The organism is Streptomyces sp. NPDC052773 (assembly GCF_044547145.1).
Lineage (GTDB): Bacteria > Actinomycetota > Actinomycetes > Streptomycetales > Streptomycetaceae > Streptomyces.
Genome location: NZ_JBITZX010000008.1, coordinates 172,188 through 228,183 on the forward strand (window position 1 = coordinate 172,188; position 55,996 = coordinate 228,183).

Annotated in this window: 56 protein-coding genes and 1 pseudogene (2 of these 57 only partly in view); 40 read left to right on the top strand and 17 right to left on the bottom strand. The window is 71.7% G+C overall.

Annotated elements, in window-relative coordinates; genetic code table 11:
* Positions 1–474, top strand: the 3' portion of a protein-coding gene (locus tag ACIG0D_RS19710) for a nucleotidyltransferase domain-containing protein (RefSeq protein ID WP_399802321.1). 261 nt of this gene lie to the left of the window's left edge; the window shows 474 of its 735 coding nt (coding positions 262–735); the start codon falls outside the window, past its left edge; its stop codon occupies positions 472–474.
* On the opposite strand, the gene ACIG0D_RS19715 is transcribed toward ACIG0D_RS19710, so the two are convergent.
* The 3 genes from ACIG0D_RS19715 to ACIG0D_RS19725 all read right to left on the bottom strand — a co-directional run bounded on the left by ACIG0D_RS19715 (position 429) and on the right by ACIG0D_RS19725 (position 3,302).
* A complete protein-coding gene (locus ACIG0D_RS19715; RefSeq protein ID WP_399802323.1) occupies positions 429–1,451 on the bottom strand; it encodes a heme A synthase in 1,023 nt (340 codons plus the stop codon). The two genes, ACIG0D_RS19710 and ACIG0D_RS19715, sit on opposite strands and share 46 nt — an antisense overlap.
* Positions 1,452–1,516: 65 nt before the next feature.
* A complete protein-coding gene (locus tag ACIG0D_RS19720) occupies positions 1,517–2,233 on the bottom strand; it encodes an ABC transporter permease (RefSeq protein ID WP_399802739.1) in 717 nt (238 codons plus the stop codon).
* 145 nt (positions 2,234–2,378) lie between these two features.
* A complete protein-coding gene (locus ACIG0D_RS19725; RefSeq protein ID WP_399802324.1) occupies positions 2,379–3,302 on the bottom strand; it encodes an ABC transporter ATP-binding protein in 924 nt (307 codons plus the stop codon).
* A 252-nt stretch (positions 3,303–3,554) separates the two neighbouring features.
* Here ACIG0D_RS19725 and ACIG0D_RS19730 point away from each other — a divergent pair, with 252 nt between their 5' ends.
* The 13 genes and pseudogenes from ACIG0D_RS19730 (at position 3,555) to ACIG0D_RS19790 (ending at position 13,991) form a co-directional block, all read left to right on the top strand.
* Entirely contained in the window at positions 3,555–4,298 is a 744-nt protein-coding gene (locus ACIG0D_RS19730; RefSeq protein ID WP_365762106.1) for a metalloregulator ArsR/SmtB family transcription factor, read from the top strand.
* Positions 4,295–5,716: a Fe-S cluster assembly protein SufB gene (sufB, locus tag ACIG0D_RS19735; protein WP_399802327.1), complete on the top strand. Its 1,422-nt coding sequence runs from the start codon at positions 4,295–4,297 to the stop codon at positions 5,714–5,716. Before ACIG0D_RS19730 ends, sufB begins: the two co-directional genes overlap by 4 nt.
* Before the next feature lie 60 nt (positions 5,717–5,776).
* Positions 5,777–6,961, top strand: coding sequence for a Fe-S cluster assembly protein SufD (gene sufD / locus ACIG0D_RS19740; protein ID WP_399802329.1), 1,185 nt, complete (start codon positions 5,777–5,779; stop codon positions 6,959–6,961).
* Entirely contained in the window at positions 6,958–7,275 is a 318-nt protein-coding gene (locus ACIG0D_RS19745) for a non-heme iron oxygenase ferredoxin subunit (RefSeq protein WP_004002164.1), read from the top strand. The genes sufD and ACIG0D_RS19745 overlap by 4 nt, the downstream gene beginning before the upstream one ends.
* Before the next feature lie 7 nt (positions 7,276–7,282).
* Positions 7,283–8,047, top strand: a complete 765-nt coding sequence (gene sufC, locus ACIG0D_RS19750; protein ID WP_399802331.1) for a Fe-S cluster assembly ATPase SufC — start codon at positions 7,283–7,285, stop codon at positions 8,045–8,047.
* On the top strand, positions 8,044–9,300 hold the full coding sequence (locus ACIG0D_RS19755; RefSeq protein WP_399802334.1) for a cysteine desulfurase: 1,257 nt from the start codon (positions 8,044–8,046) through the stop codon (positions 9,298–9,300). Before sufC ends, ACIG0D_RS19755 begins: the two co-directional genes overlap by 4 nt.
* A gap of 16 nt (positions 9,301–9,316) precedes the next feature.
* Entirely contained in the window at positions 9,317–9,781 is a 465-nt protein-coding gene (sufU, locus tag ACIG0D_RS19760; protein WP_399802336.1) for a Fe-S cluster assembly sulfur transfer protein SufU, read from the top strand.
* Positions 9,778–10,110: a metal-sulfur cluster assembly factor gene (locus tag ACIG0D_RS19765; RefSeq protein WP_365762116.1), complete on the top strand. Its 333-nt coding sequence runs from the start codon at positions 9,778–9,780 to the stop codon at positions 10,108–10,110. Before sufU ends, ACIG0D_RS19765 begins: the two co-directional genes overlap by 4 nt.
* A 157-nt stretch (positions 10,111–10,267) precedes the next feature.
* Positions 10,268–10,383: pseudogene (locus ACIG0D_RS19770) on the top strand (QacE family quaternary ammonium compound efflux SMR transporter); the annotation flags it as partial.
* A gap of 87 nt (positions 10,384–10,470) precedes the next feature.
* Positions 10,471–11,061, top strand: coding sequence for an RNA polymerase sigma factor (locus ACIG0D_RS19775; RefSeq protein WP_399802339.1), 591 nt, complete (start codon positions 10,471–10,473; stop codon positions 11,059–11,061).
* A 2-nt stretch (positions 11,062–11,063) separates the two neighbouring features.
* A complete protein-coding gene (locus tag ACIG0D_RS19780) occupies positions 11,064–11,939 on the top strand; it encodes a CU044_5270 family protein (protein ID WP_399802342.1) in 876 nt (291 codons plus the stop codon).
* Between the two features lie 201 nt (positions 11,940–12,140).
* On the top strand, positions 12,141–13,130 hold the full coding sequence (gene dapD, locus ACIG0D_RS19785; protein ID WP_399802345.1) for a 2,3,4,5-tetrahydropyridine-2,6-dicarboxylate N-succinyltransferase: 990 nt from the start codon (positions 12,141–12,143) through the stop codon (positions 13,128–13,130).
* 258 nt (positions 13,131–13,388) lie between these two features.
* Positions 13,389–13,991 carry a hypothetical protein gene (locus ACIG0D_RS19790; protein WP_399802348.1) on the top strand — a complete coding sequence of 201 codons (603 nt, stop codon included), beginning with the start codon at positions 13,389–13,391 and terminating at the stop codon, positions 13,989–13,991.
* A 236-nt stretch (positions 13,992–14,227) separates the two neighbouring features.
* On the opposite strand, the gene ACIG0D_RS19795 is transcribed toward ACIG0D_RS19790, so the two are convergent.
* Positions 14,228–14,557: a winged helix-turn-helix transcriptional regulator gene (locus tag ACIG0D_RS19795; RefSeq protein WP_399802350.1), complete on the bottom strand. Its 330-nt coding sequence runs from the start codon at positions 14,555–14,557 to the stop codon at positions 14,228–14,230.
* 183 nt (positions 14,558–14,740) lie between these two features.
* Between ACIG0D_RS19795 and ACIG0D_RS19800 the strand changes: the two genes are divergently transcribed.
* Positions 14,741–15,631, top strand: a complete 891-nt coding sequence (locus tag ACIG0D_RS19800; RefSeq protein WP_399802352.1) for an NAD(P)-dependent oxidoreductase — start codon at positions 14,741–14,743, stop codon at positions 15,629–15,631.
* Positions 15,632–15,788: 157 nt separating this feature from the next.
* Here ACIG0D_RS19800 and ACIG0D_RS19805 read toward each other — a convergent pair whose 3' ends face one another.
* Genes ACIG0D_RS19805 through ACIG0D_RS19815 form a run of 3 tightly spaced genes read right to left on the bottom strand, consistent with a single transcriptional unit; the run spans position 15,789 to position 16,694 of the window.
* Positions 15,789–16,013: a cold-shock protein gene (locus tag ACIG0D_RS19805; protein ID WP_399802355.1), complete on the bottom strand. Its 225-nt coding sequence runs from the start codon at positions 16,011–16,013 to the stop codon at positions 15,789–15,791.
* Between the two features lie 10 nt (positions 16,014–16,023).
* Positions 16,024–16,308: a hypothetical protein gene (locus ACIG0D_RS19810; RefSeq protein WP_399802357.1), complete on the bottom strand. Its 285-nt coding sequence runs from the start codon at positions 16,306–16,308 to the stop codon at positions 16,024–16,026.
* A complete protein-coding gene (locus ACIG0D_RS19815; RefSeq protein WP_399802359.1) occupies positions 16,293–16,694 on the bottom strand; it encodes a hypothetical protein in 402 nt (133 codons plus the stop codon). The genes ACIG0D_RS19810 and ACIG0D_RS19815 overlap by 16 nt, the downstream gene beginning before the upstream one ends.
* 221 nt (positions 16,695–16,915) lie before the next feature.
* Between ACIG0D_RS19815 and ACIG0D_RS19820 the strand changes: the two genes are divergently transcribed.
* The 3 genes from ACIG0D_RS19820 to ACIG0D_RS19830 all read left to right on the top strand — a co-directional run bounded on the left by ACIG0D_RS19820 (position 16,916) and on the right by ACIG0D_RS19830 (position 19,126).
* Positions 16,916–17,155, top strand: coding sequence for a hypothetical protein (locus ACIG0D_RS19820; RefSeq protein ID WP_399802361.1), 240 nt, complete (start codon positions 16,916–16,918; stop codon positions 17,153–17,155).
* 190 nt (positions 17,156–17,345) lie between these two features.
* Positions 17,346–17,912: a SigE family RNA polymerase sigma factor gene (locus ACIG0D_RS19825; protein ID WP_399802741.1), complete on the top strand. Its 567-nt coding sequence runs from the start codon at positions 17,346–17,348 to the stop codon at positions 17,910–17,912.
* Entirely contained in the window at positions 17,909–19,126 is a 1,218-nt protein-coding gene (locus tag ACIG0D_RS19830) for a WD40 repeat domain-containing protein (RefSeq protein WP_399802363.1), read from the top strand. The genes ACIG0D_RS19825 and ACIG0D_RS19830 overlap by 4 nt, the downstream gene beginning before the upstream one ends.
* Positions 19,127–19,221: 95 nt before the next feature.
* Here the strand turns inward: ACIG0D_RS19830 and dapA are convergent, their stop codons facing one another.
* The gene (gene dapA / locus ACIG0D_RS19835; RefSeq protein ID WP_399802366.1) at positions 19,222–20,130 is read right to left on the bottom strand and encodes a 4-hydroxy-tetrahydrodipicolinate synthase; all 909 of its coding nucleotides are present in this window, start codon (positions 20,128–20,130) and stop codon (positions 19,222–19,224) included.
* A gap of 156 nt (positions 20,131–20,286) precedes the next feature.
* Here dapA and ACIG0D_RS19840 point away from each other — a divergent pair, with 156 nt between their 5' ends.
* The 4 genes from ACIG0D_RS19840 (at position 20,287) to ACIG0D_RS19855 (ending at position 22,488) form a co-directional block, all read left to right on the top strand.
* Positions 20,287–20,436: a hypothetical protein gene (locus tag ACIG0D_RS19840; RefSeq protein ID WP_399802369.1), complete on the top strand. Its 150-nt coding sequence runs from the start codon at positions 20,287–20,289 to the stop codon at positions 20,434–20,436.
* Positions 20,433–21,146 (top strand): hypothetical protein, encoded by a 714-nt coding sequence (locus ACIG0D_RS19845; protein WP_399802371.1) that lies wholly within the window; start codon positions 20,433–20,435, stop codon positions 21,144–21,146. The genes ACIG0D_RS19840 and ACIG0D_RS19845 overlap by 4 nt, the downstream gene beginning before the upstream one ends.
* Before the next feature lie 175 nt (positions 21,147–21,321).
* Positions 21,322–21,657, top strand: coding sequence for a DUF3618 domain-containing protein (locus ACIG0D_RS19850; protein ID WP_365762150.1), 336 nt, complete (start codon positions 21,322–21,324; stop codon positions 21,655–21,657).
* Between the two features lie 90 nt (positions 21,658–21,747).
* Positions 21,748–22,488 (top strand): antibiotic biosynthesis monooxygenase, encoded by a 741-nt coding sequence (locus tag ACIG0D_RS19855; protein WP_399802375.1) that lies wholly within the window; start codon positions 21,748–21,750, stop codon positions 22,486–22,488.
* 18 nt (positions 22,489–22,506) lie between these two features.
* Here ACIG0D_RS19855 and ACIG0D_RS19860 read toward each other — a convergent pair whose 3' ends face one another.
* Positions 22,507–24,336, bottom strand: a complete 1,830-nt coding sequence (locus tag ACIG0D_RS19860; RefSeq protein WP_399802377.1) for an endonuclease/exonuclease/phosphatase family protein — start codon at positions 24,334–24,336, stop codon at positions 22,507–22,509.
* A gap of 340 nt (positions 24,337–24,676) precedes the next feature.
* Between ACIG0D_RS19860 and ACIG0D_RS19865 the strand changes: the two genes are divergently transcribed.
* Positions 24,677–26,191 carry a hypothetical protein gene (locus ACIG0D_RS19865; protein ID WP_399802379.1) on the top strand — a complete coding sequence of 505 codons (1,515 nt, stop codon included), beginning with the start codon at positions 24,677–24,679 and terminating at the stop codon, positions 26,189–26,191.
* Positions 26,192–26,622: 431 nt separating this feature from the next.
* A complete protein-coding gene (locus ACIG0D_RS19870) occupies positions 26,623–28,203 on the top strand; it encodes a TROVE domain-containing protein (protein ID WP_399802382.1) in 1,581 nt (526 codons plus the stop codon).
* Positions 28,204–28,252: 49 nt separating this feature from the next.
* Here ACIG0D_RS19870 and ACIG0D_RS19875 read toward each other — a convergent pair whose 3' ends face one another.
* From ACIG0D_RS19875 to ACIG0D_RS19910, 8 genes are all read right to left on the bottom strand, one after another.
* Entirely contained in the window at positions 28,253–29,482 is a 1,230-nt protein-coding gene (locus ACIG0D_RS19875) for a TerD family protein (protein ID WP_399802385.1), read from the bottom strand.
* 65 nt (positions 29,483–29,547) lie between these two features.
* Positions 29,548–29,769 carry a hypothetical protein gene (locus ACIG0D_RS19880; RefSeq protein ID WP_399802388.1) on the bottom strand — a complete coding sequence of 74 codons (222 nt, stop codon included), beginning with the start codon at positions 29,767–29,769 and terminating at the stop codon, positions 29,548–29,550.
* A gap of 90 nt (positions 29,770–29,859) precedes the next feature.
* Positions 29,860–30,849, bottom strand: coding sequence for a zinc-dependent alcohol dehydrogenase family protein (locus tag ACIG0D_RS19885; protein WP_399802391.1), 990 nt, complete (start codon positions 30,847–30,849; stop codon positions 29,860–29,862).
* Positions 30,846–31,685: a carbohydrate ABC transporter permease gene (locus ACIG0D_RS19890; RefSeq protein WP_399802394.1), complete on the bottom strand. Its 840-nt coding sequence runs from the start codon at positions 31,683–31,685 to the stop codon at positions 30,846–30,848. Before ACIG0D_RS19890 ends, ACIG0D_RS19885 begins: the two co-directional genes overlap by 4 nt.
* A complete protein-coding gene (locus ACIG0D_RS19895) occupies positions 31,682–32,620 on the bottom strand; it encodes a carbohydrate ABC transporter permease (protein ID WP_399802396.1) in 939 nt (312 codons plus the stop codon). The genes ACIG0D_RS19890 and ACIG0D_RS19895 overlap by 4 nt, the downstream gene beginning before the upstream one ends.
* Positions 32,617–33,990 carry an ABC transporter substrate-binding protein gene (locus tag ACIG0D_RS19900; protein WP_399802398.1) on the bottom strand — a complete coding sequence of 458 codons (1,374 nt, stop codon included), beginning with the start codon at positions 33,988–33,990 and terminating at the stop codon, positions 32,617–32,619. The genes ACIG0D_RS19895 and ACIG0D_RS19900 overlap by 4 nt, the downstream gene beginning before the upstream one ends.
* Positions 33,991–34,085: 95 nt before the next feature.
* Positions 34,086–34,853, bottom strand: coding sequence for a DeoR/GlpR family DNA-binding transcription regulator (locus ACIG0D_RS19905; protein ID WP_399802744.1), 768 nt, complete (start codon positions 34,851–34,853; stop codon positions 34,086–34,088).
* A 434-nt stretch (positions 34,854–35,287) separates the two neighbouring features.
* Positions 35,288–36,097: an NAD-dependent epimerase/dehydratase family protein gene (locus ACIG0D_RS19910; RefSeq protein WP_399802401.1), complete on the bottom strand. Its 810-nt coding sequence runs from the start codon at positions 36,095–36,097 to the stop codon at positions 35,288–35,290.
* Between the two features lie 288 nt (positions 36,098–36,385).
* On the opposite strand from ACIG0D_RS19910, the gene ACIG0D_RS19915 reads away from it, so the two are divergent.
* From ACIG0D_RS19915 to ACIG0D_RS19990, 16 genes are all read left to right on the top strand, one after another.
* On the top strand, positions 36,386–37,327 hold the full coding sequence (locus ACIG0D_RS19915; RefSeq protein ID WP_399802404.1) for a 5-dehydro-4-deoxyglucarate dehydratase: 942 nt from the start codon (positions 36,386–36,388) through the stop codon (positions 37,325–37,327).
* The gene (locus tag ACIG0D_RS19920) at positions 37,324–38,490 is read left to right on the top strand and encodes a hypothetical protein (protein WP_399802407.1); all 1,167 of its coding nucleotides are present in this window, start codon (positions 37,324–37,326) and stop codon (positions 38,488–38,490) included. Before ACIG0D_RS19915 ends, ACIG0D_RS19920 begins: the two co-directional genes overlap by 4 nt.
* Positions 38,491–38,855: 365 nt before the next feature.
* Positions 38,856–40,550 carry a M4 family metallopeptidase gene (locus ACIG0D_RS19925; RefSeq protein WP_399802409.1) on the top strand — a complete coding sequence of 565 codons (1,695 nt, stop codon included), beginning with the start codon at positions 38,856–38,858 and terminating at the stop codon, positions 40,548–40,550.
* A gap of 185 nt (positions 40,551–40,735) precedes the next feature.
* On the top strand, positions 40,736–41,329 hold the full coding sequence (locus ACIG0D_RS19930) for a TIGR03086 family metal-binding protein (RefSeq protein ID WP_399802411.1): 594 nt from the start codon (positions 40,736–40,738) through the stop codon (positions 41,327–41,329).
* A 291-nt stretch (positions 41,330–41,620) separates the two neighbouring features.
* Positions 41,621–42,373 carry an MBL fold metallo-hydrolase gene (locus tag ACIG0D_RS19935; RefSeq protein ID WP_399802414.1) on the top strand — a complete coding sequence of 251 codons (753 nt, stop codon included), beginning with the start codon at positions 41,621–41,623 and terminating at the stop codon, positions 42,371–42,373.
* 120 nt (positions 42,374–42,493) lie between these two features.
* Positions 42,494–43,162, top strand: coding sequence for a GntR family transcriptional regulator (locus tag ACIG0D_RS19940; RefSeq protein WP_399802417.1), 669 nt, complete (start codon positions 42,494–42,496; stop codon positions 43,160–43,162).
* Positions 43,159–44,067, top strand: coding sequence for a dihydrodipicolinate synthase family protein (locus ACIG0D_RS19945; protein ID WP_399802419.1), 909 nt, complete (start codon positions 43,159–43,161; stop codon positions 44,065–44,067). The genes ACIG0D_RS19940 and ACIG0D_RS19945 overlap by 4 nt, the downstream gene beginning before the upstream one ends.
* The gene (gene araD / locus ACIG0D_RS19950; RefSeq protein WP_399802422.1) at positions 44,064–45,788 is read left to right on the top strand and encodes an L-arabinonate dehydratase; all 1,725 of its coding nucleotides are present in this window, start codon (positions 44,064–44,066) and stop codon (positions 45,786–45,788) included. The genes ACIG0D_RS19945 and araD overlap by 4 nt, the downstream gene beginning before the upstream one ends.
* 105 nt (positions 45,789–45,893) lie before the next feature.
* On the top strand, positions 45,894–46,829 hold the full coding sequence (locus ACIG0D_RS19955) for a carbohydrate ABC transporter permease (protein ID WP_399802425.1): 936 nt from the start codon (positions 45,894–45,896) through the stop codon (positions 46,827–46,829).
* Positions 46,826–47,722, top strand: coding sequence for a carbohydrate ABC transporter permease (locus tag ACIG0D_RS19960; protein ID WP_399802429.1), 897 nt, complete (start codon positions 46,826–46,828; stop codon positions 47,720–47,722). The genes ACIG0D_RS19955 and ACIG0D_RS19960 overlap by 4 nt, the downstream gene beginning before the upstream one ends.
* Positions 47,719–49,056, top strand: a complete 1,338-nt coding sequence (locus ACIG0D_RS19965; RefSeq protein WP_399802432.1) for a polysaccharide lyase family 1 protein — start codon at positions 47,719–47,721, stop codon at positions 49,054–49,056. Before ACIG0D_RS19960 ends, ACIG0D_RS19965 begins: the two co-directional genes overlap by 4 nt.
* Complete coding sequence (locus ACIG0D_RS19970; RefSeq protein ID WP_399802434.1) at positions 49,053–50,222, top strand: Gfo/Idh/MocA family protein; 1,170 nt, start codon at positions 49,053–49,055, stop codon at positions 50,220–50,222. The genes ACIG0D_RS19965 and ACIG0D_RS19970 overlap by 4 nt, the downstream gene beginning before the upstream one ends.
* The gene (locus tag ACIG0D_RS19975; RefSeq protein ID WP_399802437.1) at positions 50,219–51,064 is read left to right on the top strand and encodes a PmoA family protein; all 846 of its coding nucleotides are present in this window, start codon (positions 50,219–50,221) and stop codon (positions 51,062–51,064) included. Before ACIG0D_RS19970 ends, ACIG0D_RS19975 begins: the two co-directional genes overlap by 4 nt.
* Positions 51,061–52,635, top strand: coding sequence for a family 43 glycosylhydrolase (locus ACIG0D_RS19980; protein WP_399802440.1), 1,575 nt, complete (start codon positions 51,061–51,063; stop codon positions 52,633–52,635). Before ACIG0D_RS19975 ends, ACIG0D_RS19980 begins: the two co-directional genes overlap by 4 nt.
* Before the next feature lie 33 nt (positions 52,636–52,668).
* Complete coding sequence (locus ACIG0D_RS19985) at positions 52,669–54,684, top strand: pectinesterase family protein (protein WP_399802443.1); 2,016 nt, start codon at positions 52,669–52,671, stop codon at positions 54,682–54,684.
* Between the two features lie 49 nt (positions 54,685–54,733).
* Positions 54,734–55,996, top strand: the 5' portion of a protein-coding gene (locus ACIG0D_RS19990) for an ABC transporter substrate-binding protein (protein WP_399802445.1). The gene runs 81 nt beyond the window's last position; only the first 1,263 of its 1,344 coding nucleotides appear in the window; the start codon lies at positions 54,734–54,736; the stop codon falls past the right edge of the window.

Here is a 55,996-nt window from a genome sequence, read left to right on the forward strand (position 1 = left end):
CGGCGCCACCTGACCTGGGCGCACGAGGAGCTGTTCCGGCGGCCGGTGACCCCGGTGACCCGGACCGAGCTGCACGCCTTCGGGCGGGTGCTGCACGGCAGGCCGCCCGCCGGTCTGCTGCCGCCGGTGCCGAAGGGGCAGCTCGCGGAGTTCGTCGTACGCGACCAGCGGGACTACTGGCGCCCGGCCCTCGACAACGCGTCCCTGTGGACTCGCGACGTCTGGGTCGATCTCGGCCTGCTCACCTTCGCCCGGGCGAGCGCCACCCTGCGCGAAGGGCGGCTGATCTCCAAACGGGAGGCGCTGGACCTGCTGCCCGGCCTCGGGGCGCCCGGCGAGGTCGTCGAGGACATCCGCAGGCGCCGGTACGACGTCCCCTTGCCGCTCACCGAGGAGTGGACGGCACGCCGGGCGGGGCTGACCCGGGACTACCTCGGCCCGGCGATCGACGCGCTCGTCGCCTCGTACGACTGAACCGGCAGGTCGGGCACGGTGGTCTCGGTGCGTTCGCGCAGCGCCAGCAGGACGCGCAGGGTGGCGATCCACACCAGGCAGGAGCCGAACATGTGGGCGCCGACCAGGACCTCGGGCAGCTCGGTGAAGTACTGCACATAGCCGATCACGCCCTGCGCGAGCAGGACGACGAACAGGTCGCGGGTGCGGTCCAGCGGGCCCTTCGGGGCGTCGACCGCCTTGAGCACGAACCACAGGGCGAAGGTCAGCGTCACCGTGATCCAGGCCAGGACGGCGTGCAGCCTGCTGACGTCCTCCCAGTTCAGCGGCATGCGCTCGACCTCGCTGGAGTCGCCCGCGTGCGGGCCCGCACCGGTGACGACCGTGCCGACCGCGATCAGCAGGACGGTGACGGCGACCAGCGCCCACACCAGCTGCTGTACGGACTTCCCGGCCAGCGGGCGCGGCTCCCCGTCACCCTCGCGGGTGCGCTGCCACATGACCGTGGCCACCGCGATGAGGGCGCTGGACAGCAGGAAGTGGGCCGCGACCGTGTACGGGTTCAGACCGACCAGCACCACGATGCCGCCGAGGACCGCGTTGCTCATCACGATCCAGAACTGCGCCCAGCCGAGCCGGGTCAGGCTGCGCCGGTACGGCTTCTCCGAGCGCGCGGCGATGATCGCCCAGCCGACGGCGGCGCACAGGACGTAGGTCAGCATGCGGTTGCCGAACTCGATGACGCCGTGCACGCCCATCTCGCTGGTGGCGGTCAGGGAGTCGTCCGTGCACTTCGGCCAGGTCGGGCAGCCCAGCCCGGAACCGGTGAGCCGGACCGCGCCGCCGGTGACCACGATGACCACCGACATGACGAGCGCGGCGAGGGCGGCCCGCTGAACCGTCCGGGGATCCGGGGTCCAGCGCGCGGCGATGAAGGCGAGCGGGTTGCGCAACGCCGCTCGGGCGTCGGCGCGGGTCAGCTTTGGCACGCGCACCATCGTAGGGGGCCGCTTGTGCACACGTTCACGAGGGGTGCGAAACAGACCGCGCCGCCCACTTCCGGCTACTCCCAGCGGAAGAGCTTCCCCGCCGCCGCCAGGCCCGCGACCGCCCACACCGCGAGGATCCCCAGGTTCCCCCAGGGCATGCCGGCGCCGTGCTGGAGGACGTCCCGCAGCCCGTCCGACAGGGCGGAGATGGGCAGCACCGCGAGGACGTCCTGTACGGCCGGCGGGAACTTGTCGAGGGGCACGATCACCCCGCCGCCGACGAGCAGCAGCAGGAACACCAGGTTGGCGGCGGCCAGCGTCGCCTCGGCCTTGAGCGTGCCCGCCATCAGCAGGCCCAGCCCCGAGAAGGCGGCCGTGCCGAGGACGAGCAGCAGCAGGACGGCGAACGGGTTGCCGTGCGGGGACCAGCCCAGCGCGAAGGCGATGACGGTCACGAGGATCACCTGAAGGACCTCGGTGACCAGCACGGAAACCGTCTTGGCGGTCATCAGGCCCCAGCGCGGCAGCGGGGAGGAGGCGAGCCGCTTCAGCACGCCGTAGCGGCGCTCGAAGCCGGTGGCGATGGCCTGGCCGGTGAACGCGGTCGACATCACGGCGAGCGCCAGGATGCCGGGGGTGAGGAAGTCGACGGCCTCGCCCTCCCCGGTGTCGACGATGTCGACGGTGCCGAACAGCACCAGCAGCAGCGTCGGGATGATCACCGTCAGCAGCAGCTGCTCGCCGTTGCGCAGGAGCATCTTCGTCTCCAGCGCGGCCTGCGCGGCGATCATGCGGGGGAGCGGTGCGGCGCCCGGCTTGGGGGTGTAGGTCCCGGTGGACGTGGTCACGAGCGCAGCTCCTTGCCCGTCAGCTCCAGGCTGTGCCTTTCCGGGGGACAACCTCCGGACCCCCGGCCGGTCTTCTCGCGGGGTCCGTTCATGAGCGCAGCTCCTTGCCCGTCAGCTCAAGAAAAACGTCTTCGAGGGTGTGCCGCTCGACAGAGATCTTGTCCGGCATCACCCCGTGCTGGGCGCACCAGGAGGTGACCGTGGCCAGCAGCTGCGGGTCGACCTTGCCGACGACCCGGTAGGAGCCCGGTGTCAGCTCGGCGGCCGCGCAGTCCGCGGGGAGCGCCTTGAGCAGCGAGGCGACGTCGAGTCCGGGCCGGCCGGTGAAGCGCAGCGTGTTCTCGGCGCCGCCGCGGCACAGCTCCTCGGGCGAGCCCTGGGCGATGACCTTGCCCGCGTCGATGATCGCGACGTCGTCGGCGAGCTGTTCGGCCTCGTCCATGTAGTGCGTGGTGAGGATGACGGAGACGCCGTCGGCGCGCAGGTCGCGGACTAGGTCCCAGGTGGCGCGGCGGGCCTGCGGGTCGAGTCCGGCGGTCGGCTCGTCGAGGAACACCAGCTCGGGGCGGCCCACGACGGCCATGGCCAGCGCGAGCCGCTGCTGCTGCCCGCCGGACAGCCGCCGGTACGTCGTACGGCCGCAGGAGCCGAGCCCGAGCCGTTCGATCAGCGCGTCCACGTCGAGCGGGTGGGCGTGCAGCCGGGCGACATGGCGCAGCATCTCGTCGGCCCGGGCGCCGGAGTAGACGCCGCCGGACTGGAGCATCACGCCGATGCGCGGGCGCAGCTCGCGGGACTGGCGGACCGGGTCGAGGCCCAGGACGCGCACCGTGCCGGAGTCCGGCTTCCGGTACCCCTCGCAGGTCTCGACCGTGGTCGTCTTGCCCGCCCCGTTGGGGCCGAGGACGGCGGTGACGCCCGCCCGGGCCACCAGGTCGAGGCCGTCCACCGCGGTCTTGTCGCCGTACCGCTTCACCAAGGCCTGGACCTGGAGCACGGGCTCGTTTCGCATGGCTCAAGAGTCTAGGTACGGGAGCGGGGGCCCCGAGCGGGGGGTGCGGGAAGTCCTCCGCACGGGGTCGGGGCGCGGAGGCTGTCACGGATGGCAACAGGGCCGGTCGGAGGGGGTGCGGGCGGGCGGCGATCTGATCGATCAAAGATCGTTTCCGCAGGTCACCTTAGGTTTACCTAAGTGACGTAGGGCACCGTCCGGCGGTCCGGACGCCGCTTGTCACGCTCCGAGGAATTACGCAACAATGGCGTTGTGAAAAACGTCGGCGCGGCTCGGGAGACCCCCACGGGAACCCCGCAGGAGGAACTCGCGACCGGGGAGCGCTCGACGCGCAACCGGGTCGCGCGGTCGATCCTGGACCACGGTCAGTCGACCGTCGCCGAACTCGCCGGCCGGCTGGGCCTCACCCAGGCCGCCGTCCGCCGGCACCTGGACGCGCTGGTCGCCGACGGCGTCGTCGAGGCCCGCGAGCGGCGGGTGTACGGCGCCCGCACCCGGGGCCGCCCCGCCAAGGTGTTCGCGCTCACCGACTGCGGCCGGGACGCCTTCGACCAGTCGTACGACAAGCTGGCCATGGACGCCCTGCGCTGGATCGCCGAGCGCGAGGGCGGCGGCGAGGCGGTCGCCGCGTTCGCCCGCGCCCGGATCGCCGCCCAGTCCGCCGCCTACCGCGCGGCGGTCGAGCAGGCGGACCCCGAGGAGCGGACCGAAGCCCTGGCCAAGGCCTTGAGCGCGGACGGGTACGCTGCTACCGCGCGCAGCGCGCCCACCGGCGAGCAGCTGTGCCAGCACCACTGCCCGGTCGCCCACGTCGCCGAGCAGTTCCCGCAGCTGTGCGAAGCGGAGACGGAATTTTTCGCCGAGCTGCTCGGTACACACGTACAGCGGCTGGCCACGATCGCTCACGGCGACGGCGTCTGCACCACGTTTATCCCGAAGACTTCCAAAACCACTCAGAACGCATCTGCAAGCACGGCCGGGAGGAACCCCGCATGACTCTCCCCACGGAGACTGCCCACCCTGAGCTCGAGGGCCTGGGCAAGTACGAATACGGCTGGGCCGACTCCGACGAGGCCGGTGCCGCTGCACGGCGCGGTCTGAACGAGGACGTCGTCCGCGACATCTCGGGCAAGAAGTCCGAGCCGGAGTGGATGACCAAGCTGCGCCTGAAGGGCCTGAAGCTCTTCGAGAAGAAGCCCATGCCGAACTGGGGCTCGGACCTGTCGGGCATCGACTTCGACAACATCAAGTACTTCGTGCGCTCCACCGAGAAGCAGGCCGCTTCCTGGGAGGAACTGCCCGAGGACATCAAGAACACCTACGACAAGCTGGGCATCCCGGAGGCCGAGAAGCAGCGCCTCGTCGCCGGTGTCGCCGCCCAGTACGAGTCGGAGGTCGTCTACCACCAGATCCGCGAGGACCTGGAGGAGCAGGGCGTCATCTTCCTGGACACCGACACGGCGCTCAAGGAGCACCCGGAGCTGTTCAAGGAGTACTTCGGCACGGTCATCCCGGCCGGTGACAACAAGTTCGCCGCGCTGAACACCGCCGTGTGGTCCGGCGGCTCCTTCATCTACGTCCCCAAGGGCGTGCACGTCGAGATCCCGCTCCAGGCCTACTTCCGGATCAACACCGAGAACATGGGCCAGTTCGAGCGGACCCTGATCATCGTCGACGAGGGTGCCTACGTGCACTACGTCGAGGGCTGCACCGCCCCGATCTACAAGTCGGACTCGCTGCACTCCGCGGTCGTCGAGATCATCGTCAAGAAGAACGCCCGCTGCCGTTACACGACCATCCAGAACTGGTCGAACAACGTCTACAACCTGGTCACCAAGCGCGCCGTGGCGTACGAGGGCGCGACCATGGAGTGGATCGACGGCAACATCGGCTCCAAGGTGACGATGAAGTACCCGGCCGTCTACCTGATGGGCGAGCACGCCAAGGGTGAGACCCTGTCCATCGCCTTCGCCGGCGAGGGCCAGCACCAGGACGCGGGCGCCAAGATGGTCCACATGGCCCCGAACACGTCCTCCAACATCGTCTCCAAGTCGGTGGCGCGCGGCGGTGGCCGTACCTCCTACCGCGGTCTGATCGAGATCGGCGAGGGCGCCCCGGGCTCCAAGTCCAACGTGCTCTGCGACGCGCTGCTGGTCGACACGATCTCCCGCTCGGACACCTACCCGTACGTCGACGTCCGCGAGGACGACGTGTCCATGGGTCACGAGGCGACCGTCTCCAAGGTCTCCGAGGACCAGCTCTTCTACCTGATGAGCCGTGGTCTCTCCGAGGACGAGGCGATGGCGATGATCGTGCGCGGCTTCGTCGAGCCGATCGCCAAGGAGCTGCCCATGGAGTACGCCCTCGAGCTCAACCGGCTGATCGAGCTGCAGATGGAAGGCGCGGTCGGCTGAGACCGCCCGCCGAGCAGCCTCCCGATTTCTAGACGTAGGAAAGAGAGCACAACGACAGCCATGGCTGAGGCTCAGAACATTCCGGTGGGCTCCACCACCGCCGGCTCGATCGCGGTGGCCGCCGAGTCCACCGTCGTCTCGCGCATGAGCGCGCCCCCGTCCTTCGACGTGGCGGACTTCCCGGTCCCGCACGGCCGCGAGGAGGAGTGGCGGTTCACCCCGCTGGAGCGCCTGCGCGGACTGCACGACGGCACGGCCGTCGCCACCGACGAGGGCGTCAAGGTCACCGTCGACGCCCCCGAGGGCGTCGTCGTCGAGACCGTCGGCCGCGACGACGCGCGGCTCGGCAAGGCGGGCACCCCGGTCGACCGCGTCGCCGCCCAGGCGTACTCCGCCTTCGAGAAGGCCTCGGTCGTGACCGTCCCCAAGGAGACCGTCCTCACCGAGCCGATCCGGATCGCCGTGCACGGCCAGGGCGGGGTCGCCTTCGGCCACCAGGTGATCGAGCTGGGCGCCTTCGCCGAGGCCGTCGTCGTCATCGACCACACCGGTGACGCGGTGCTCGCCGCCAACGTCGACTACGTCCTCGGTGACGGCGCTAAGCTGACCGTCGTCTCCGTCCAGGACTGGGACGACAAGGCCGTCCACGTCGGCCAGCACAACACGCTGATCGGCCGCGACGCCTCCTTCAAGTCGGTCGTCGTCACCTTCGGCGGCGACGTCGTCCGCCTCCACCCGCGCGTGACGTACGCGGGCCCCGGCGGCGAGGCCGAGCTGTTCGGCCTGTACTTCACCGACGCCGGCCAGCACCAGGAGCACCGCCTGCTGGTCACCCACAACGTGCCGCACTGCAAGTCGAACGTCGTCTACAAGGGCGCGCTCCAGGGCGAGGACGCGCACGCCGTGTGGATCGGCGACGTGCTGATCGAGGCCGCGGCCGAGGGCACCGACACCTACGAGATGAACCGCAACCTCGTCCTCACGGACGGCGCGCGGGTCGACTCGGTGCCGAACCTGGAGATCGAGACCGGCGAGATCGTCGGCGCCGGCCACGCGAGCGCCACCGGCCGCTTCGACGACGAGCAGCTCTTCTACCTGATGGCCCGCGGTATCCCGGAGCACGAGGCGCGCCGCCTCGTCGTCCGCGGCTTCTTCGCCGAGCTGGTCCAGCAGATCGGCGTGGCGGACATCGAGGAGCGTCTGATCGCGAAGATCGAAGAGGAGCTGGAGGCGTCGGTCGCATGACGTTCGTACGCGCCTGTGGGCTGAGCGAGCTGGAGGAGGACACCCCGAAGCGGGTGGAACTCGACGGCACGCCGGTCTCGGTCGTCCGTACCGAGGGGGAGGTGTTCGCGATCCACGACATCTGCTCCCACGCGAACGTCTCGCTCTCCGAGGGCGAGGTGGAGGACTGCCAGATCGAGTGCTGGCTGCACGGCTCCGCGTTCGACCTCCGCACCGGCAAGCCGTCCGGCCTTCCCGCGACGCGCCCCGTCCCCGTATACCCCGTAAAGATCGAAGGGGACGACGTGCTCGTCTCCCTCACCCAGGAGTCCTGAGGCACCCATGGCAACGCTTGAAATCCGAGACCTGCACGTCACCGTCGAGGCCGACAACGCCACGAAGGAGATCCTCAAGGGCGTCGACCTCACCGTGAAGCAGGGCGAGACGCACGCCATCATGGGCCCCAACGGCTCGGGCAAGTCGACCCTCGCCTACTCGCTCGCGGGTCACCCGAAGTACACGATCACCGGCGGCACCGTGCTGCTCGACGGCGAGGACGTCCTGGAGATGTCCGTCGACGAGCGCGCCCGCGCGGGCCTGTTCCTGGCGATGCAGTACCCGGTCGAGGTCCCCGGCGTCTCGGTCTCCAACTTCCTGCGCACCTCCGCCACCGCCATCCGCGGCGAGGCCCCCAAGCTGCGCACCTGGGTGAAGGAGGTCAAGGAGGCCATGGAGCGCCTCAACATGGACCCGTCCTTCGCCGAGCGCAACGTCAACGAGGGCTTCTCCGGCGGTGAGAAGAAGCGCCACGAGATCCTCCAGCTGGAGCTGCTGAAGCCGAAGGTCGCGATCCTCGACGAGACCGACTCCGGTCTGGACGTCGACGCGCTGCGCATCGTCTCCGAGGGCGTCAACCGCGTCCGCGAGACCGGCGAGGTCGGCACCCTGCTGATCACGCACTACACGCGCATCCTCCGCTACATCAAGCCGGACTTCGTCCACGTCTTCTCCGGCGGTCGCATCGTCGAGTCCGGCGGCGCCGAGCTCGCCGACAAGCTGGAGAACGAGGGTTACGAGGCATACACGAAGGGTGGCGTATCCGCGTGACACAGCTGCCGGGCCTCCTCGACACCGAGGCGATCCGCAAGGACTTCCCCATCCTGGACCGCGTGATCCACGACGACCGGAAGCTCGTGTACCTGGACAACGCGGCGACCTCGCAGAAGCCGCGCCAGGTGCTGGACGCCCTGAGCGAGTACTACGAGCGCTACAACGCCAACGTCCACCGCGGTGTGCATGTGCTCGCCGAGGAGGCCACGGCGCTGTACGAGGGCGCGCGGGACAAGGTCGCGGAGTTCATCAACGCGCCCAGCCGCGACGAGGTGATCTTCACCAAGAACGCCTCGGAGTCGCTGAACCTCGTGGCGAACATGCTCGGCTGGGCCGACGAGCCCTACCGGGTGGACGCGGACACCGAGATCGTCATCACGGAGATGGAGCACCACTCCAACATCGTGCCGTGGCAGCTGCTCGCGCAGCGCACGGGCGCGAAGCTGAAGTGGTTCGGCCTCACCGACGACGGCCGCCTCGACCTCTCCAACATCGACGAGATCATCACGGAGAAGACGAAGATCGTCTCCTTCGTGCTGGTGTCGAACATCCTCGGCACGCTCAACCCGGTCGAGGCGATCGTGCGCCGCGCCCAGGAAGTCGGCGCGCTGGTCTGCGTCGACGCCTCCCAGGCCGCCCCGCACATGCCGCTGGACGTGCAGGCCCTCCAGGCCGACTTCGTGGCCTTCACCGGCCACAAGATGTGCGGCCCGACCGGCATCGGCGTCCTGTGGGGCCGCCAGGAACTCCTGGAGGACCTGCCTCCGTTCCTCGGCGGCGGCGAGATGATCGAGACGGTGTCGATGCACTCGTCGACCTACGCGCCCGCCCCGCACAAGTTCGAGGCGGGCACCCCGCCGATCGCCCAGGCGGTCGGCCTGGGCGCGGCGATCGACTACCTGAACTCGATCGGCATGGACAGGATCCTCGCCCACGAGCACGCGCTGACGGAGTACGCCGTCCAGCGCCTGGCGGAGGTCCCCGGCCTGCGGATCATCGGTCCGACCACGGCCGAGGACCGCGGCGCGGCCATCTCCTTCACGCTCGGCGACATCCACCCGCACGACGTGGGCCAGGTCCTCGACGAGCAGGGCATCGCCGTCCGTGTCGGGCACCACTGCGCCCGCCCGGTCTGCCTCCGGTACGGAATTCCTGCGACCACGCGAGCGTCGTTCTATCTGTACTCCACGCCGGCCGAGATCGACGCTCTGGTGGACGGCCTGGAGCACGTACGGAACTTCTTCGGCTGAGGGGCGTGCTGAAACGGTGAAGCTGGACTCCATGTACCAGGACGTCATCCTGGACCACTACAAGAACCCGCACGGGCGGGGCTTGCGGGATGGCGACGCCGAGGTGCACCACGTGAACCCCACGTGCGGCGACGAGATCACGCTGCGCGTGAAGTACGACGGCACGACCGTCAGCGACGTCTCGTACGAGGGCCAGGGCTGCTCGATCAGCCAGGCTTCGGCCTCCGTGCTGAACGAACTGCTGGTCGGCAAGGATCTCGCCGAGGCGCGGAAGATCCAGGAGACTTTCCTGGAGCTGATGCAGTCCAAGGGGAAGATCGAACCGGACGACGCGATGGAGGAGGTGCTGGAGGACGCGGTCGCGTTCGCCGGCGTCTCCAAGTACCCCGCCCGGGTCAAGTGCGCCCTCCTGAGCTGGATGGCGTGGAAGGACGCGACGGCCCAGGCGCTGGGCGCCGACGCCGAAAGGAACACGGCATGAGCGAGACCGCGGAGATGAAGCCGGCCTCGGAGGAGGAACTCCGCGAGGCCCTGATGGACGTCGTCGACCCCGAGCTGGGCATCGACGTCGTCAACCTCGGCCTGATCTACGGCATCCACATCGACGACTCGAACGTGGCCACCGTCGACATGACCCTGACCTCGGCGGCCTGCCCGCTGACCGACGTCATCGAGGACCAGGCCAAGTCCGCCACGGACGGCCTCGTCAACGAGCTGCGCATCAACTGGGTCTGGATGCCGCCGTGGGGCCCGGACAAGATCACGGACGATGGGCGCGAGCAGCTGCGGGCGCTCGGGTTCAACGTCTGAGGCTCCTCCCTTCGTACGGCCGTCGCAGTGGCCCCCGGCGTGTTGCCGGGGGCCACTGCGCTGTGCCCGCCCATGGCTTTGCCGTGCCCGCCCATGGCTGGGCCCGGCTCGCCCATGGCTGGGCTCGGCTCGCCCATGGCTGGGCCCGGCTCGCCCCTGGATCGCCACCATCGGGGTGGTCTTCCTGGGGAGGGGATGACGGTCGCCAAGGCGGCCGGGATCGGGCTGATCATCGTCGGGGTGGTGGTGCTGAACATGGGCGGGGCGCACTGACCACGCCACGCCCGCGTGAACCCCTGGGCGGGCTCCGGGGAACAGCGGGGTGACATGCTCACCCCGAACCACTCTCCCGGAGGCCCCGTGACCGGACCACCCCCGTCGCTCCAGGACGCCGAGATCGTCGGCCGGTCCCTGACGGAGCCGGAACTGTTCGCGCACCTCTACGACCGGTACGCGGCCGACATCCACCGCTACGTACAGCGCAGGCTGGGCGCGGGCGCGGCGGACGACATCACCGCCGAGACGTTCCTGATCGCCTTCCGCACGCGATCGCGCTACGACACCGAACGCGCCCACGCCCGCCCGTGGCTCTACGGCATCGCCGCCAACCTGATCGGCAAGCAGCGCCGCACCGAGGTGCGGGCCCTGCGGGCGCTGGCGCGCACGGGGCACGACCCGGTCGCCGAGTCCTGGTCGGAGCGCGCCGACGACCGCGTCACCGCACAGTCCGCGCACGCGCCGCTCGCCGGAGCCCTGGCCGGCCTGTCCGCCGGAGACCGGCACGTACTGCTCCTCGTCGCCTGGGCCGACCTGACGTACCCGGAGGTCGCCGAGGCCCTGGGCATCCCCGTCGGCACCGTCCGCTCCCGGCTCAACCGGGCCCGCCGCAAGGTACGCAGCGCGCTCGGCGCCGACCCCGCATTCACGCTCGACACCCCGGAGGTGGTCTGACGATGGACGAGATGACGGCGGTGCGGGAACTGCGCGCCGAGGCCCCCACCGCGCGGCGCGCCGACCTGGTGGCCGGTCGCGACCGTCTGCTCCGTGAGGCGCGAAAGGGCTCACGTGCCCGGCGGCTGCGCTCCGACTGGCGGCTCGCCTCGCTCGGCGCGGCGGCGGCGATCACGGCGGCAGCCCTGGTCGCCCCCCAGGTGGTCGGCGGCGGCGACGCGGGCCCGGGCGCCCGTCCCGGCTACACCATCGAGCTGGGCAGCGCGAAGGAACTGCTGAACGAGGCCGCGGACACCATCGCCGCCGGCCCCGCGGTCACGGCCCGCGACGGCCAGTGGGTCTACACCAAGACGGTGGAGACGAATGTGACGGACGACGAGCGCCCGGGGCCGTACACCGACGAACGCTGGACCCGGTACGCCGACCCGGCCATGGAGGACGGCAGGGCGGGCGACGACCACTCGCCGCGCGAGCAGTACGCCTTCCTCCGGAGCCTGCCCGACGACTCGGCGCAGGTCAGGGCGAAGGCCCGCGCCTTCTTCTCCGCCACCCACTTCTCCGAGTCCCGCACGGAACACGAGTACCGCGCGTTGACCGCGGTCATCAGCAGGTCGTACGTCTACGACCCCGAGGGCCTGGCCAAGGTCTACCGCGCGCTCGCCACCATCCCCGGCGTCCGGGCGGCGGACGTCCAGGACGCGGCCGGACGCGACGCGATCGCCCTGTACCTCGAGGGCGACGGTCCCCGGGAGGAAGTCCTCCTCGACCCGGCGACGTGGCTCTACAGGGGGCACCGCTACCTGGACGACGGCGAGGTGATCATCAGCGGCGCCCGCCTCGACGCAGGGGTGGTGGACGGCAAGGGCGAGCGCCCGTGAGACATCCGTGAGCCACCGGGTAGGCACCGGGTAGGCACCGGGTAGGCACCGGTGGTGAGGCACCCGCGGAGGGTCGCCCGACGGGCTCCCCGACGGGCTCCCCGACGGGCCCCTCGACGGGCCCCCGACCGGTCGCCCGGCACGTGAGACGGAGGCCGGGCCGGTTCGCACGGTCGGGCGGGGCCACGTTAGGTTTCCCTCATGACCGACACGACTGCTCCCCGCACCACCGGCGCCGTGGCCGCCGGCCTCGCCACGATCGCCGCCGACGGCACCGTTCTCGACACCTGGTTCCCCGCGCCCGAGCTGACCGCTGAGCCCGGCCCGGCCGGCACCGAGCGCCTGGACGCCGACCGCACCGCCGAGCTGCTCGGCGAGCACGGTGTCGCGGCCCTCGGCAAGGACGACGTACGCGGCGTGGAGATCGTGGCGGTCCGCACGGTCATCTCCTCCCTGGACGACAAGCCGCTCGACACCCACGACGCGTACCTGCGGCTGCACCTGCTCTCGCACCGCCTGGTCAAGCCGAACGAGCCGAACCTCGACGGCATCTTCGGCCTGCTGGCCAACGTCGCCTGGACGTCGCTCGGCCCGGTCGCCGTCGACACCCTGGAGACGGTCCGCCTGGCCGCCCGCGCGCGCGGTCTGCACCTCAGCGTGTTCGGCGTGGACAAGTTCCCGCGCATGACGGACTACGTCGCTCCCGCAGGCGTCCGCATCGCCGACGCCGACCGCGTCCGCCTCGGCGCCCACCTCGCCTCGGGCACCACCGTCATGCACGAGGGCTTCGTCAACTTCAACGCCGGCACCCTCGGCACCTCCATGGTCGAGGGCCGTATCTCCCAGGGCGTCGTCGTCGGCGACGGCTCGGACATCGGCGGCGGCGCCTCCACCATGGGCACCCTCTCCGGCGGCGGCAAGGAGCGCGTCGCCATCGGCGAGCGCTCCCTCATCGGCGCCGAGGCCGGCATCGGCATCGCCCTCGGCGACGACTGCGTCGTCGAGGCCGGCCTCTACCTCACCGCCGGCACCCGCGTCACCCTCCCCGACGGCCAGATCGTCAAGGCCCGCGAACTCTCCGGCGCGTCCAACATCCTCTTCCGCCGCAACTCGGTCACGGGCACGGTCGAGGCGCGGCCGAACAACGCGGAGTGGGGCGGCCTGAACGAGATCCTGCACAGCCACAACTGAATCGGGGGCGGCCGTGAGCTGCGGCCGCCTTGTCGATCGACGTCCTCACCTGCTGCCGAGCTGTCGACGGAGTTACCGGTCACCGCTCACGCTGACCAGCGGGACCGACGAAGCCCACGGCTCTGACCAGTTCAGACGCCGTGGGCTTCTGTCGTCGGTATCCGCACCCCGCGCCGCGGAACGGTCACCAGCTCCCCGAACTGCCTCGGGCTCGGCCCGCCGAACGGGGCTGTCGTGGGACGCCCATAGTGTTGAGTCATGGAAGAGATCCCCTGGTTCGAGTACGACGAAGACGACCTGAACGTCGCCCAACGGGCGTTCGTGGACGTTCTCGCCGAACGTGCGAGGTCTTGGCTGGTGGACCCTCTCGACACAGTCGTTGTACCTCCGGCGGACACCTCCGGACCAGAGCTGATCGTCTGGTTGGACATCGTCGATCCGCAACACAACCAGGGAATCCTGACCGTGGGTGCCCACTTCAACGGCACCGCCATCCACGCGGACAGGCTCCACAACCAGCACTTCTCGCTGCCCGAAGAGGCAACTGAGCTCACCTTCACTGCGGTCGGAAGCCCGACAGAGCTGGCGGAACGGACAGCTGCTTGGTTCCAGGCGATCCTTGCGCGCCCTCTGATCCGCTGCGAATGGCAGCACGGTGGAAAGACGTACGCGGTCCGCTACGAGTTCGCCGATACAGGCCGGGGCCTCACCGAGGGCTTCGAAGACACGCTCGCACCCCGTGAGCTACGCAAGCGATTCGCCGCAGAAGGCATCGTCCGAGGCCGGGGACGGATCAATCGCGCCGGCCTCGGAGAACCAGACCTGATCACACGTGTCCGAGGCAGCCACGTCGGTCAGTAGTTACGGGACAACCCTTAACGTGCTTTACCGGCGTCAGTAGCTGTGCGCACCACCATGACCGGCACAACGACCAGCCCCAGTCACGGATTCGCGACAACCCTTCGCCAGGTCGCCAGGTCGCCAGGTCGCCAGGTCGCCAGGTCAGCGCCGACGTGCGGGAAGCGGCCTGCACAAGCCGCAGCCACGAGATCGAGGCGTCGTTGCGGTGTTCTCGGCTGCCTTCCCGCGTGCCCTGTTCACGGGATCGCTTCGAGACGCTCCATGTGGTCCTCGCCCCACTGGGCGAGCGGGGTGAGTGCGCTGAGGAGCGAGCGACCGAATTCGGTCAGTGAGTACTCCACCTTCGGTGGCACCTGGTGATGGACCTCGCGGTGCACCAGGCCGCCGGCTTCCAGCTCCCGCAGTTGCAGGATCAGCATCCGCTCACTGATGCCGGCCACCGTTCGGCGTAACTCGCCGAAACGCAGCGGGCCCTCGCCGAGCCAGAAAAGGATCAATCCCTTCCATTTCCCTCCCATGACGTCGATGGCAGCGTCCAGGCCGCAGGTGTAACTCCGCTTCCCCACAGGACATTCCCCCTGACAAAAATGTTGGTACCCGACAGAATTGTAGGTACTTGTGGATGTGTTGGTGCCGCCGCAGCATGGATCAGGCGTCGCACCGAGAGGGCAACAACTCCGTGCTGTGACCGCTGTTTCGATCCGTTTTCACGCTTTGGGATGCGTCGGCATCAGGCAGGAGAAAAAGAAATGACCGGGCACCACCGCACTCCCGTGAGCGTCGTCGGGCTGGGCTCGATGGGCAGGGCATTGGCCGAGGCGTTCATCGACGCCGGGCACCGGACCATCGTATGGAACCGGACGGCGGCGAAGGTCGCACCGCTCGTGTCCAAGGGGGCCGTACACGCCCAGACGATCGACGAGGCAACCGCGGCGAGTCCGCTGATCATCGCCTGCCTGACCACGTACCAGAGCACCATCGAGGCCCTGGAACCGGCCACCGCCACACTCAAGGGCCGGGCTCTGGTAACTCTGAACAGCGGTTCGCCGGCCGGTGCCCGTCGGATGGCCGAATGGGCGCGCGGGCACGGCGCGCGTTACCTCGGCGGAGCGATCAAGAACGTACCGTCCGCTGTCGGCGCCGACGACACCCTTCTCTACTACGGCGGCGACAAGACCGTCTTCGACCAGTTCGCCCCGACGTTACGGGTGTTGGGCGGCGACACCGTCTACCTCGGTGCCGATGCCGATCTCGCCGCCCTGTACGAGATGGCGGTGGGCGGCACCCTGCTGCCCGCGCTCGTCGGCTTCTTCCAGGGCGCGGCAGCACTGCAGGCACGGGGACTCGAGGCGGCCTCGATGGTGCGCTTCAGCGTCAAGTGGTTCGAGATGATCAACTCGGTGCTGCCGGTCTTCGCGGAGGAGATCGACCGCTGCGACTACAGCAAGCCCGCGTCCTCGGTCAACCTGTTCCTGGCCCGAGTCTCCCACGACGTGGAACTCGCCAGGGAGGCGAACCTCGACATGGAATGGCACAAGCCCTTCCACGACTTGCTGAAGCGGGCCGTCGACGCCGGTTACGGTGACCAGAGCATCTCCGCGCTGACAGAAATCCTCAAGAATCCGTCACCGACCGCGTAATTTGGGACCGCACACAACCGTGCTCGTTCAGGCACCGACCTGGCGTCGTACCCCGGCGATTGCCTTCTCCCAGGGGTACGCCGCCGGGTCGCCTTGCTTCGGTGGGTGCGAGGCGTACCCGCGCGCCGCGTCGGTGTGGCGCTTGACCTGCCTGGTGTCAGGCGGACCGCGGCACGATGTGCACCGCTCGGTACGGATACCCGTCCTGCTTGAAGCCGGGGGCCTCCCACTCGAGGTCCACTTCTTGGCCCGGGGAGAGCGTGCGGTAGCCGTCCATCCGGATGTTGGAGAAGTGGCCCCAGCAACCGCCGGGAGTCTCGGGGGAGTCGAGGACGCCCCAGCCTTCCTCTTCGTGCCATTCGCGGACCGTTGCCATCACCATGAAATGAACCTTACGGGGGTGGTGACGCGGGGGCCCAGGCGCGGCTGAAGAGAGCCAGTTCCAAGAGGTCCGGTGTGGCCTTGGGCCAGTTCTTCGACGCGGTGGCCAGTTGGGTGTTGGCGGCGTGCATCCAGCGGAGGTAGACGTCGTAACGGTGACGAGTCCAGTTGCCGGAGCGCCAGATTCGGTGGGCGGCTCTCTCCGCCCACTCGTAGCCCGCGGCACGCCCGGTGACGATGGCGTGGCGGCGGAGAACGCCGGCCAGGACGCTGTCGAGGATCAGCGGGCGGGGCACGGTACTCCGGGCAGCGCCAGGTCGGCGAAGTGGAGGAACTTGGTGGAGAAGGCTGGACCGAGGCCGTGCAGGGTGGACAGCCTTTCGTATGCCGCGAGCGCACCGTGGGTCAGGAGCAGGGACACGGCTTCCCCGATGACGGCTTCGGCGCGTGGCCGGGCGAGGACGCGGTGGGTGCGGATCGGGCCGTAGCCCGTCAGGCCGTAGCCCCATACCTGGGAGGCCACGAAGGCTTCGGCCCAGCTCTCCGTGCGGCTCGCGGCCCTGACCGCGGTCACGACGTCGGCCCGGCTCACGGTTGCCCGTGACGTCACGGCGTCTTCCGGCAGCGGACGTTCGGACATCGTGGCGTCGAGCTTGTCCGCCAGGCTTTGGTCGAATCGCATGGAAAGGCAGCCCCCCAGCCCCCGTCTGTGCCGTTCGTGGCCCCGGAACACTCAGAAGCTAGTGCACCGACGGCCTTCCCGTCCTCGCGACGATCACTTAAACGGATTACCGGCCGTGTCCTCCGGGCCGTTTCGGCAGATGAAGCGGGTGAAGTGGACCGACGGACGGGCGGCATGGGCCGCCTGACGTGGTGATCTGACGGGGAGGCGAGGGCTCAGTGATGAGGAATGTGCGGGCCAGGGGTGCGGGGCGTCGGCTGGTTGGGGTGGGGGTTCTTGTGGCTGTGTGGTGGGGGGCGGCCGGTGGGGTCGCTCAGGCCGATGAGACCAACACCGCTTCGCACAACGGGCCGCGGATCGGGCTCGTGAACGTCGGGCAGGTCGATGATCCGCTGGAGGATGTGCTCCAGCACTTCCTGCAGTTGGGGGGAGGGCACACCACGGAGCCCGCTGGGGAGTAGGGCGGAGGCGAGCTCCCAGGGGTTCCGGCCGGGGCCGTGCCGCAGGCGATGTCTGTGCGGTGCGGCCCCGGCCGCTTTTCGTCGGCGCATGAGTTTTCGGGAGGAGGAGGCATAGTGGGCCGGTCCCGGGCGCGTCACTGAGGGCACAGGGGGCGGACAACGGGTCCGGCCCGGGGAAGAGAAGGTGACGATGGATGCCGAGGGGCTGGAGGACTTCCGGGAATTCGTGGCCAACCGGTCGTCCGCGCTGCTGAGGACGGCGGTGCTGCTCAGCGGTGGTGACCGGCACGCGGCCGAGGATCTGCTGCAGAACGCGCTGATCAAGGCGGCGGGGCGGTGGCGGCGGATCGAGGAGCCGGAGGCGTACGTCCGGCAGGTGCTGTACCGGCAGCAGGTCAGCCGGTGGCGGCTGAAGTGGCCCCGGCGGGAGGTGAGTGTCGCCGCGCCGCCCGATCCGGGGGCCGGGGTGAGTGATTCCTCGGCCGCCGCCGAGCTGCGGCTGGTGATGCGGGACGCGCTGGTCCGGCTGACCGCGCGGCAGCGGACCGTGCTCGTGCTGCGGTACTACGAGGACCTGCCCGAGGGGGAGGTGGCCCGCATCCTGGGGTGCTCGGTGGGGACCGTACGGTCCACCACGCACCGTGCGCTCGCCCGGCTGCGCGTGCTCGCGCCCGAGCTGGCCGCGCTCGGCCGGGAGACCGAGCCCCCGCCGTCCCGTGACTTCGCACCCGTCGAGACCGTGGAGGTACGTCCGTGAACGTCGAGGAAGTGGTGCGGGACGTGCTGCGGGAGCAGGCCGAGGGGCAGCCGCCGGCGGGGCCGGGGTTCGCCGAGAGGGTGCTGGCCGCGCGGCGCCGCCGCCGTGCCCGCAGGGTCGTGTCCGTGGCCGTGGCCACCGCGGCCGTCGTCGTCGGTGTCTCGGTGGCGGTGCCGATCGTCGACTCCGGTGAGGGGGATGTGCGGCCCGCCGGAGTTGTCGAGCGGCGGGACGTGCACGCTCATCCGGATCAGTCGCCGCCGCGGGACATGGTCGCCGCGGGGGACGTCGCGCTCGCCGCCTACTACACGAGCGAGGTCGTGGAGCGGTCGGAGTCGGTCGGGGTCGCCGAGCGGACTTATCACCTGCTCGACCCCCGGAGCGGGCGGTACGAGGAGGACGACCGGTGGTCGTTCGTCGCCGTCGCGCCGGGGCTCAAGACGGCGGCCGTGCTGGAGCGGGAGCTGCCCGCGCGGCGGATCGGGCTGCTCGACCTCGCGACCGGCGAGGTGGAGACCTGGATCCCGGTCGAGCACGGGGTCGGCGGGCTCGCCTTCTCGCCGGACGGGAAGCGGCTGGTCGCCACGGCGTACGCCGAGAATCCCGATCTGCGGGAACCGGTCGAGGGGGAGAAGGGGAAGGACTGGATGGGTCGCTTCGGCGAGCCCAACCGGCTCGGGTTCCACCTGGTGGAGCTGTCCTCCGGGAAGAGCACCTGGAGCCCGGTCGAGGCCCGTGACGACATCAACTTCCGGGAGGACTTCGCCTTCGGCGCCGACGGTACGACCGTGTGGTCGCGCGTGGTCCGGGGCGACTCCGTGCGGCAGTACCACGATCTGACGGGCAAGGAGATCCCCGCCCCGGCCGCGGAGCGGCATCTGGTGTGGGACGCGCTCGCGGGGCTCTCGCCCGACGGGGCGCTCGCCGCGGGCGGGCTGGGCCGCGAGGCGGGGGAGAAGGCGTACACCGACCTGCTCGATCCGCGGAGCGGGAAGCGGGTCGCCGAGGTGCGCGGCAGCGGAGCGATGGCCTGGGCCGACGAGCGGCGGCTGATCACCTGGGAGCGCCTGCCGGGCTCGGGCACGGACACCTACCGGCCCCGGATGGTCCTGGTCACGGTCGGCAGCGAGAAGGTCGTTCCGCTCACCGGTGTACGCGAGCCCAACCAGACCCTCGCCCGTACGGAGTGGGAGCCGGTCTTCGCCGAGCGCTGACGCCCGCGCCCGCCGCGTCCGTCGCCAAGCGCTGACGCCCGCGCCCGCCGCGTCCGTCGCCGAGCGCTGATGCCCGCGACCGCCGCGTCCGTCGGTCAGGTCTCCGTCACGGCCTCCGCGTATGCCGCCAGCAGCCCGTCGACCGCCTCCCGGCCGGCGGGCCGCAGCGGTGGGCGGAGCGGGCCGCCGCCGGGCAGGTCCAGTGCGGACAGCAGGGCCTTCACGGTGACCGCGCCGGGCAGGCCCGCCGACATCACCGCCTCGATGAGGGGAGTCGCCCGCTGCTGGAGGCGGGCCGCGCCGGCCGTGTCGCCCGCGTCGAAGGCGTCCAGTACGGCCCGCAGATGACGGGGGATCACGTTCGCGACCGTGCTGACGTAGCCCGCGCCGCCCACCGCGTACAGGGCGAGGTTGTGCTCGTCGCAGCCCGCGTAGTACGCGAGACCGGTGCGGGCGAGGATCTTCTGGGCGGCGAGGAAGTCGTAGGAGCAGTCCTTGACGGCCACGATCCTCGGGTGGTCGGCGAGACGGAGCACCGTCTCCGGCTCGATGCGGGTGCCGGTGCGGGCGGGGATGTCGTAGAGCGCTACCGGCAGGCCGGAGGCGTCCGCGACCTCGCGGAAGTGGGCCTCCAGGGCGTCCTGCGGGGGCTTGCTGTAGTACGGCGTGACCACCAGGACGCCGTCCGCGCCCGCCTTCTCGGCCTGCCGGGCGAGTTCGGTGGTGTGCAGGGTGTCGGCGGTGCCGACGCCCGCGACGATCGAGGCCCGGCCGTCCACCGCCTCACGGACGGCCCGGATCAGGGACGCCTTCTCCTCGTCGGTCGTGGTCGGCGACTCGCCCGTCGTGCCGTTCAGCACCAGACCGTCGCAGCCCTCCGCCACCAGACGGTCCGCCAGCCGCTGGGCGCCGTCGAGGTCGAGGGTGCCGGAGGCGGTGAAGGGGGTGACCATCGCGCACAGGGCGCGGCCGAAGGGCGGGGGCGTGGGAGCTGCGTACGTCATGCCAGTAGTCTCGGCCGCCGGACTGTGAAGCTCCACTTAAATCTGCTACCAGGTACCCCTAAGCGGTGCTGTGAGATGCGGGCCCTATGTCCAACTCGGCCCTTCATGGGTCACCATGGCGGAGAACGTCCTGCACCCTCACCTCAGGGAGGCGTCATGAAGCTCGGCAAGGCACTGGCCACCGGAGTCGCCGAGGAACAGCCGCGGATCCAGGACGACATCACGGAAGTGCCCGTGGAGGCCGCGGACTTGTCTCCACTCCCGTCCGAAGCGTCCGCCGCCGAAGAGGTGCCCGCCGTCCGATGAGGCTGCGGCTTCCGGAGGAACGCCCGACGGAGCCGCCGACCGGATACAAGATCGCGCACGCGGTGCTGTCCCAGGACGGCACCCGGGCCGGGTTCACCGGTGTGTCGCTGGGCGGCGCGCTGCCGTACGGCGTCCTGGCCGACGCGTCCTGCGTCTACGGGCTACGGCACGCCCCACCGCACCGCCGCTGCGACTGCGGCTTCCACTGCGTGCACGACCGCTCCACGGCCGAGGCGCTGCTGTGCACCGCCGAACACCGGGGCGCGCTGCTCCTGGAGGTCCTGGTCCTCGGGCGGTACATCCGCTTCGAGCACGGCTTCCGCTCCGCGCGTCAGCGGGTGCGTACCGCGACCGCCGGGGCCTGCGGGTGCGGTGCGTCCGCCGTCGCCCTCGCCGACGCCGGCTGGGGGCGGCCGGGGTGGCGGGCGCTCGCCCCCGCTTGCGCGGGCTGTCTGCGCGGCCGTACGTCCGTCTCGCTCGCCTCCTTCGCCCGGCTGGCCGGGGGCGGGCTGCGGGTGATCGCCGGGGGTGGCGGAGCGCCGGACGGCGGTCCGGACGGCGGTCCGGTGACTGGGGTCCCGGGGGAGCCGGGGCTGCCCGAACTCCTTGCCGAGGCCGCCCTGTTGCAGGCCCGCCTCGACTGGTTCCAGACCCGGCTGGCCGAGCTGGGCGAGCGCGGGAGCGGCGGAGGCGGCGCGGGGCGGGGATAGCGGTCGCGGGGCGGGGATAGCGGTCGCGGGGCGGGGATAGCGGTCACGGGGCGGGGACAGCGGTCACGGGGCGGGGACAGCGGTCGCGGCGCGGGGACAGCGGTCGCGGCGCGGGGATAGCGGTCGCGGGGCCGGGTACCCGGGTGCCTCCGAACGTATGAGGAGGCGGAACACCGTGACCGGAAAGGGCACACGCAAGGGAATCGGCGCCACCGTCGGGGAGGCGGCGGCCCGGGCGGACGTGAGCGGACGCGCCCGCGCCCGCGCCGCGGACCTGAGGGACAAGGCCGGTGCGATGACCGTCCAGCTGCGCAGCAGCGCGGCCCAGGCCGGGCAGGCCGTCCAGGGTGGCGCCGCCCGCGCGGGCCACGCCGTGGAGCACCGGGCGCCGCAGCCGGTGCGCCGGGTCGCCGAGGCCGCGCTGCGCAACCCGCGGCCGGTGCTGGTCGCCGGGGCGGCGGGCGCGGCGGTGGTCGCGGCCGGGATGATGCGCAGGCGCGGCGGCCGGTGATCCCGGTTCCGGAACGGGCTTGACCTGAAGTCCGGTTGAGGTCGGAGGCTGGTCGGCGTACGCACCGACCAGCCTTTTCCGGAGGCCGACATGACGCGCCACACGGCTCGCCCGACGACTCACCGCACGACCCGCCGTACCGACGCCCACCCCGACCTCACCCGCCCGGACGCCGGAGCACCCTTCTTCAGCACCTGGCGCGTCGGCACCCCCGAGCGGCAGGAGGCGACCGTCGAGGCGATCGCGGGGACCTGGGAGCGCCGCCCGTGGCCGGCCGACGGGCTGCTCGCCTACCACGTCTACACCGGCCTCGACGGCTCCACCCTGATGCACCACTCGCAGTGGGTGAGCGAGGCGGCCTACGAGGCGTTCTTCAAGACGCAGCGGCAGGAGCGCGTCGACGAGATCGACACCTTCGTGCCCGGTATCGAGCGGCTCGGGCTCGACCGCTATCGGCGGTACCGCAGCCGCGAGCGCGCCGCCGACGACACCCGGGTGCCCGGTCTCGTCGTGATCGTGCGGATCGACTTCGAACCGGACGCCACCGAACGGCGCACCGACTGGATCGACGAGGTGCTGCGGGCCCTGGCCGGCACCCCGGACGACCACCGCGGCCTGATCTCCGCCCACTTCCACCTCAGCACGGACGGCACCCACGTCCTCAACTACGCCGAGTGGGAGAGCGAGCAGGCCTACGACGCCGTCCTCGCCGCGCCCGGCGAGGGCATCGGCGACGGCGGCGAGCAGTGGGAGCGGGTGCGGACGTACCCCGGAGTGAAGGGGTTCACCGGCACCCGCTACCGGCACGCCGTGGGCCTGGTGCCTGCTTGAGCCGGAACCGGCCCGCGATTACGGGCGGAACCGCAGCACCTGCGGGTCGTGGTCGCTGATCTGGTCGTGGAACTCGGCGTTGACGTGCACGCTGTCGTACTCGAAGTCGCAGCCGCGCCGGATCGACGGGCTGATCAGGATCTGGTCCAGGACCTGGCTGTTGCCCTGGTAGACGTACGAGTAACGCTCGCCGCGGGGCAGCGACTTGACCGCCGACCACAGCTCTCCGTCGCCCTCCAGCGCCTTGGTCGTGCCGGAGAACTCGAAGTCGTTGATGTCGCCGAGGGCGACCACGTCCGCGTTCTTCTGCACGGCCAGGATCTCCTTGACGAAGGTGTTCACCGCCGTCGCCTGGAGGTGGCGCTGGGTCTCGGAGCTGCGCGCCGGCGGCTGGTACTGCGAGGTCAGGCCCTGGTCGCCGCCCTTGGAGTTGAAGTGGTTGGCGATGACGAAGACCGTGCGACCGCGGAAGACGAACTCGCCGACCAGCGGCTTGCGGCTGTTCTTCCAGGCCTCGTTCGCCGGGTCGACGCGGCCGGGGGACACGGTCAGCGCCGCCTTGCCGCGTTCCCGGACCACTGCGGTGGCGGTGGTGGCGTCGCCGCCCGCGCGGTCGGTGAAGGAGACCCGCTCGGGGTTGAACAGGAACACCTGGCGGATGTTGCCGCCGGGCTCGCCGCCGTCCGCGCCGTTCACCGGGTCGATCGCGCGCCAGTCGTAGCGCGGGCCGCCCGCCGCGACGATCGCGTCGATCAGCTTGGTCACCGTCCGGTCGGCGGCGACCGTGCCGTCGTTCGTCGCGCCGTTGTTGTCCTGGATCTCCTCCAGGGACACGATGTCGGGGGAGCGCAGGTTGTTCACGATCGCGGCGGCGTGCGCGGCGAAGGTGTCGTCGGACGGGTCCAGGTTCTCGACGTTGTACGTCGCGACCGCCAGCTCGCCGTTCTTCTGCTTGCGGGTGGTCTCCCGCTCCAGACCGGCGCTCTCCAGGGCGCCCAGCTCGTTCGCGACGAGCGTGTAGCCGCCGTACTGGTTGTAGTCGAGCGGGCCGGTGGTGGTGCCGGTGAGGGTGTCGCCGACGTTCGCGTCCGGGAAGTCGGCCGCCTTGCCGAGGGACTGGATCATGAGGCGGCCGGTGTTCTGGGCGGTGTAGGAGCCGTAGACCGTGCCGCCGCGGCGGTTGGCGTTCTCGTCCGGCTTCACCGTCACCCACAGCTCGGTGTACGGGTCGGTGGCGCCGACCACGCGGGCGTCGGCGACCCGGACGTTCATGCCCTCCAGGGACTCGTACAGGTCCAGGGCGTAGCGCGCGGGCTGGAGCGGCAGGCCGTTGACCGAGCCGTTCGCGGCGGGGTCGCCCTCGGGGGTGTACGCGTCCGGCACCGAGTCGGCGTCGATGACCACCGGGGCGGGCACCGGGTTGCCGCTGGAGACGACCTTCACGGTCGGCCGGGTGATCTCGGTGATGGCCTGGTTGCCGGAGGAGGTGCCGCCGGGGACGTACTCGGAGACCGTGCCGGACACCGTCACCGCGTCACCGACGGCCACGCCCTTGGGCGTGGAGCTGGTGAAGACGAAGACGCCCTCGCTGGTGGCCGGGTCGGCGTCCGCCTGCGGGTCCTGGATCCAGAAGCCGCGCGACGAGCCGTAGGTCCGGATGCCGGTGACGATTCCGGCCACGTCCGTGACCTGCTTGCCGGCGTACGGCGACATCCGGGTCGTGCCCTGGATGTCCGAGATGCGCACGCTGTCCGCGTGGGCCGGGGAGGTGAGGACGACGGTGGACGCCGCGGAGCACGCGGCGGCGACGGTGAGCGCGGCGAGACGCGCGGAATTCTTGCTCGGCAACGGGATCCCTCCGGGGACGTACATGAGCGCCGGGACGAGGGTGGAACGGAAGGTCGGAGCCGCGACCGGTGGGGCGGTGCGACGCGCGTAGAGAACGGGGAGCGGTATGTCCGGAAAGGGAGTTGTGTCGCCCCCCGATCGGTGAACAGGTGTCCGCCGACTTCTACGCGCGTCAATCTCCTGCCTGGTCCGGCCAGTTGTCAAGGTTTCGGCCATGTACGGCGGGCGACGAGGAGATGAACCGGGCGGCATGGGTGGAAATCCGTCTAGGCTGAGCGGTTGAACCACCCGTCGTACGCCTGGCCGTACGCCGCCCAGGCGCCCCTAGGAGAATCAGCCGATGTCAGACAGCCCCCCCTTGCCGCCGGTACGGCTGACCTCCGACGCGGAACTGGCGCGTGACGCGCTCTCCACGCCGCTGCTGTCCCGTGCCGCCCGGCTCGCCCGCTGGGCCGGACCCGCGACCCGGGTCGACGCCGGGGGCGGACTGGTCGAGGAGCAGCTGCCCGCCGCGGCCGAGGCGCTGGGTCTCACCGGGGACGACGCCGCCGCCTACGCGAGCGAGGCCTGGCGGGTGGCCGTGGACACCGGGCTCGTCGAGATCGTCGACGAGGAGGAGGGCACCGTCGCGGCCGGCGAGGACCTGGCGCTGCTCACCGGCGGCTCCCCACAGGACGTCCTCGGCGTCTGGCTGGGCGCCCTGGAGACCGTGCTCGCCGACGCGAGCGTGCCCGACCTCGACGATCTCGTCGACGCCCTGGACGAGGGCGGCCAGGTCGACTTCTCCGCGCTCGACTGGGACCCCGAGGCCGAGGCGGAGTTCCTCGACGGCGTGCTCGCCAACCTCTATGTGCTCAGCGTCAGCGAGGACGGCCCCGGCGACGGCCCGGTGCCGCTGCCCGCGCTCGCCGCGTCCGTCATCGTCCCCGACGACATGGGGGAGCCCACCAACGACGTCCTGGAGCAGGTCTCCGACGCGATGATGCGGCTCGACGACCAGTTCCGGCTGCTGGAGCCGATCGGGCTCGTCGAGTACCGGCCGGTGGACGAGGCCCTGATGGCCGACGGGGAGGACGGGGCGGGGGCGTCCGGCGACGGGCGGTCGGAGGTGCCCGGCGGCGGGGAGCCGGGTGCGTCCGGCGAGGGGGAGTCTGCCGGCGGGGCGTCCGGGGTGCCCGTCGATGACGCCGATGTCGCGCGCTACGGCCTGGTCCGGCTCACCCCGCTCGGCCGGTACGGGCTGCGGGCCCGGCTGCTGGAGGCCGGGTTCGACGCGCCCGCCGTCGGCGACCTCGCCGACAAGGGCGCCGACGCCCTCCTCGACGGCACCTCCGGCTTCGGGCCGCGCGCCGCGCAGGCCGAGACCGAGCAGTGGCTCGCCCGGCGCGAACCGCTCGCCGCGGCCCGGGAGCTGCTGGCCGCCGCGCGCGGCGCCGACGCCGGGGCGCCGCTGCGCCGGCTGCGCTGCCAGCAGGCGCTGTCCCTGGTCGGCGCCGAGGCGGAACCCGCGCTGCGGGAGGTGCTCGACGACGCCGAACTGGGCGGGCTCGCCCGGGTGTGGCTCAGCGAGCGCGGCGCCGCGGACGTGCCGCCGCCGTCCGAGGCGATGGTCTTCTGGCTGACCATCGACACGGTCGCAGCGCAGCTCGCCGCCGAGGGGAACTCGGCGGAGCTGCGCGCCCTGGTCGAGGGCCTGGCCGAGCAGCACAGCGGCTTCTTCTCCGCGGTCTGGCGGGTGGACCACCCGGCCACCGCGGACGTGCTGGAGGCGATGGGGCGGATCCACCCCGACAAGAAGGTCGCCAAGGAGGCGCGGAAGGCGGCGTTCAAGGCGCGGTCGCAGCACGGGGGTTGAGCTTCGGCCGACGGCGGGTGCGGGGCCGCGGGGGCTTGTCGCGCAGCTCCCCGCGCCCCTCGAAGGCGGTTTTGCCGCACGCCGTTTATTCGTTCGCCTGGTCGAAGGCGCCCTTCTAGAGTGATCCTCACGCACCTCCCGGTGCGCGGGCAGTGCGGCTACTTCTTTGCAAGAGAATCCGATGCCGCCGGCCGAACCTGATCTCGGGAGGCGCGGCTCCTGGTGGGTGTCCGGTGCGCAGGCAGCGGATACTTCGGGGTCTGATGGTGCCGAGGCACCGTACGGGTTCGAATCCCGTCGTCGGCTCCGGCCGATGTGGCGGAAGCGGAAGACGCGTCAGGTGAACAGCGCCCGCCGCCGACCCTGACCTCGGACACCCTCCTCTTGCCGCGCCTCCCTCCGAAACAGCAGCGAATTCGGGGGAATTCACCATGGCGCGATTCAACGTACGGCGCGCGAAGGCGCAGCCCGTCTCGCCGGTCACCACGACCGGGCGGACCCTGCGCACCCACCAGGGCGGCCAGGGCCACGAGCGGGACGCCCGCTCCGAGCTGTTCCTGCTCGCCGTCGCCAACTTCGTGACGCAGGAGACCTTCTACGAGTCCGGCGCCGCCCGCGACGACCGGTTCGCGACCCTCGTGCGCGAGCTGGCCGTCACCGACTCCGGCTGGACGGCCGGTCTGCTCGGCTGGCTGCGCGGCGAGGGCAACCTGCGGACGGCCTCCCTGGTCGGCGCCGCCGAGTACGTGAAGGCACGGCTCGACGCGGGCGCGACCGACGGACCCTCCAACCGCCAGGTGGTCGACTCCGTGCTGCGGCGGCCCGACGAGCCCGGCGAACTGCTCGCGTACTGGACGGCGACGTACGGCCGCGCCCTCCCCAAGCCGGTCAAGCGGGGCGTCGCCGACGCCGTACGCCGCCTCTACACCGGCAAGGCGCTGCTGAAGTACGACACCGCGTCCAAGGGCTACCGCTTCGGCGACGTCCTCAACCTGGTGCACGCGGCGCCCGACCCGGACAAGCCGTGGCAGGGCGAGCTGTTCCGGTACGCCCTCGACCGCCGGCACCGCCCGGAGACGGCGGTGCCGCCCGCGTCGAACCGGACGCTGACCGCGCACCGCGAGCTGATGGCGGTGCCGGTCGAGGAGCGGCGGGCCGTCGTGACGGCGCCCGGCGGCGCCGAACGGCTGGCGGCGGCCGGGATGACCTGGGAGGCGCTGGCCGGCTGGCTCCAGGGGCCGATGGACAAGGCGGCCTGGGAGGCCGTCATCCCGTCCATGGGCACCATGGCACTGGTGCGCAACCTGCGGAACTTCGACGAGGCGGGCGTCTCCGACGAGGTCGCGGCGCGGGTCGCCGCGCGGATCAGCGACCCGGAGGAGGTGCGCCGCTCGCGGCAGTTCCCCTTCCGCTACCTGGCCGCCTACCAGCACGCGCCGTCGCTGCGCTGGGCCTACCCGCTGGAGCAGGCGCTCGGCCACTCGCTGGCCAACGTGCCCGCGCTGCCCGGGCGCACCCTGGTGCTCGTCGACCGCTCCGGCTCCATGTGGGCGCCCCTGTCCAACCGCTCGGAGCTGAACCGCGCCGACGCGGCGGCGATCTTCGGTACGGCGCTCGCGCTGCGGGCGGCGAACGCGGACCTCGTCGAGTTCGGCACCGGCAGCCGCGAGGTGCCGTTCCGGCAGGGCGAGTCGGTGCTGCGGATCCTGGAGCGCTTCGGCAGCCTGGGAGGCACGGACACCACCGAGGCGGTACGGCGCCACTACCGCGGGCACGACCGGGTGCTGATCGTCACCGACGAGCAGTACACCCACAGCCGGCACGGCGGTCCCACCGAGCAGATCCCGGCGGACGTCCCGGTCTACACCTGGAACCTCGCCGGTTACCGCGCGGGCCACGGCCCGTCCGGGAACGGCAACCGGCACACCTTCGGGGGGCTGTCGGACGCGGCGTTCCGGATGGTGCCGCTGCTGGAGGCCGGGCGCGACGCCCACTGGCCCTGGGCGGCGTGAGCCGGCCGGGCGCCCCTTCCGCGGGGGCGCCCCCGGCTCGGGTGCGTCGCTACAGCGCCTGCGCCGCCGGCTTGACCATGTGGCGGACCGTGCGGGCCTTCACGAAGTCGCCCATGGCGGTCATCTCCCACTCGCCGGAGAACTGGCGGATCAGCTTGGCCATCATCACGCCGGTCTGCGGCTCGGCGTTGGTGAGGTCGAAGCGGACGAGTTCCTCGTTGGTGGCGGCGTCGATCAGACGGCAGTAGGCCTTGGCGACCTCGGTGAACTTCTGGCCGGAGAAGGAGTTCACGGTGAAGACCAGGCCCGTGACCTCCTGCGGGAGGCGGCCCAGGTCGACGGTGATGACCTCGTCGTCGCCGCCGCCCTCCCCGGTGAGGTTGTCGCCGGAGTGGCGGATGGCGCCGCCGACGATGGTCAGCTTGCCGAAGTAGCAGCTGTCGATGTGGTTGCGCTGGGGGCCGTAGGCGATGACCGAGGCGTCCAGGTCGATGTCCCTCCCGCGGTACGCCGGCTCCCAGCCGAGGCCCATCTTGACCTGGGACAGCAGCGGACGGCCGCCCTTCACCAGGGAGACGGTCTGGTTCTTCTGGAGGCTGACGCGGCCCTTGTCCAGGTTGATCTTCCCGGTGCCCGGGGCGGGCGGTGCCGGAGGGGCGGCCGGGGCCGGGGGAGTGGCCAGGCGCGGGTCCGCCGCGGGGGCGGCCGGGGCGGGCGGGGCCGCAGGGGGCTGCGCGGGGGCGGGCGGCGGGGTGACCGGCTGGGCGGGGGCGGCGGCCGGGGCGGGCTCCTCGACCGTGACGCCGAAGTCGGTGGCGATGCCGGCCAGGCCGTTGGCGTAGCCCTGGCCGACGGCGCGGGCCTTCCACTGGCCGTTGCGGAGGTAGATCTCCACGATCACCAGGGCGGTCTCGGTGCCGAGCTGCGGGGGTGTGAAGGTGGCCAGGACGGTGTTGTCGTCCGCGTTGCGGATGGTCGCCGTCGGTTCGATGCCCTGGAAGGTCTGGCCGGCCGCGTCGGGGCTCGCGGTGACGACGATCTTCTCGATGCCGGGCGGGACGGCGGTGGTGTCGACCGTGATCGCGTCGGGGGTGGTGCCGCCGCCGGAGCGGTACGTCACGCCCGGGCCCGTGGGCTGGTTGTAGAAGATGAAGTCGTCGTCGGAGCGCACCTTGCCGTCGGCGGTGAGCAGCAGGCCCGAAACGTCCAGCCGCACGGGGGCGGTGACGTCCACCGTCACGCGCGGGGCGGGGAGCGGGATGTTCGAGCCGGGGGTCATAGCTGTCATGCCACGTTGAACGAGCGAGGTCGTTTTGCCGTTCCCTTACCGACCCGCCGATCGGGTCAGCGGCGGTTGCGGGGGTGGTCGCGGGCCTGGCGCTCGTTGCCCCGGCGGTAGTTTCCGGTCCAGCGGGCCATCACGAGCTGGGGGTCGCCGGTCGTCACCTCGGTGAGGAAGGCTTCGGCGCGGGGGCCGCGGAGGGTGGTGGCGGGGCGGCCGTGGTGGGTGATGCGGACTGTGCCGTCGTGGTGTGTGTCGTAGGTGAAGCCTTGAGGTCCGGGCATGCGGGGATGCTAGGGGCGGTGGGGGCGGGGGCCCAGGGGTTTTCGCCCCCGCCGCCCCTACCCGTCCCTTTGTCCCGCGGACGAACCTCCCTACGGCACCACCACGATCTTGCGGCCCACCCCCGCCGCGAACTGGGCTAGGGCCTCGGGGTAGCGGTCCAGGGGGAGGCGGTCGCTGATGAAGATGTCGGGGTCGAGGACGCCGTTCGCGAAGAGTTCGGCTGCTCGTTCGAAGCTGTGGAGGACGGCCATCGAGCCGGTGATGGTGATCTCCTGGTTGTAGATGCGGTACGGGTCGATGGTGACGCGGGTCGCGTAGTCGGCCACGCCGAACTGGAGGAAGGTGCCCGCCTTGGCGACGCGGTCGAGGCCGTCCTGGATCGCCGCCGCGTTGCCCGTGGCGTCGATGACCACGTCCCAGCCCTGGGGGCGGTCCAGTTCGTCGGGGGTCGCCGCGGAGGCGGAGACGCCCAGGTGGCGGGCCGTTTCCAGGCGGGAGGGGTTGAGGTCGACGACGTCGACGCTCGCCGCGCCGGTGCGCTTGGCGAGTTCGAGCATCATCAGGCCCATGGTTCCGGAGCCGTAGATCAGGACGTGGGCGCCGAGGCGCGAGCGCAGGACGTCGTAGCCGCGGACCGCGCAGGACAGGGGCTCGATCAGGGCGGCGTCCTCGGTGCGGATGTGCTCGGGGAGCCGTACGCAGTTCGCCACCGGGGCCACCGCGTAGCGTGCCGCGCCGCCGGCCGTGGTCACGCCGATGGCCGCCCAGCGTTCGCAGAGGTTGTTGTGGCCGCTGCGGCAGTAGCGGCACTCGTGGCAGTAGAGGGAGGGGTCGACCGCGACCCTGTCGCCCGTCGACAGTTCCGTGACCTGGGTGCCGACGGCGACCACCGTGCCCGCGAACTCGTGTCCGGGCACGATCGGCAGTTTCGGGGCGAACTCGCCCTGGAGGATGTGGAGGTCGGTGCCGCACAGGCCGCACGCGGCGACCTCCACGACGACCTCGCGGGGGCCGGGCGTCGGGTCCGGGACCTCGGACACCACTGCCTTGCCCACGGACTCGATGACGGCGGCCTTCATTTCACGGCTCCCAACGACAGGCCCTGGACGAGTTTGTCCTGGGCGGCGAACCCCGCGGCGAGCACCGGCAGGGAGATGACGAGCGACGCGGCGCACACCTTCGCCAGGAACAGGCCCTGGCTGGTGATGAAGCCGGTCAGGAAGACGGGGGCCGTCTCGGCCACCACGCCGGTCAGCACGCGGGCGAACAGCAGCTCGTTCCAGCTGAAGATGAAGCAGATCAGGGCCGTCGCCGCCATGCCGGGCAGGGCGATGGGGGCGATCACCCGCGTGAGGATCGTGGGCAGGCGGGCGCCGTCCACGCGGGCCGCCTCGATGACCGCGACCGGGATCTCGGCGAGGAACGACTGCATCATCCACACCGCGATCGGCAGGTTCATGGAGGTGTGCAGGACGACCAGCAGCCAGATGTTGTCCAGCAGGTCCGTGTTCTTCGCGAACAGGTAGATCGGCAGCAGGCCCGCGACGACCGGAAGCATCTTCGTCGACAGGAAGAAGAACAGGACGTCCGTCCACTTGCGGACACGGTTGATCGACAGGGCGTAGGCGGCGGGCAGGGCCAGCGCCAGGACCAGGAGCGTCGACGTCAGCGACGCCACCGTCGAGTTGATCAGCGCGGGCCAGGGGCTCGCGCCGCCCGTCAGGCCGAAGAACTCGCGGTAGCCGTCGAGCGTGAGCGGCGCGGTGAAGGACGGCGGGTTGGTCGCGGCGTCGGCCTCCGAGTGCAGGGACGTCAGCGCCATCCAGGCGATGGGCAGGAAGAACGCGATCCCGGCGAGCCAGGCCAGCAGGCCCGGTCCGGTGCGGCGCAGGGCGTTCACGCGCGGGGTGCTCATGCGCGGGACACCTCCTCGCGGAAGAGGGACGACACGACCCGCAGCGCGAAGGTCGCGATGACGATCGATCCGAGCACCACCAGGACGCCCGCGGCCGAGGCGAGGCCGTTCTCGTGGGCCTGGTAGAAGCTCTGGTAGACGGTGTACGGGAGGTTGGCCGTGCCCAGGCCGCCGGACGTGATCGTGAAGACCGCGTCGAAGTTCTGGACGATGTAGATCGAGCCGAGCAGGGCGCCCAGCTCCAGGTAGCGGCGCAGGTGGGGGAGCGTCAGGTGGACGAAGATCTGCCGGCCGCTCGCGCCGTCCACCCGCGCGGCCTCCAGCTGCTGCGGGTCGCGGCTCTGCAGCCCGGCCAGCACGATCAGCATCATGAACGGCGTCCACTGCCAGATCAGCGCGGCCTCCACGGCGAGCAGCGGGGTGCTCGAGATCCAGTCCGGCTGGGGGCCGCCGACGTAGCTCAGCAGGCCGTTCAGCAGGCCGTACTCGGGGTTGTAGAGGACGTGCTTCCACAGCAGCGCCGCCGCGACCGGGACCACCAGGAACGGGGCGATCAGCAGGGTGCGGACCACGCCCCGGCCCGGGAAGCGGCGGTCGAGGAGGAGGGCCAGGACCAGGCCCAGCACCAGGCTGACCAGCACGACGGTCGCCGTCAGCAGGATCGTCGTGCCGACCGAGTGGCGCAGGTCGGCGTCGGTGAGCACCTGGCGGTAGTTGTCGAGGCCCGTGAAGCGGCGGGCGTCGGGGTAGAGCGCGTTCCAGTCGAAGAAGGAGATCACCAGCGTGGCCACGAAGGGCAGCTGGGTCACCACGATCATGAAGACCAGGGCGGGCAGCAGGGGCGCCCGGGTGGCCCAGGCGCGCAGCCGGGCGTGCGGTGCGCCCGGGGCGCGTACGGGGGTCGTGGCCACGGGGGCCGTCGTCGTCGCGGTCATCGGCCCTCGTACTCCTCGGAGACGCGCTCGGCGAGCTGCTGGGACTTCCTCAGGGCCGTCTCGACGGACTGGCGTCCGGCGATGGCCGCGCTGATCTCCTGGGAGACCTGGGTGCCGAGGTCGGTGAACTCGGGGATGCCGACGAACTGGATGCCGGGCGCGGGGCGCGGCTGGACGCCGGGGTCGTCGGGGCGGGCGTTCTCGATGGCCGCGCGGGTCATCTCCTGGAAGGCGGCGGCCTCCGCGCGGTAGGCGGGGTTCGCGTACGTCGACGCACGCTTGCCCGCCGGGACGTTGGACCAGCCGATCTCCTCGCCGACCAGCCGTTCGTACTCCTTGCCGGAGGCCCAGGAGACGAACTTCCACGCCTTGTCGGGGTTGCGGGAGGCGTCCTGGATGCCCCAGGCCCAGGTGTAGAGCCAACCGGAGGAGTCGGTCCTCTCCACGGGCGCGGGGGCGTAGCCGACCTTGCCCTTGACCGGGGAGCCCGCCGCCTCCAGGGCGCCGGCCGCGGAGGTGGCGTCGTACCACATGGCGACCTTGCCCTGGGTCATGTTGTTCAGGCACTCGGCGAAGCCGGACTGGGCGGCGCCGGACTGGCCGTGTTCGCGGACCAGGCCGACGTAGAACTTCGTCGCCTTCTCCCACTCGGGGCTGTCGAGGCGGGCCTTCCAGTCCCGGTCGAACCAGGTGCCGCCGAAGGTGTTCACCACGGTCGTCAGCGGGGCCATGACCTCGCCCCAGCCGGGCAGTCCGCGCAGGCAGATGCCCTTCATGCCGGGCTCGGCGCCGTCCGCCTTCGCGGCCAGCTCGGCGACCTGCCGCCAGGTGGGGCGCTCGGGCATGGTGAGGCCCGCGCGGGCGAACACGTCCTTGCGGTACATCAGGAAGGACGACTCGCCGTAGAAGGGCTGGCCGTAGAGCTTGCCGTCGTCGCCGGTCAGGGACTGGCGCATCGGCTTCAGGATGTCCTGTTCGTCGTACGAAGGATCCTTCGCGACGTATGGGTCCAGCTCCTTGAGCCAGCCGTTGCGGGCGTAGATCGGTATCTCGTAGTTGGAGAGGGTGGCGACGTCGTACTGGCCGGCCTGGTTGGCGAAGTCCTGGCTGATCTTGTCGCGGACGTCGTTCTCGGGGAGGACGGTGAAGTTGACCTCGATGCCCGTCTCCTCGGTGAAGTGGGCGGCGGTGAGCTTCTGCAACTCCACCATCTGCGGGTTGTTGACCATGAGGACGCTGATGGCGTCGCCGCCTGACCCGGCCCCGCCCGCTCCGACCCAGCAGCCGGAGAGCAGCGGGGCGAGCAGCGTCCCTGCGGCGGCCGTGGCGAGCAGGGCTCGCGGGGGCCGTCGTCGGCTCGGGGTTCGCATGGATCGCTCCTGGAGTGGACGTATGGGGAGATAAAGGGCGCCGGAGGGGAGAGGGAGGCCCTGGGAGGTGCCCTACAGGGGAGTGGGTTGGAAAGTCAGACGCGGATGACCTGGGGGCCCAGCAGCGCGTAGCGGTGCGCCTCGGACGCCGGCAGCAGGGTGCTCGTCACGATCGCCTCGAGCGCGCCGATCTCCGCGAACCGGCAGAAGCTCACCGCGCCGAACTTGGTGTGCACCCCGGCGAAGACGGTGCGCCGCGCGGCCCGCACCGCCTGTGCCTTGACCTCGCCCACGGCCGGATCGGGGGTGGTCAGGCCGTGTTCGCGGGAGATGCCGTTGGCGCCGAGGTAGGCGAGGTCGAGGACGAACCCGGCCAGCATTTTCGTCGTCCAGTGGTCGACGGTGGCGAGGGTGCCGGCCCGGACCCGGCCGCCGAGCAGCAGCACCGAGACGTTCTCCGCCCCGGCGAGCGCGCCCGCGACCGGCAGGGACGCGGTGACCACGGTCAGCGGCCGGTCCCGGGGCAGGGCCTCGGCGATGAGCTGCGGGGTGAAGCCCTCGTCGACGAAGACCGTCTCGGCGTCCCCGAGCAGCCCGGCCGCGGCGGCGGCGATCCGGCGTTTCTCGGGGACGCGGCTGGTGGCGCGGTAGGACAGCGTCGTCTCGAACCCGGCGCTCTCCACGGGGTAGGCCCCGCCGTGCGTACGGCGCACCAGGCCGTGGTCCTCCAGGACGCGCAGGTCCCGTCGTACGGTCTCCTTGGCCACGCTCAGCTCGGCGGCGAGGGCGGTGACGTCCACCGAACCGGTGGCGCGGGCCATCCGTACGATCTCGCGCCGCCGTTCCTCCGCGGTCCGGTCCACTGTGGTCACCCGCCTTCTCGCCGTGCTGCCCGTTCGGGCCCTCGGGGGGGGCCGTGGGGAAGTTCTACAGCGACTGCGGGGCGCTGACCAGGTCTGTTACGGAGGAGATGCTGCCCGGGTGTGCCCGTTCGGTGCGGCCGGTGCCCGTCGCGGACCTGCGGGATCGCGGCTGCGGATGTGGGATCGGGCGCCCGGGGTGCCCGAACGCGGCGGGGGGGGGGGGGGGGGGGGGGGGGGGGCCGCCGCCCCCCCCGCCGGGGGGGGGGGGGCCGGCCGCGGCGCGGGCGGGGTGGGGGGCGCGGGCGCGCCCCCCGGCGCCGGCGGGCTGGGGGGGGGGGGGGGGGGGGGGGTGGGGGGGGGGGGGGGGGGGGGGGCGGGCGGGGGGGGGGGGGGGGGCGGGGGCGGCCCCCCCCCGCCGCCGTGAGTGGCCGGATTCAGTAGGGCCAGACCGGCGGATCGGTGACGAAGTGCCCGCCCAGGCAGGCGTGCGCCGGGTTGTCCGGGTCCAGCTCGCCCTGTTCGGTGATGAGCTTCTCGGCGTACGGCTCGGAGTCGTCCTGCGGGTCGTAGCCGAGGGCCCGCGCGGTGGACAGGTCCCACCACAGGCGGGTGTTGGCGGAGGAGCCGTAGACGACGGTGTGGCCGACGTTCTCGGCGGTCAGGGCGGCGTGGAAGAGACGGGCGCCGTCGGCCGGGCTCATCCACACGGAGAGCATGCGCACGCTGGTCGGCTCCGGGAAGCAGGAGCCGATCCGCACGGAGACGGTCTCCAGGCCGTGCTTGTCCCAGTAGAACTGCGCCAGGTCCTCACCGAAGGACTTGGACAGGCCGTAGAAGGTGTCCGGGCGGCGCGGGGTGTCGACCGGGATGAGCGGGTCGTCGCCCTGAGGGCGCGGGGTGTAGCCGACCGCGTGGTTGGAGGAGGCGAACACGATCCGCCGGACGCCCTCCGCGCGGGCGGCCTCGTACAGGTGGTAGGTCCCCTCGATGTTCGCCTTGACGATCTTCTCGAAGGGGGCTTCCAGGGAGATGCCCGCGAGGTGGACGATCGCGTCGACGCCGCGCACGGCCTCCCGGACCGCGTCCTTGTCGGCGAGGTCCGCGACGATCGCGTCCGGCGCGTCCTCGATGGGGCGCAGGTCGAGCAGGCGCAGCTCGTAGCCGTAGTCGGGGAGAAGGCCGCGCATCAGGGTGCCGAGTCCGCCGGCGGCGCCGGTGAGCAGAACGGTGCGGGGAGCGGGCATCCTCGGGTCTCCTTGGATCGGCGGCCGTGCAGAGGAACGAGCCGGGTGCGCGATGCGCACGGGCGTAGAGGTGTGCATATGGACACACGGCATTCATATGCGTGGACACGCTAAAAGTCGGCGCCGCGCCCGTCAAGTATCCGTCGGGGCTGCGGAATCCGGTGAATCCGCTGGTATGGCGGGGGTTGGGGTGCTTGACCCGCCTCCTGGGGGCGCCTTAGCGTGGACGCGTTCAGAAATGTGGACGTGGATTATGAATATGGACCCCTCGGACCTTCGGGAGCGCCCGTGACGTCAGCCCCTCTCGCCGCCCGCCTCACCGTCCCCAGCGGGCCGCTGTTCTTCCCCGTCACGGCCTTCGGCCCGGACGGCTCCGTCGACCTCGACGTCTACCGCGCGCATGTGCGCCGCGGCGTGGAGGCCGGCGCCGCCGCGGTCTTCGCCTGCTGCGGCACCGGGGAGTTCCACGCCCTCACCCCCGAGGAGTTCCGGCTCTGCGTGCGCGCGGCGGTCGAGGAGACCGCCGGGCGGGTCCCGGTCGTCGCCGGGGCGGGCTACGGCACCGCGCTCGCCGTGCGGTACGCGCGGCTCGCCGAGGAGGCGGGCGCCGACGGACTGCTCGCCATGCCGCCGTACCTCGTGGTCGCCGGGCAGGAGGGGCTGCTGCGCCACTACCGGGAACTCGCGGCGGCGGCCACGCTGCCCGTCATCGTCTACCAGCGCGACAACGTCGTCCTCACCCCCGACACCGTCGTCGAACTGGCCCGCACCGACGGCATCGTCGGCCTCAAGGACGGCCTCGGCGACCTCGACCTCCTCCAGCGGACCGTCAGCGCCGTGCGCACCGAAGTCCCCGGCGACTTCCTCTACTTCAACGGCCTGCCGACCGCCGAGCAGACCCAGCTCGCCTACCGCGGCATCGGCGTCACCCTCTACTCCTCCGCCGTCTTCTGCTTCGTGCCCGAGGTGGCCCTCGCCTTCCACCAGGCCCTGCGCACCGGCGACGACACCACCGCGCACCGCCTCCTCGACGGCTTCTACCGGCCCTTCGTGGAACTGCGCGCCCAGGGCCGCGGCTACGCCGTCGCCCTCGTCAAGGCCGGGGTACGGCTGCGCGGGCTGGACGTGGGAGAGGTGCGGCCCCCGCTGCACGAGCCGAGCGAGGATCATGTCAAGCAGCTCGCTCAGCTGATCGAGCGTGGGTACGCGCTGCTGGAGGAGACCAAGTGAAGGCATCGGCGTTCGTCTACCCCTGGGACGTCAACGGGGACCCCGACGCCCCGGCGCGCCTCGCGGACCTCGGCATACGGCAGGTGACGCTGGCCTCCGCCTACCACTCCACCCGAGCGCTGACCCCCCGCCACCCCGCCCGCCGGATCGTCACCGCCGAACACGCCGCCGTGCTCTACCCCCTCGGCGCCCGCTGGGAGGGCCGCACCCTGCGGCCGTATCCGGCAGGCGCCTGGGCGCCCGAGGCGGACGCGTACGGCGAGGCCGCCGCCGCGCTCGCCGACGCCGGTCTGGAGACGCACACCTGGGTCGTCCTCGCCCACAACTCCCGCCTCGGCGCCGAACACCCGGACACCTCGGTCGTCAACGCCTACGGCGACCGCTACCCGTGGGCGCCGTGCGTCGCGCAGCCCGCCACGCGCGCGTACCTCGTCGACCTGGCCGCCGAGGCCGCCGTACGGCCCGGGGCGCGCGGCACCGAACTGGAGTCCCTCGGCTGGTACGGCCTCGCCCATCTGCACGCCCACGACAAGACCGGCGGGGTCGGCCTCGGCGACGCCGGACAGTACCTGATGTCGCTGTGCTTCTGCCCCGACTGCCGCGCGGGCTACGCCGCCCACGGCCTCGACGCCGACGAGCTGGCCGCCACCGTACGCGCCGCGCTGGAGCCGCTGTGGCGGGGGGCGCCCTCCGACGGCGGCTGGGCGGCGGTCGAGAAGCTGCTCGGGGACGCCACCGCGACCGCCACGCGCGCGTGGCGCGACGAGACCGCCCGCACCCTCCAGGAGGCGGCCGTCGCCGCGGTCCGCGCGGAGGCCCCCGACGGCTTCCAGGTCCTCCTGCACGCCGACCCGGTCTCCTACCACTGCGGCGCCAACGCGGGCGTCGACCCCGCGCACATCCTGTCCGTCGCGGACGGCGTGGTGGTCCCCTGCACGGGCGGCGCGGACCTGCTCGTCCCCTTCGTGGAGCACGGCCGCGCGGACGCCGTCCTCGCCGCCAACCTCACCGTCGTCTCCGGCATGGGCGGCAGCCCCGCCACCCTCGCGACGGACGCGGCCCGCGCCCGCGACCTCGGCGCGACGGAACTCCGGCTGTACCACGCGGGACTGGCGTCGGACGGCGACTTGGAGGCGGTGCGGTCGGCGCTTGCGAGGGTGTGAGATGGGGGCGGTGCCCGCGGCACCCTGGCGGGTGCCGCCCCCGGCGGTGCGGGGTGGCGTGCCCGCCTGGCGCTGGGGCGCCGTGCCTGGTGCAGGCGTGCCGTGCCCGCCCGGTGCGGGAGTGCCGTGCCCGCCTGGGTGCGGTCGGGGCGCCGTCGGTGGACGCCGGTGCCGCCCGGTGCGGTCGTCGCCGGTGCCGCCCGGTTCGGGGCGTGCCGCGCCACCGGCGGATGCCCTGGAAGGGCCCGGTTGCAGCGCCCGCTACCCGGCGTGACGATCGAAGAGGGGCGTACGCGCGCGAGGACGGGGCCGGCCATGGAGGGGAAGCGACGAGAGACACGGGGGCGCGACGAGAGGGTATGGCCATGTCACGGCTGGAACGCTTCCACTACCACACGGCGGAGGACCCGCAGGCGCACGGCGCGCACCTGGGGCCGGCGGAGGTCCGGGAACTCCAGGGCGCCGAAGGGGCCGGCGGCTTCGACCCGTTCAACTCCCCGGAGTCCGCGGCCCGTTTCTACCTGGAGGAGAAGCTCGTCCACGAGGACGCGCCCGCACTGCGCGCGGCCGTCCGGGAGGACCGTCCCGAGAAGGTCCCGGACCTCGCGCTGCGCGGAACGCGCCACCAGGCCGGCACGGGCACGACCCTGGTCCGCTTCGAGCAGACCCGCAAGGAGATCCCCGTCTTCGGCGCCGAGGCCCTGGTCGAGGTCGACGAGGACAACCAGCTCGTGTCGATGGACTGCCGGCTCGGCGAGGTGACCGACGTCGGCTCCGTACCCGAACTGACCGGCACCGAGGCGCTGGACCGGGTGAAGGAGGCGACCGGTGCCACGGTCACCGCAGAGGAACTGCCGCCGCCGGCGCTGACGTACGTCAGCCGGGACGACGGCTGGCACCTCGCCTGGCATCTGCGCGGCGTCCCGGCCCAACTGCCGCAGACGCGCCGCCGGAACCTGCCCGGCCACGGCCTGGACCCGTCCCCGCGCGAGGACTTCCCGCTGACCGGCTATCTCGTCGACGCGTACTCCGGAGACATCCTCCGGTCGTACGGGATGACCCCGACGATCGCCGTGCCCACCCGGCTGGAGGGCGCCGACGAGGTCGACGTGCACCACCGGTTCCAGGGCAGCCGGCAGGACGGCTCCTTCCTCCTGCACGACAGATGGCGCGACATCGCCACCTACGACCTCGGCTTCTCCGACTTCACGCGGACCCGGCTGCCCGCCTCGGCGATCGGCTCGGCGGACGCGGACTTCGGCACCGGTCACCGGGCCGGGGTCTCGGCCCACGTCAACGCGGAGCGGGTGGAGAGCTTCTACCGCGACCAGCTCTACCGGGACGGCATCGACGACGCCGACATGGCCCTCGTCTCCACGGTGAACTGCATCTACCGGAGCCACGGGCCGGGGCCGCAGTGGCGCAACGCCGTCTGGTGGAACGGGCGGATGTGGTACGGCCAGGTCTCCGACGGCACCCGGCTGGTCAGCCTGGCCCGCCACCTCGACGTCATCGCGCACGAGCTGACCCACGGAGTGATCGAGAACTCCGGCAACCTCGTCTACCAGGACCAGTCCGGAGCCCTCAACGAGTCGCTGGCCGACACCATGGGCGTCATCATCGCCAACTGGTACCAGGCGCCCCACCGCTCCGACGTGCGCACCTGGAACTGGGAGATCGGAGCCGGTCTCGGCGGCCGGGGCCGGCCGCTGCGGGACATGAGCGACCCCACCCGGACCGGTGACCCCGCCCATATGCGGGACTACCTCCACACCGAGGAGGACAACGGCGGCGTGCACACCAACAGCAACATCCACAACAAGGCGATGCACCACCTGCTCACCTCGGTGGACGAGGCGGGCAACCCCGTCCTGCGGGTCGAGGAGTGGGCGCTGCTGATCTACCTCGCTCTGGTGCGGCTGATGCAGACGTCCGACTTCGCGGACATGCGGCAGGCGCTGCGCGATGTCACCCAGACCTATCTGGCCGGGAGCGAAGCCGCGCGGACGGCCACGCTGGCCGCCGTCGACGACGCGTACCGGAGGGTCGGCATCGGCTGAGCGCCGCCGCCTCCCGTGCTCTGCCGGTGCCGGTGCCGGTGCCGGTGCCGGTGCGGTGCGGTTGCCGGTGCGGTGCGGTGCGGTGCGGTTGCCGTTGCCGTCGCCGTCGCGGGAACGGCGCCGGGCGATGAGTTCCGCCGTCGCCGCCGGTCCACCTTCCAGGACCACTCCCGGAGGAGCAGCGCATGACCGAACCGACCGGCACGACCCTCGACCTCGGCCCCCAGACGGCGCTCGTGGCCCGCCTCGTCGGCGGCGTCCGCGACGGACAGCTGGCGGACGCCACACCGTGCCCGAAGTACACGGTGGGCGACCTGCTCGCCCACCTGAGCGGGCTCGCCGTCGCCTTTCGCGACGCGGGCCGCAAGGACCTGGGCGTCACGACCGACACCAACCCGGACGCCGGGCTGCCCACCCTGGAGGCCGACTGGCGCACGCGGCTCCCCGCGGTGCTCGGCGAACTCGCCGAGGCGTGGCGGGACCCGGCCGCCTGGACCGGTACGACCCGCGCCGGGGGAGTGGACCTGCCCGGCGCGGTCGCCGGCCTCGTCGCCGTCGATGAGCTGGTGATCCACGGCTGGGACCTGGCCCGCGCCACCGGCCAGGACTACGACCCCGACCCCGCCGCACTCCGGACCTGCCACGCCTTCCTCACCGAGGCCGTGGACGACCCCGGCCGGGGCGACATCTTCGGCCCTGTCGTCGACGTCCCCGAGGACGCCCCGCTGCTGGACCGCGCGGTGGGGCTCAGCGGGCGGGATCCGGGCTGGAGGCCCTGAAGGGTCGGGTCCCGGGCTGGGGGGGGGAGGGCCTGGGCTGGGGCGCTGTAGGTCGGGTCCCGGGCCGGGGGCCCCGGACGGCTGCCGGGCGGACGCCGCGAGCGGTCACCCGGCAGCCGGCGCGCCCTCCCGGGCCCCGACCACACCACCGCGCGACCTCATCCCTAGCGCGCCGCCTCGCGTGCCACGATCCCCAGCCCGGGCAATCCCCAGCGCCCCGAGACCCCCGGAGGGCGCCGCGCGTCCACTGATCCCCGAGCGCCCCGGAGGCCGGATGCGTAGCCTCCCCGCATGTCTCTCACGCTCACCGTCCTCGGTACCGCCTCCCCGCACCCCGCCCCCGGCCGCCCCTGTTCGGGCCATCTGCTGAGCGCTCCGGGCGCCGAGGTGTGGGTGGACGCCGGGACCGGGACCTTCGCGGAGTTGCAGCGGCACACAGATCCGGCACGGCTGAGCGCGATCTGGATCTCCCATCTGCACGCGGACCACACCGCCGATCTGCTCGCCGCCTTCTACGCCTTCGCGTACGGGGGCCTGACCCCGCCCGCCCCCGTCCCGGTGTACGCCCCGCAGGGCTGCGCCGAGCGGCTGGCGGGGTTCCTCGGCCGCCCGGACCCCGGCTTCCTCGGCGGCGTCCTCGACTTCCGTCCCCTGTCCGACGGCCACACCGCCCGTCACGGCGACCTGCTCCTCACCTCGCGCGCGGTCACGCACGACGTCGAGGCCTACGGGCTGCGCGCCGAGTCCGGCGGGCGCGTCCTCGCCTACTCCGGTGACAGCGGTCCCTGCCCGGCCCTCGCCGAACTCGCCCGCGGCGCCGACCTCTTCCTCTGCGAGGCCGACATCGACGCGCATCGCGAAGGCGAACAGGTGCACCTGACTCCCGAGGACGCCGGTGCCGCCGCCCGCGCGGCCGGCGCCGGGGGGCTGCTCGTCACCCATGTCGGCCCCACGCTCACCCCGGAGTCCGCGACCGCCCGCGCCGCCGCCGCGTTCGGCGGTCCCACCCGGACCGCGCGGGAGGGCGCCGTCCACCGCCTCTGAAGGCAACCTCGACTTCCTTTGTCAGAAGCATTGACGAAACACGGGGGCGCCCCTAGCTTCAACGCGTCGTACTTCGTACGTCATATATGAGACGCGATACGCGATATCCGAGAGGCGCGCATGACCTCTGTGCCCACGCCGATCCCCTCCCGCACGCAATATGTGCTGGAGGGGATCAAACACCGCATCCTCACCGGACAGCTGACGCCGGGTCAGGCGCTGGTCGAGACCGAGCTGGCCGCGCAGTTCGGGGTCTCCAAGACCCCGGTGCGCGAGGCGCTGAAGACCCTGGCCGGGACCGGGCTGGTGGTGATGAGCCAGTACAAGGGCGTCACGGTGCGCATGGTCGACGCGGACATGGCGCGCGAGGTCTACGACGTGCGGCTGCTCCTGGAACCCGAGGCACTGCGCCGCACCGTGCGCCGCGGCGCCTCCCTGGAGGCCGCCCGGGACGCGCTGACCCGGGCGGACGACGCCACGGACACCGCCGAACGGTCCCTCGCCAACCGGGAGTTCCACCGCGCCCTGTACGTGCCGTGCGGCAACCCGCTGCTCGGCCGGATGCTGGACGAGGTCCGTGACCAGGCGGCCCTCGTCTCCGCCGTGGCCTGGGCCGCCGACCCCTCCTGGGAGCGGGAGGCCAGCGAGCACCGCGAGATCCTGCGGCTCGCCGTCGCCGGTGACGCCGACGGCGCGGCGCGCGCCCTCCACGCGCACATCGCGTCCTTCGTCGAACGGGCCTTCCCCGACACGCAGGTCGAGGCCCAGGGAGAGGACGGTCAGGCATGACAACGACGTTCGAGACCCAGCGGGCGGCCCTGGCCGACGTGGTCGCGATCCCGGTGACACCGTTCGCCGAGGACGGCTCCGTCGACCAGGACACCCACCGGGCCCTGCTGCGTCGTCTGCTCGACGGGGGTGTCACCACCCTCACCCCCAACGGCAACACCGGGGAGTTCTACGCCCTGACGCCGCCCGAGCGGCAGCTCGTCACCGAGATCACCATCGAGGAGGCCGGCGACCGCGCGGTGATCCTCGTCGGCGTCGGCCACGACGTGCCGACCGCCGTCGCCTCCGCCCGGCACGCCCGCGAACACGGCGCCCGGATGGTGATGGTGCACCAGCCCGTCCACCCGTACGTCTCGCAGAGCGGCTGGGTCGACTACCACCGGGCGATCGCCGAGGCCGTGCCCGAGCTGGGCGTCGTCCCGTACATCCGCAACGCGCAGCTGCACGGCGACCGCCTCGCCGAACTGGCCGACGCCTGCCCGAACGTGATCGGCGTGAAGTACGCCGTCCCGGACGCCGCCCGCTTCGCCGCGTTCGCCCGCGACGCCGGCCTGGACCGGTTCGTGTGGGTGGCCGGGCTCGCCGAGCCGTACGCCCCCTCCTACTTCTCCGCGGGCGCCACCGGCTTCACCTCCGGGCTGGTGAACGTCGCCCCGGCCGTCTCGCTGAACATGATCGAGGCGCTGCGCGCGGGCGACTACCCGGCCGCGATGAAGGTATGGGAGCAGATCCGCCGCTTCGAGGAGCTGCGCGCCGCCAACGGCTCCGCCAACAACGTCACCGTCGTCAAGGAGGCCCTCGCCTCGCTCGGCCTGTGCCGCCGCGAGGTGCGCCCGCCGAGCAAGCCGCTGCCGGAGCACGAGCGCGCCGAGGTCGCCGCCATCGCCGCCGGGTGGTCCATATGACGCGCCGCCCGGAAGACCTCCGAAGCCACCAGTGGTACGGCACGGACGGACTGCGCTCCTTCAGCCACCGCGCCCGCACCCGCCAGCTCGGCTACCTGCCCGAGGAGCACCTGGGCAAGCCGGTCATCGCGATCCTCAACACCTGGTCCGACATCAACCCCTGCCACGTCCACCTGCGCGACCGCGCCCAGGCGGTCAAGCGCGGGGTGTGGCAGGCGGGCGGCTTCCCGCTGGAGTTCCCGGTCTCCACCCTCAGCGAGACCTTCCAGAAGCCGACCCCGATGCTCTACCGCAACCTGCTCGCCATGGAGACCGAGGAGCTGCTGCGCTCCTACCCGGTCGACGGCGCGGTGCTGATGGGCGGCTGCGACAAGTCCACGCCCGCCCTCCTCATGGGCGCCGCGAGCGCCGACCTGCCGGCGGTCTTCGTCCCGGCCGGTCCCATGCTGCCCGGTCACTGGCGCAACGAGGTCCTCGGCTCCGGCACCGACATGTGGAAGTACTGGGACGACAAGCGCGCCGGCCTCATCGGCGACTGCGAGATGCAGGAACTGGAGAGCGGCCTGGCCCGCTCGCCCGGCCACTGCATGACCATGGGTACGGCGTCCACGCTGACCGCCGCCGCCGAGGCCCTGGGCGTCACCGTGCCCGGCGCCTCCAGCATCCCGGCCGTCGACTCCGGGCACGACCGGATGGCCGCCAGGGCGGGCATGACCATCGTCGACCTGGTCCACAAGGACCGCAGGATCGGCCAGATCCTCACCCGTGACGCCTTCGAGGACGCCGTCACCACTGTGCTCGGCCTCGGCGGCTCCACCAACGCCGTCATCCACCTCATCGCCATGGCCGGCCGCGCGGGCGTCAGGCTCACCCTCGACGACTTCGACCGCATCGCCCGCACCGTCCCGGTCCTCGCCAACGTCCGGCCCGGCGGCCGGACGTACCTCATGGAGGACTTCCACTTCGCGGGCGGCCTGCCCGGCTTCCTCTCCCGCATCCCGGACCTGCTCCACCTGGACCGGCCCACGGTGTCGCACGACACGATGCGCGAGCAGATCGCGGGCGCCCAGGTGTACGACGACGACGTCATCCGGCCCCGCGACAACCCGGTGGCCACGGAGGGCGGGGTCGCCGTGCTGCGCGGCAACCTCTGCCCGGACGGCGCGGTCATCAAGCACATCGCCGCCGAACCCCACCTGCTCAAGCACACCGGGCCCGCGGTCGTCTTCGACGACTACAGGACCATGCAGCGCACCATCAACGACCCGGCGCTGAACATCACCGCCGACAGTGTGCTGGTGCTGCGCAACGCCGGCCCCAAGGGCGGCCCCGGCATGCCCGAGTACGGCATGCTGCCCATCCCCGACCACCTGCTCAAGCAAGGGGTGCGGGACATGGTGCGGATCTCCGACGCCCGGATGAGCGGCACCAGTTACGGCGCCTGCGTCCTGCACGTGGCGCCGGAGTCGTACATCGGCGGACCGCTCGCCCTCGTGCGCACCGGCGACCTGATCACCCTGGACGTCGAGGCGCGCACCCTGCACCTGAACGTGGACGACGAGGAACTCCGGCGGCGCCGCGCCGAGTGGACCCCGCCGCCCACCCGCTACGAGCGCGGCTACGGCGCGCTCTACAACGAGCAGATCACCCAGGCCGACACCGGCTGCGACTTCGAGTTCCTGGCGCGCCCGGGCAAGGTCGCGGATCCCTACGCGGGCTGAGCCCTCCCCGCACCCGTGCACGACCGCTCCACCTCCGCGCACATCGAGAAAGCGCTTCCCTCGCACACCCGAACACGACCCACCGCAAGCGAACGGAGAACAGTCATGGCCCAAGCCGCAGCCGTGGCGAAACCGCCCGCGCCACCCCGGCGGCGCCGTGCCTCCGCCACGCCGCGCAGGCTCCCATACCTGCTGATCGCACCGGCGGCCCTGCTCATGCTGGGCTTCATCGCCTACCCCGTGATCAGCGTCTTCTACTACAGCCTGCAGGACTACAACCCCACCAAACCGTGGCGGAACGGTTTCGCGGGCTTCGACAACTTCGTCCACGCCTTCACCGAGGACCCCATCTTCTGGGACACCCTCGTCTTCAGCGCCAAGTGGGTCGTCGTCGAGGTCGGACTCCAGCTGCTGTTCGGCCTCGCGCTCGCCCTGATCGTCAACCAGACCTTCGTCGGCCGGGCCCTCGGACGCGCCCTGGTCTTCTCCCCGTGGGCCGTCTCCGGCGTACTGACCTCCGCGATCTGGGTGCTGCTCTACAACTCCCAGACCGGCATCACCCGCTACCTCGCCGACATCGGCATCGGCTCCTACGGCACCAGCTGGCTCTCGGACACCGAGACCGTGTTCCCGGCGGCCATCGTCGCCGACCTGTGGCGCGGCGTGCCCTTCTTCGCCATCCTCATCCTCGCCGACCTCCAGTCCGTCTCGAAGGACCTCTACGAGGCCGCCGAGGTCGACGGCGCGAGCCGCATCAAGCAGTTCTGGCACATCACCCTGCCCCACCTGAAGGACGCCATCGTCCTGTCCACGCTGCTGCGCGCGGTGTGGGAGTTCAACAACGTCGACCTGCTCTACACCCTGACCGGCGGCGGACCGGCCGGCGAGACCACCACCCTGCCGCTGTACATCGCCAACACCAGCGTCGACGCCCACGACTTCGGCTACGCGTCGGCCCTGACCACGGTCGCGTTCGTGATCCTGCTCTTCTGCTCGATCGTCTATCTGCGGCTGAGCAAGTTCGGAGGCGAGTCCAAGTGAGCACCATCAAGGAGGCCCCGGTCCTCCCCGCGCCCCGCCGCACCCGGCCCGAGCCGCAGCGCCCGGTGACCAGGCACCGGAGCTGGGACGAGGTCCCCCGCTGGCAGATCTATCTCCCCCTGTCGATCTACCTGGTCTTCACCCTGATCCCGTTCTACTGGATCCTGCTCTTCGCCCTGCGCCCGGCCGGCTCCACCTCGCTGGTGCCCTGGCCCATCACCTTCGACCACTTCCAGAAGGTATGGACCGAGCGGGACTTCGGCACCTACTTCCAGAACAGCGTGCTCGTCGGCCTCGCCACCCTGGTGCTGACCACGGTCGTCGCCCTGGCCGGCGGCTACGCCCTGGCCCGCTTCGACTTCAGGATCAAGCGGGGCTTCATGCTCGCCCTGCTGTGCTCCCAGTTCGTGCCCGGAGCGCTGCTGCTGGTCCCGCTGTTCGAGATCTTCGCCGAGCTGCAGATGATCAACTCGCTCGGCAGCGTCATCCTCGCCGAGACGGTCTTCCAGCTTCCGCTGTCGATGATCCTCATCAGCAACTTCATCAAGAACGTGCCGTACTCCCTGGAGGAGGCGGCCTGGGTCGACGGCTGCAACCGGTTCACCGCCTTCCGGGTCATCGTGCTGCCGCTGCTGCGCCCCGGGCTGATCGCGGTCGGTTCCTTCGCCTTCGTGCACTCCTGGAACCACTTCCTGTTCGCCCTGATGTTCCTCAACAACCAGGCCAAGCAGACCATCCCGGTCGGCCTGAACACCCTGATGAGCTCGGACAGCGTCGACCTGGGCGCGCTCGCGGCGGGCGGCATCATCGCCGCCGTCCCGGTCGTCCTCGTCTTCGCCTTCATCCAGAAGTGGCTGATCACCGGCTTCAGCGCAGGGGCGGTCAAGGGATGAGACTCAGGCACGCGGCCCTGGCCGCCCTACTGCCGGCCGTCCTCTGCGTCCCCGCGCACGCCGACGACGCCCGCGACGACACCCGCGACATCGGCCACGACGCCCGCGCCACCCGTGACATCAGCCGCGAGACCCTGCCCGCGGACGACGGCTGGGCGTCCGCCGACAGCGGCACCACCGGCGGCGCGGCGGCCGACGACGCCCACGTCTTCACCGTCACGGACCGCGCCGGGCTGGTCCGCGCCCTCGACGGCGGCAGCGCCACTCCGAAGATCATCCGGATCGCCGGGACCATCGACGCCAACACCGACGACGAGGGCCGCCGCCTCGACTGCGCCGACTACACCACCGGCGGTTACAGCCTGAAGAAGTACCTCGCCGCCTACGACCCCCGCACCTGGGGCTCCGCCAAGCCGAACGGCCCCCAGGAGGAGGCCCGCAAGGCGTCGGCGGCGCGGCAGGCCGAACGGGTCGAGCTGCGCGTCGGCTCCAACACCACGATCGTCGGCCTCGGCGACGACGCGCTGCTGAAAGGCGCCGCCCTCCAGATCAGTGACGCGGACAACGTCATCGTCCGCAACCTGGAGATCCGCGACGCCTACGACTGCTTCCCCGTCTGGCAACCCAACTCCGGTGGCATCGGGGACTGGAAGGCGGCCTACGACACCATCTGGCTGCGCGGCGCGAGCCACGTCTGGATCGACCACGTGACCCTGAGCGACAAGGGGCACCCCGACGAGGACGAGCCGACGTACTTCGCCCGCAACCATCTCCGCCACGACGGTCTGCTGGACATCACCAACGGGTCCGACCTCGTCACCGTCTCCTGGAGCCGGTTCGCCGACCACGACAAGGCGATGCTCATCGGCAACGGCGACACCGCCACCGGCGACCGGGGCAAGCTCCGCGTCACCCTGCACCACAACGAGTTCGAGTCCGTCGTCCAGCGGGCGCCGCGAGTCCGCTTCGGGCAGGTGCACCTCTACAACAACCGGTACGTCGTCCCCGACGACGCCCACGACTACCGCTACTCGATCGGCGCCGGCACCGAGTCGGCGATCCATGCCGAGCACAACGCCTTCCACACCCCGGCGCACGTCGAGGCCGCCGACCTGGTCAAGAGCTGGAACGGCAGCGCCCTGCGCACGGAGGGCAACGTCTTCAACGACTACCCCGTCGACCTGCTCACCCTCTACAACGCCTACAACTCGGGCAGCGAGCGCGATCTGACCGCCGACACCGGCTGGACCCCCGTCCTGCACGGCCCGGTCGACAGCGCGGCGGCGGCCGACCGGGCGGTGGCGCGCGGCGCGGGAGCGGGGAGGATCCGATGACCGAACCCCGGACCGGCCCCCTGGCCGAACCCCTGCCGATCGTCCTCGCCGGCGCCCGCGGCCACGGCCGCTGGCATGTGGCGAACATCCGCCGCCTCGAGGCCATGGGCGTCGTACGGCTCGTCGGGATCTGCGAGCTGACCCCGCTCACCGAGGAGGAGTTCGGCGGCGAACTCCCGGCCCAGTCCGCCGACTTCGGTGCCCTGCTCGATGCCACCGGCGCCCGCGCCGCGGTGATCTGCACCCCGATCCCCACCCACACCGACCTGGCGCTGGCCGCCGCGCGCCGGGGCGTGCACCTGCTGCTGGAGAAGCCGCCCGCACCGTCCTACGCCGAGTTCCGGCGGATGGCGGACGGGGTCGCCGAGGCAGGCGTGGCCTGCCAGATCGGGTTCCAGTCGCTGGGCTCGCACGCCGTGCCCGCGATCCGCGAACTGATCGCCGACGGGGCGATCGGCACGGTCACCGGTGTCGGCGGGGCCGGCGCCTGGGTGCGCGACGAGGCGTACTACCGCCGCGCGCCCTGGGCGGGCAAACGGCGGCTGAACGGCGCCGACGTGGTCGACGGGGCGCTCACCAACCCCCTCGCGCACGCCGTCGCCACCGCCCTCGCCCTGGCCGGCAGCGCCCGCGCCGAGGACGTCACCGCGATCGAGACCGAGCTGTGGCGGGCCAACGCGATCGAGTCCGACGACACCTCCTGCGTCCGGATCACCACCGCGCAGGGCCGCCCGGTCACCGTCGCCGCCACCCTGTGCGCCGAGCACCCGGACGAGCCGTACGTCCTGGTGCACGGCAGCCGCGGCCGGATCACCTTCTGGTACAAGCAGGACCGCGTGCTGCTCCAGCGCGCCGACCACGGCCCCGAGGAAATCGAGTACGGCCGCACCGACCTGCTGGAGAACCTGGCCGCCCACCTCACGAACGGCGCCGGCCTGCTCGTGCCGCCGGAGAGCACCGGCGCCTTCATGAAGGTCGTCGAGGCCGTCCGGCTCGCCCCCGACCCCGCCCCGCTGCCGGAGTCCGCCTGGCACCGGCCGCCGGGCGAGGACCGCCGGGTCGTCACCGGCGTGGACGGGCTGGTCGCGGCCGCCGCCGACACCCTCGCCCTGTACTCCGAACTGGCGGCGCCCTGGGCCGCCCACGAAGAGGTGAGCACCCGATGACCAGCGCGGACACCACCGTCCTGCGGGTCGCGGGCCGACCCGTCGCCCGGTACGTCACCCGGCCCGAACTGTCCGCCCGGCTCTCCCCGCGCCCCTATCTGCACCCCGTCACCACCCTGTCCGGCGTCTCGGTCACCGAACTGAGCCCCGCCGACCACCCGCACCACCTCGGCGTCGGTGTCGCCGTTCCCGACGTCGAGGGGCACAACTTCTGGGGCGGCCGTACCTTCGTCCGCGACCAGGGCCCCACCGAGCTGGCCAACCACGGCGCCCAGCGGCACGTGGCCTTCCAGCTGCGCGACCCGGACGGCTTCGTCGAGGAGCTGCGCTGGGTGGCCGGCGGCACCGAGGTGCTCCGCGAGCGCCGTACCGTCGCCGCCACGGCGCTCACCGACACCGCCTGGGCGCTGGACTTCACCTTCGCCCTCACCAACCCCACCGCCACCCCGCTGACCATCGGCAGCCCCGCCACCAACGGACGCCCCGGCGCCGCGTACGGGGGTTTCTTCTGGCGGGCCCGCAAGGAGGCGACCGCCCCGGACGTCTTCACCCCCGGCGCCGAGGGCGAGGCGGCGGTGCACGGCCGGGCCGCCGACTGGCTGGCGCTGGCCGGCTCCTCCTGGACGCTGGTCTTCGCCGGAGCCACCGACGCCACCCGCCGCGACCCGTGGTTCGTGCGCACCGCCGAGTACCCGGGTGTCGGCTCCTCCCTGGCCCATGACGCGCGGCTGCCGGTCGCGCCCGGCGACACCCTGGTCCGCCGCGTCGTCACCGTCGTCGCCGACGGCCGCCTCGACCGCGGCGAGGCCGCGGCCCTGATCCGGAAGGCGGTCACCCCATGACCGACGTGACCGACGTGACCGGCGAGACCCAGGAGACCTATACGAACCCGGTCCTGAACGCCGACTGGTCCGACCCCGACGTGATCCGCGTCGGCGACGACTTCTACCTCACCGCCTCCAGCTTCGGCCGCGTCCCCGGACTGCCGCTGCTGCACTCCCGCGACCTGGTGAACTGGACCCTGGTCGGCCACGCCCTCGACCGCCTGGAGTCGGCGGAGGAGTTCGCGAAGCCGCGCCACGACTGCGGTGTCTGGGCGCCGTCGCTGAGGTACCACGACGAGCGCTTCTGGATCTTCTGGGGCGACCCCGACCAGGGCGTCTTCCAGGTCAACGCCCCCGAGATCCGCGGGCCGTGGACCAGCCCGCACCTGCTGAAGGAGGGCAAGGGCCTGATCGACCCCTGCCCCCTCTGGGACGACGAGACCGGCGAGGCCTACCTGGTGCACGCCTGGGCCAAGTCCCGCTCCGGCGTCAAGAACCGCCTCACCGGCCACCGTATGCACCCCGACGGCACCTCCCTGCTCGACGAGGGCAAGGTGATCGTCGACGCCGACCGCATCCCCGGCTGGTTCACCCTGGAGGGCCCCAAGCTCTACCGGCACGACGGCTGGTTCTGGATCCTCGCCCCCGCCGGGGGAGTGGAGACCGGCTGGCAGGGCGCCTTCCGCTCCCGCGGCTTCTTCGGGCCGTACGAGGAGAGGGTCGTCCTCGAGCAGAAGGACACCGACGTCAACGGCCCCCACCAGGGCGGCTGGGTGCGCACCCCGTCCGGCGAGGACTGGTTCCTGCACTTCCAGCAGCGCGGCGCCTACGGCCGGGTCGTCCACCTCCAGCCCATGCGCTGGGGCGCCGACGGCTGGCCGGTGCTGGGCGACGACGGCGCCCCCGTCGCCGTACACAAGAGGCCCGACCTGCCGCCCCAGCCGCCGGCCGCGCCCGCCACCGACGACGACTTCCCCGGCGGACGGTACGGCCGCCAGTGGCAGTGGACCGCCAACCCCCGCGACGGCTGGGCCACCCAGCACTCCGGCGACGGGCTGCGGCTCACCTGCGTCCGCTCGGCCGACGCGCACGACCTGCGCCGACTGCCGAACATCCTCACCCAGCGGCTGCCCGGCATCCCCTGCGCCGCCGAGGTCACCCTGCGCCTCGACAGCGAGGAACCGGGCGCGCGGGCCGGACTCGCCGTGCTCGGGGACGCGTTCGCCTGGATCGGACTCCAGCGCGGGGCCGACCGGACGGTCCACCTGGTGCACCGGTTCGCCGAGGCGGTCGCCGTGGGGGCACCTCCCACGCCTTTCGGGCAGTGGGGGAGGGAACGGGACGCCGAGCACGCCCGGCTCGCCCCGGACGGGCGGGCCACGCTGCGGATCGAGATCCGGCCCGGCGCCCGCTGCAGCTTCCTCGCCGACACCGGGGACGGCTTCCGCCCCTCCGGTCAGGTCTTCGCCGCCACCCCGTGGCGCTGGGTCGGCGCCCTGCTGGGCCTGTTCGCGCTCGCCCCCGGCGAGGACGGACAGGGACACGCGGGCACCGCCACGTTCACGCAGTTCCGCATCACCACGCTCTGATCCACCTCATTCGTACGCCTGTTGGGAGCCGCAATGACGTACCCCCCTGGCAAGCGCTTGTCGAGACCGGGGCACGGCAAGGTGGTGGCCGCCGTCGTCGGCCTCGTCACCGCGCTGGGCCTCGGGTCCCTCGGGGAGGCCCACGCCTCGCCCGCCGGCCCGGTCATGACCGAGTCCGCGGCCGAGTCCGCGGCCGAGTCCGGGGTCCCGGACCGCTGGGCCGACCGCCCGCACGGCTTCGCCTCCCTCGCCGGCGGCACCACCGGAGGCGCCGGCGGCAAGGTCGTCACCGTCACCGACCAGGCCGCGCTCGCGAAGTACGCCGCCGCGCCCGAGCCGTACGTCATCCGGGTCAAGGGCAGCATCACCGCGCAGCCGTTCGGCGCGAGCATCGAGGTCGCCTCCGACAAGACCATCGTCGGCGTCGGGACGACCGGTGAGCTGGTGCAGGGCGAACTCCATCTGAGCCCCGGCACCCACAACGTGATCATCCGGAACATGACGATCCGGGACTCGGCCGTCGAGGGCAACTGGGACTGCAAGGACACCGACTTCGACGGCATCCAGATGGACACCGTCCACCACGTCTGGGTCGACCACAACCGCTTCTCGAACATCTGCGACGGGCAGCTCGACATCCGCAAGAACAGCGAGTACGTCACCGTCTCCTACAACCGGTTCGAGAACAACAACAAGACCTTCGGCGTGGGCTGGACGTCCGACGTCAAGACACAGATCACCGTCGACCACAACTGGTTCCGGGACACCAAGCAGCGCAACCCGTCGATCGACAACGCCGCGTACGCCCATCTGTACAACAACTACCTGACGGCCCAGGCGGACCCGGGCGATCCCGTGTGGACGTACGGCAACTGGTCACGGGGCAGGACGAAGATGGTCATCGAGAACTCGTACTACGAGGACGTCCAGCACCCCTATCAGGCCGACACGACCGCGGAGTTGGTGCAGCGCGGGTCGATCCTGAGGAACACGAGCGGGCGGCACGACGCCTGGGGCACCGCCTTCGACCCCCGTGACTTCTACGCCTACCGGCTGGACCCCGCTGCCGCCGTGCCGGCCCTCGTGAAGCGTTTCTCCGGGCCGCAGGAGCGCATCGGCGTGGTGCTGCACGTGCCCGCCGACCACCCGGCCGTGCAGGCCGCCGTGGACGCCGTGCCGGACTGCAACGACGTGCCGGTCACGATCGCCGTCGCGCCCGGCACCTACCGCGCCAAGGTCCACATCCCCGCGACCAAGCCGAACATCGTGCTGCAGGGGACTGGACAGGACCGCTCCGACACCGTCATCGTCTACGACACGCCCGCCGCGTACGGCGGCTCCAACGGCAGCGCCACCGTGCGGATCTCCGCCAGTGACGTCACGGCGCGCAACCTCACCTTCGCCAACGACTTCGACGAGGCCGCGCACGAGCTGAACGGCGAGCAGGCGCTGGCGGTGAAGACGACCGGCGACCGGATCGTCTTCGAGGACACCGCCTTCCTGGGCAACCAGGACACCCTGATGACCGACAGCCCCAAGCTGACCACCGTCAGCCGGGTGTACATCCGCGACTCCTACATCGAGGGCGACGTCGACTTCGTCTACGGGCGGGCGACCACGGTGATCGAACGGTCCGTGATCCGCGCGCTCAGCCGCGGGTCCGCGACCAACAACGGGTACATCACGGCCGCCTCGACCTGGAAGGGCAACCCCTACGGGTTCCTGATCACCGACTCGAAGGTCGTGAGCGACGCGCCGGCCGGGACCTTCCACCTGGGGCGGCCCTGGCACCCCGGCGGGGAGCCCGACGCGATCGGCCAGGTGCTGATCCGGAACACCGAGCTGCCCGCCGCGATCAAGGCCTCCCCGTGGACCGACATGGGCGGCTTCTCGTGGAAGGACGCGCGGTTCGCCGAGTACCGGAACACCGGGCCCGGCGCGGCCGTGACCGCCGACCGGCCGCAGTTGAGCGACGCGGAGGCCGCGACGCACACCGTCGCCCACTACCTCCGGGGCACGGACGGCTGGGCGCCGTACGCCCGTCACTGACCCCCCACAACTTCATATCTCGCCGGAACCGGAAGAAGAGAGCCGATCAATGAAGATCAACATCCGCAGAAGCAGGCGCGCTGCCATCGCCGTCGCCCTGGGCTCCGTTCTCGCGCTCACCGCCACCGCCTGCGGCGACGACGGCAGCGGTGGGGGCGGCGGCGAGGGCTCCGAGGGCAGCGGCAAGGGCAAGATCGTCTTCTGGGACAACAACGGCGGTGTCCGCACCGACATCTGGAAGCAGATCATCGCCGACTTCGAGAAGGCCCACCCGGACATCGACGTCGAGTACGTCGGCATCTCGTCCACCGAGTACCAGTCCAAGGTCGACACCGCCATCCAGGGCGGCGGGCTGCCGGACGTCGGCGGTGTCGGCGCGGCGATGCTCGCCGGGTTCTCCGCGCAGGGCGCGCTGGAGCCGCTGGACGAGCGGCTGGCGGGGTCCTCGCTGAACGGCAAGCTCAACGAGGACATGGTCGAGTCGATGAAGGCCGCGGGCGGCGGCGACGGCACCCTGTACTCGATCCCGACCTCCGCGAACAACGGTGTCCTGTACTACCGCACCGACCTGTTCAAGAAGGCGGGCCTCGAGGAGCCGACCACCTGGGACCGGTTCTTCAAGGCCGCCGATAAGCTGACGAACGCCAAGAAGAACGAGTTCGGGTACACCATCCGGGGCGGTGCCGGGTCCATCGCGCAGGCCCTGGACGCGATGTACGGGCAGAGCGGGATCACCTCGTTCTGGAACGGCGACAAGACCACGGTCAACGACCCGAAGAACGTCGAGGCGCTGGAGAAGTACGCGGCGCTCTACAAGAAGGTCACACCGTCCGCCGACCTCAACAACGACTTCACCAAGATGGTCGCGCAGTGGGACTCCGGCACGATCGGCATGCTCAACCACAACCTGGGTTCGTACCAGGACCATGTGAAGGCGCTCGGGGTCGACAAGTTCCGCGGCATTCCGCAGCCGACCGGGCCCGGTGGCAAGCGGGTGCAGGTGTCCAACCCGGTGGACGGGCTGGGTCTGTTCAAGAGCTCCAAGAACAAGGAAGCCGCCTGGAAGTTCATCGAGTTCGCGCTGTCGCACGAGGAGAACTCGAAGTTCAACGAGTCGGCGGGGCAGGTGCCGGCGAACACGGACGCGGCGAAGGACGCGTGGGTCGCCGAGGCGGAGCCGACGAAACTGGCGGCTGAGGCGTTGAGTGACGGGTCGACGACGATTGTTCAGCTGCCGTACTACCTGCCGGACTGGAACACGATCTCCAAGGCGGAGAACGAGCCGAACTTCCAGAAGGTGCTGCTGGGTGAC

Coding starts and splice junctions, on each gene's coding strand:
- ACIG0D_RS19715 (WP_399802323.1), bottom strand. CDS start 1,451: ATGGTGCGCGTGCCAAAGCTGACCCGCGCCGACGCCCGAGCGGCGTTG.
- ACIG0D_RS19720 (WP_399802739.1), bottom strand. CDS start 2,233: ATGATCGCCGCGCAGGCCGCGCTGGAGACGAAGATGCTCCTGCGCAAC.
- ACIG0D_RS19725 (WP_399802324.1), bottom strand. CDS start 3,302: ATGCGAAACGAGCCCGTGCTCCAGGTCCAGGCCTTGGTGAAGCGGTAC.
- sufB (WP_399802327.1), top strand. CDS start 4,295: ATGACTCTCCCCACGGAGACTGCCCACCCTGAGCTCGAGGGCCTGGGC.
- sufD (WP_399802329.1), top strand. CDS start 5,777: ATGGCTGAGGCTCAGAACATTCCGGTGGGCTCCACCACCGCCGGCTCG.
- ACIG0D_RS19745 (WP_004002164.1), top strand. CDS start 6,958: ATGACGTTCGTACGCGCCTGTGGGCTGAGCGAGCTGGAGGAGGACACC.
- sufC (WP_399802331.1), top strand. CDS start 7,283: ATGGCAACGCTTGAAATCCGAGACCTGCACGTCACCGTCGAGGCCGAC.
- ACIG0D_RS19765 (WP_365762116.1), top strand. CDS start 9,778: ATGAGCGAGACCGCGGAGATGAAGCCGGCCTCGGAGGAGGAACTCCGC.
- ACIG0D_RS19780 (WP_399802342.1), top strand. CDS start 11,064: ATGGACGAGATGACGGCGGTGCGGGAACTGCGCGCCGAGGCCCCCACC.
- dapD (WP_399802345.1), top strand. CDS start 12,141: ATGACCGACACGACTGCTCCCCGCACCACCGGCGCCGTGGCCGCCGGC.
- ACIG0D_RS19790 (WP_399802348.1), top strand. CDS start 13,389: ATGGAAGAGATCCCCTGGTTCGAGTACGACGAAGACGACCTGAACGTC.
- ACIG0D_RS19800 (WP_399802352.1), top strand. CDS start 14,741: ATGACCGGGCACCACCGCACTCCCGTGAGCGTCGTCGGGCTGGGCTCG.
- ACIG0D_RS19805 (WP_399802355.1), bottom strand. CDS start 16,013: ATGGTGATGGCAACGGTCCGCGAATGGCACGAAGAGGAAGGCTGGGGC.
- ACIG0D_RS19815 (WP_399802359.1), bottom strand. CDS start 16,694: ATGCGATTCGACCAAAGCCTGGCGGACAAGCTCGACGCCACGATGTCC.
- ACIG0D_RS19820 (WP_399802361.1), top strand. CDS start 16,916: ATGAGGAATGTGCGGGCCAGGGGTGCGGGGCGTCGGCTGGTTGGGGTG.
- ACIG0D_RS19825 (WP_399802741.1), top strand. CDS start 17,346: ATGGATGCCGAGGGGCTGGAGGACTTCCGGGAATTCGTGGCCAACCGG.
- dapA (WP_399802366.1), bottom strand. CDS start 20,130: ATGACGTACGCAGCTCCCACGCCCCCGCCCTTCGGCCGCGCCCTGTGC.
- ACIG0D_RS19840 (WP_399802369.1), top strand. CDS start 20,287: ATGAAGCTCGGCAAGGCACTGGCCACCGGAGTCGCCGAGGAACAGCCG.
- ACIG0D_RS19845 (WP_399802371.1), top strand. CDS start 20,433: ATGAGGCTGCGGCTTCCGGAGGAACGCCCGACGGAGCCGCCGACCGGA.
- ACIG0D_RS19855 (WP_399802375.1), top strand. CDS start 21,748: ATGACGCGCCACACGGCTCGCCCGACGACTCACCGCACGACCCGCCGT.
- ACIG0D_RS19865 (WP_399802379.1), top strand. CDS start 24,677: ATGTCAGACAGCCCCCCCTTGCCGCCGGTACGGCTGACCTCCGACGCG.
- ACIG0D_RS19870 (WP_399802382.1), top strand. CDS start 26,623: ATGGCGCGATTCAACGTACGGCGCGCGAAGGCGCAGCCCGTCTCGCCG.
- ACIG0D_RS19875 (WP_399802385.1), bottom strand. CDS start 29,482: ATGACCCCCGGCTCGAACATCCCGCTCCCCGCCCCGCGCGTGACGGTG.
- ACIG0D_RS19880 (WP_399802388.1), bottom strand. CDS start 29,769: ATGCCCGGACCTCAAGGCTTCACCTACGACACACACCACGACGGCACA.
- ACIG0D_RS19885 (WP_399802391.1), bottom strand. CDS start 30,849: ATGAAGGCCGCCGTCATCGAGTCCGTGGGCAAGGCAGTGGTGTCCGAG.
- ACIG0D_RS19890 (WP_399802394.1), bottom strand. CDS start 31,685: ATGAGCACCCCGCGCGTGAACGCCCTGCGCCGCACCGGACCGGGCCTG.
- ACIG0D_RS19895 (WP_399802396.1), bottom strand. CDS start 32,620: ATGACCGCGACGACGACGGCCCCCGTGGCCACGACCCCCGTACGCGCC.
- ACIG0D_RS19900 (WP_399802398.1), bottom strand. CDS start 33,990: ATGCGAACCCCGAGCCGACGACGGCCCCCGCGAGCCCTGCTCGCCACG.
- ACIG0D_RS19910 (WP_399802401.1), bottom strand. CDS start 36,097: ATGCCCGCTCCCCGCACCGTTCTGCTCACCGGCGCCGCCGGCGGACTC.
- ACIG0D_RS19925 (WP_399802409.1), top strand. CDS start 38,856: ATGTCACGGCTGGAACGCTTCCACTACCACACGGCGGAGGACCCGCAG.
- ACIG0D_RS19930 (WP_399802411.1), top strand. CDS start 40,736: ATGACCGAACCGACCGGCACGACCCTCGACCTCGGCCCCCAGACGGCG.
- ACIG0D_RS19935 (WP_399802414.1), top strand. CDS start 41,621: ATGTCTCTCACGCTCACCGTCCTCGGTACCGCCTCCCCGCACCCCGCC.
- ACIG0D_RS19940 (WP_399802417.1), top strand. CDS start 42,494: ATGACCTCTGTGCCCACGCCGATCCCCTCCCGCACGCAATATGTGCTG.
- ACIG0D_RS19945 (WP_399802419.1), top strand. CDS start 43,159: ATGACAACGACGTTCGAGACCCAGCGGGCGGCCCTGGCCGACGTGGTC.
- araD (WP_399802422.1), top strand. CDS start 44,064: ATGACGCGCCGCCCGGAAGACCTCCGAAGCCACCAGTGGTACGGCACG.
- ACIG0D_RS19955 (WP_399802425.1), top strand. CDS start 45,894: ATGGCCCAAGCCGCAGCCGTGGCGAAACCGCCCGCGCCACCCCGGCGG.
- ACIG0D_RS19965 (WP_399802432.1), top strand. CDS start 47,719: ATGAGACTCAGGCACGCGGCCCTGGCCGCCCTACTGCCGGCCGTCCTC.
- ACIG0D_RS19970 (WP_399802434.1), top strand. CDS start 49,053: ATGACCGAACCCCGGACCGGCCCCCTGGCCGAACCCCTGCCGATCGTC.
- ACIG0D_RS19975 (WP_399802437.1), top strand. CDS start 50,219: ATGACCAGCGCGGACACCACCGTCCTGCGGGTCGCGGGCCGACCCGTC.
- ACIG0D_RS19980 (WP_399802440.1), top strand. CDS start 51,061: ATGACCGACGTGACCGACGTGACCGGCGAGACCCAGGAGACCTATACG.
- ACIG0D_RS19985 (WP_399802443.1), top strand. CDS start 52,669: ATGACGTACCCCCCTGGCAAGCGCTTGTCGAGACCGGGGCACGGCAAG.